Genomic DNA, 52,853 nt, shown 5'->3' on the forward strand with positions numbered 1-52,853 from the left:
ACCCCAACAGATAGACGATTTTACAGCCACCAAAACCGTAACCCCAATCAAAAGACGATTTTAGAAAAACAGGGGGGAGGGGGGTACCCGGAGCGTTGTAGAGCGCTGCGAGGAATGCAGGCCCTTCAACTCCGCTTCGCTTCGTTCAGGATGACGGTCTACGACCGTATGAGCTTCGCTGGAATGGTCTTGGGCTGTATGAGCTTCGCCTTCGCGAAGCTGGTTCTGGCTTGTGGCTGGAAGGGTTCAGCTTGTCGGTCGGTGAAGCGTCTCCGGATCTTCGCTCGGAGCGACGGGCGTTTGCTCTATGCGTAATACTTTCGCTGTTGATGGCAATTTTGGCTGCGTGCAACCCTTCGGTATGGCACGTCTCTCAAAGTGGAGGAGTCTGAATTTCTTATGAGTTTGCGATCGTTTGTCTTTCTTTCCGTTTTTGTTCTGGGTGGGGTTGCGACAGCAGCCGCGCAGGATACTGCGCAGAAGCCCTCCGAGTTAGTGCAGCCAGCGCTGGACAAAGTGGCGCAGGCGGGCAGCAATGTGGACCTGAACAAGTGGAAGGGTGGCAATGGGCTGCGTAGCGAAGTGGACGCGAACCTGGCGTCGGTCCAGAAGGATTTGCAGAACACGCTGCCTTCGATCCTCGTGGATTCCGACAAGGCGCCTGAATCAGTGCCTGCGAGCCTTCGTATTCTGCTGAACCTGGACGCGCTGTACAACGTGCTGCTGCGCATTGAGATTGCAGGTAAGGCAAACGCTCCTCGTGATCAGGCGGACGCTCTGGAGGGCGCGCTGGCGGCATTGGATGGGGCACGTCGCAGTCTGGGTGACCACATTACAGCTTCTGCCGCGGCACAGGAGAAGCATGTGAGCCAGTTGCAGGCGACTATTCAGCAACAGACAACGCAGATTGCTGCGGCGCAGCAGGCTGCTGCGGCCGCGGCGGCTGCTGCACCTGCGAAGACGACTCCTAAAAAGAAGACGGTGAAGAAAAAGCCTGCCGCGACGGCTCCCGCAGCGGCTCCTGCGCCCGCGCCTCCGAAGTAGATTCCCTCAGCGGCTAAAGCCGCTTTCCTGGGTGTCGTGGTTACGGCAGGGCTAAAGCCCTGCCCCTTCAAAGAAGACGACCTTCGGTCGTTTGAGCTTCGCTTTTGCGAAGCTGGTTTGGTTTTTGTGCTTGGAAGCTTCCCGAGAATATTGGCAGGATGAGAGGTTGTCGGGATTCTTCGCTGCGCTCAGAATGACGGCCTTTGGACGTTGGATCGTGCTTTCGACTTTGGATTGCGCTTTCGACTTTGGATCGCACTTCGGACGCTGGACGTTGGATCGTACTTTGGACCGCGCTTTGTGCGATGCCCCAGGTTAGCTGCGCGAACCTGGGGCAGCCGTCTCCCATAAAACAAAGGAGGCATCCCGTTTTGGGATGCCTCCTTTGTTGCTTGTTGATCTGATGCGAGACAGGCAGTTTAGCGAATGCTGATTAGCGACCGTGTTCTTCGAGGTATTTTTCTACTTCGAGGGCTGCCATGCAGCCGGTGCCCGCGGCCGTGATGGCCTGACGGTAGCGACGGTCCTGCACGTCGCCTGCGGCGAAGACGCCGGGGAGGACCTTGCCGTTGTGCGTGGTGAAGACGTTGTCCTTGCTCTTGATGTAGCCGTCCTCGTCGAGGTCCATCTGGCCTTCAAAGAACCTGGCGTTCGGGATGTGACCGATGCCGAGGAAGAAGCCGCTGAGCGCGATGTCCTTCACCTCGCCGGTGATGGTGTTGCGCACGCGGATGCCGCTGACTTCCTTCTCCTCGACACCGAGGACCTCTTCCACGACCGTGTTTGGCAGGAACTCAATCTGGGGATGGGCCATGGCGCGTTCCAGCATGATCTTGCTGGCGCGGAAGGTGGAGGAACGATGGATGAGGTAGACCTTCGTGGCGAAGCGTGTCAGGAACATCGCTTCTTCCATGGCCGAGTCGCCACCGCCGATGACACAGATGTCCTTGCCGGAGAAGAAGAAGCCGTCGCAGGTGGCGCAGGAGGAGACGCCGTGGCCGATCAGTGCCTGTTCGCTGGGCAGTCCTAACCAACGTGCCGATGCGCCGGACGCTACGATGAGTGTGCGCGTGTGCACGATGCGGTTGCCACCGAAGTTGAGCTCGATGGGGGTCTTTGAGAGATCTGCGGAGTGGAGGTGGCCCATCTCAATTTCCGCACCGAACTTCTGTGCCTGTTTGCGGATGTTCTCCACGAGTTCAGGACCCTGCACGCCGTCAGGCCAGCCGGGAAAGTTCTCCACCAACGTGGTGATGGAGAGTTGGCCACCGGGTTCGTGGCCTTCAATAACAAGCGGCTTCAGGTTGGCGCGAGCCGTGTAAATGGCAGCGGTAAGGCCGCTGACGCCGGAGCCGAGGATAACAACGTCGCGTGTGGCGGTGGAAGGCGTAGAGGATGTGTTCGACATGAGGTCCGATCTGCTGTCTCTCTTGCGCTGACCTGTACGAAGTAGCGCAACAGCCATCATTCTAAATGCGCGAACACCATGAAAGGATTCAAATGGGCCACCCGCCCGGACAGGGACGGCGTCCCACGGAGTGATATGAAAAAGCACACGAAGAACCTACCGGCACCGAACCGTGACATTTTGAAGGGCGCACTGGCTGGACTGATTGGCGGGCTGGTTGCCACTGCCGCCAGAACCGTTGCGGAAAGAGTGTATCCTCCGCACCCGGAACTGGCACGGCAGGAGAGCAAAGCAACGAAGCTGATGCCGTGGGTGCTGGGCGCTGCGGCAGGTGCCGCGTATGGCGCGCTGGCAGAGCTTTATCCGCAGGTTACGGACAGGCACGGAGCCAACTTTGGCATGACGATGATGGCCGTGACACACGAGGGTGTTTTACCGGCGCTGGGGTTAGCGGAACGCCACGCACAGCAGGAAGGGCGTGAGCAGCGCAGCGAGATGGTGACCCACGTGGTGTATGGCGTGGTGTGCGAAACGGTGCGGGTGGTGGCGCGACGCGCTCTTTGAGCGATTGACAAGCGTCGGGTTCAATACACATGCGCGAAGGTCGATGCAGGCAAAGTCTGTCACGTTGCCGAGTGCGAAGAGCGCTGCTTGCTGGTAGATCAAAATGCCCTCTTCTCTCGTCGGTAAAAAGACTGGGAGAAGAGGGCGGTTTTGTTTCGTTATGAGCTACTAAATCTGCGAGTAGGCCGTGGGCGTCAGCACCAGGTTGTCTACGTGCGTGACGATGGGTTCGCCGGCGTAGCGTGGGTTGCTGGAGAGTTTCTTCCAGTCCGGATGGCTGGTGAAGTTCTTCCAGTTCTGGTCCATGGCCGCGAGGTCCTTGTGCGCCAGCATGTAGGTGAGGCTGGGGAGATCGGGGCCGATGAGGTTGTCCGAGTAGAAGACACCACGTGCGCCCGCTTCCTCAAAGATGCGGAACTCGCCCTGGTGGAACATTTCAACCTTGCGTTCATGCGCGGCGAAGGTGGGGCTGATGTAGGTGCGGAGCTGCAGGATGCGCGGCTCCTTGGCCGGGACCACGAGCTGCGGGAAACCTTCAAACCCAATCGACAGGCGGCTGGTGACGCTGATGAAGGGCGACTGCGTGGCTGGCGTAGCCCAGAACGGAGCAGCGGCAGAGACGAACGCCGGGTCTTTCGCGAGCAGGAGATCGAGCTTTGCCAGCTTCTCAAGATCGTTACCGGGGATCAGAACGTAGACCTGCGGTGTGGCGTCGCCATAGCTGAGATTGAAGACTCCGACGGGACCGAGGCCAAGACGCTGCAATGCGGGCAGAAGTGCATCCGAGAGGTACGTGCTGAGGAGCTTGCCGGAGGGGCCAGACTGCATCCTGTAAGTCCGGGTCAGAAAATAACTGCGGGGCTTGCTTGTCTGTGCAACCGATGTTCTGGCGTTCGCCATGCCTGCGGCGGCTGCCAGAGCAGCGCCTCCCTTTAACCAGTCGCGCCGGTTCATATTTGTTTCCTTCTTGGATGAAATGGAATGTGCGGAGCAAGTGTACTCGTACGAGGCATGGATTCGCGAGTAGTTTCACACGCATGACACCTCCTGGCGCAGGGCGCTCCATTATGCTGGATGTCATGCGTAAGTTCCTTGCCATAGCCGCCCTTATTGCAGTTCTTTTGCCTTCTGCCGCACATGCCTGGTGGGAGAAAGGGCATCGCCTGGTGGCGCAGATTGCATGGGACCACCTGACGCCCGTGGCGCGGAAGAATGTGCAGTTTCTGCTGGGTAAGGAATCGCTTTCGGATGTTGCTTCCTGGCCGGATGTGTATCGCCCCAGCGTGACGCAGACCGGCAACTGGCACTTTACGGATATTCCGGGAGATACGGATAAGTATGATCGCGATCGCGACTGCCCCTTGCAGCCGGGTGTGAAAAAGGGCAGTTACAACGACAAGGTGCGCGACTGCGCCACGGACCGCATTCCGTTTTTTGAAAAGATCGTTGCAGATACAACGGCCGATCCTTCAGAGCGCGCTACCGCGTTGAAATTTCTGGTTCACTTCGTAGGCGATATTCATCAGCCATTTCATGCGTCGGGTGTGGAGAAGGGTGGCAATGGCATTATCGTCACCGCTTTTGGCCAGCCGACATGCAGCAGCTATGCCACCGCATCGAAGTGCAACCTGCACGCCATCTGGGATGGGTTCCTGATCGACCGGCGCAAGCTGAGCGATAAGCAGTATCTGAAGATGCTGGAAGGTGATATCAAAGCGCACTCCGTTGAGGCGGGACCGATTGATGCCGTGGCGTGGACGGAGCAGTCGAAGATTGTGTCTGACGCAGGCATGGTGCAGAGCGGTGCCGATATCGATGAAGCGTATTACCAGAAATTCATCCCAACGATTGATCGCCAGTTGGAGTTGGGCGGACTTCGGTTGGCAGCAGTTTTGAATGCGGCCTTCACGCAGCCGCCACACACCTTTGTTCCAGTGGATGCAGAAAAGGCGGAGGCGCAACGCGAAAGCGCATCGCAAAAGCCTGCGAGTAAGTAAGTTACGACTTATCGAAAATGCAATGAAGAGGGTCGCCAGATGGCGACCCTCTTTTTACTTTCCACTTAGCGGGAAACTAGTTTGCTGCAGGAGAAGGCGCTGAGGCCGTGGTTCCCTTTGCCGCACTGAAGCTACCGCTGACACCGAACGGATCTACATCCATGGTGCCGGTCAACGCGCCTTTATCCAGCTTGCCGTGATAGGTGATGGTGTAGTCGTCACCATTGTATTTGCCGTTGTGCTGGAAAATAACGTCACCACCTTTGACCGAACCGGTGGTGGGCCACTTGGCTCCCTGCACGTCGCAGCTTCCCGTGAGGCTGGCGTCATCCGCCTGAGTAAAGGTGCAGTGTTCCACCACCTGAACACCTGCGACTTCACCGCCGATGTCCCATACACCTGCAACGTTTGCCGGAGCTGTCGTCTGCGCCAGGAGGGGTGCTGCCACTGCGAATGCTGCGATCCATAGTTTCTTCATGTATCTGTCCTCCACCAAAGGGGTGTTGCCGTACTGAGATTACTTACTGATCTTTTTCATGGCAAAGGCTCCACCCGCATTGATCGGCTGCATATCAATGGAGCCAGTGATCGAAGCGGGTGAATCCAACCTGCCGTAGAAGGATACCGTCATGTCCTCTCCCTGGTACGCAGCAGGATGTGAAAAGGTTACATTTCCGCTGTTGGCTTTTCCCGTAACGGCAAACTTTCCACCGGGTGTATCGCAGGTGCCGCTCACCACACCATCTGCAGCCTGCTTCAACATACAGGTTTCATTCACGGCAATTCCCTGCACCTCAGTCTGGGTGGTCCATGTTCCCGTGATATCTGAAGGAGATTGCGCGTGAATCATGGAAGCAAGAAACAAACATGCACAGCTGGAAATGGGCAGTTTCACAAATATCTCCGCGGAAGTTTTTTGGTTAACTCCCACTGTAGAACCTGTTTTGATTTTTGTCTGATACAAAACGTTCGGACACTCCAGGCTTTTTTTGCCAGATAGATGTTTACAGCGTATGCCGGTAAGATGGGGCCATTCGCAATGCACACCCTTTCAGGCCGACGAGAACATCGACCGTTGCTATGGCGCAAAGGAGAAAGCACTTCTCTGCACGCTGTGAGAATCATCGTGGCCACCGCTGTGATGCTGGTGGCATTTCCGGTGCTTCTGGGTTGGGTGCTGCCGGATACAGCACAATTTGTACCGTCGGGATGGATGGCCATGAAGGCCAATACCGCGCTGCTGATCCTGATGAGTCTGGCGAGTTTTCTCTGCACCGAACGGGACCGTTCGCGATGGATGAAGAGGTTTGGGTTTGTAGCAGGTGTAGCCGTATTTGTATTAGCCGGTGCTACGGCGCTTCAATTTACGGACGTTTACCTTTTCCCGGTAAATACCTTCCCGATAAATACGATGCTGGCACAGGATCCGTATGGGACGATTCCAGGGCAGCCGTCGCTGCAGGCAAGCATTGGATTCCTGCTGATGGGGGTGGCCCTGTGTGCATTGAGCGGACAGGCGCACCGCACGCTGCGAGTTGCGGATGTCATGGCTATGCTGCTGATCCTGTTTCTCCTGAGCTTCGTGGGAAGTATTTTCTTCGCGCGCGAAGGTTCACCCGGATGGTCTCTTAAAAACCAAATCGCACCGGGGACCTTTGTCTGCCTCTGCCTGCTGACCCTTCTTGTGGCGTTGCGAAGAACTGAGCCTGGCGGTATCTTTCATATCTTTCGCGAGCGCGGTATCGGTGGAAAGACCGCGAGGCTGGCGGGCCCTGCAGCACTGGCGTTTCCTTTTGTTTTGTCAGGGTTGCGCGAGGTGATGATTCGTTTTCACCTGCTTGCCGCGAACTATGCCGTCGCCTTTGCTCCTGCTGTGACAGCCGTGCTGGCGCTGCTCTTTGTCCTGCTGCTGGCCAGGCGAAGCCGCGATCTGGAAACTGCATTACACGACCTTTCCCTGCGCGACGAACTGACCGGTGTGTACAACCGGCGAGGGTTTCATCTGCTGGCCGAACAGGCGTTTCGCGAAGCCTTGCGCGCGAGTTCCGGCTTCTCCGTCATCTTTCTGGATGTGGACGACCTGAAGGTAATCAACGATACCGCAGGACATGACGATGGGTCGCGACTGCTGCAGCGCATGGCGAAAGAACTGCACCATGCCTTTCGCTTAACGGACATTGTGGGACGAATTGGCGGGGACGAATTTCTGGTTGCAGCGAAGGCAACACAGAATGAGATATTACATGCCATCCAGAGATTGCATGATGCCACTGCCGTCGCTTCAGACGACGAGTTTCCACTGCGTTTCAGCTACGGAATTGCTTCGCTGGAAACAACCAGCGATACGCTGACAGACCTGATTCAGCAGGCCGATGCACGCATGTACGAAACCAAGCGCAGAAGGAAAGGCGAAAGCGGATGGCACTCCAGGATGGAGTCCAGAGAACATCTGCAGCAATAGTTCGTTTTGTTACCTTTCTGGTTCTACGTGCTTCATGACCCAGCCGAGCGAAATGCTGTTGGACACCTCTAACGAGGTCACACGCAGACCGTACTGCGCGGCTCGCGGCTCAATGAGTTCCACGATGCGTTCCGCAAAGAGCGAAGGCGAGTTGAGGATGATGTCCGTCTCAAACTCGACCGATGTGGATGGGATGACCTTCTCCAGCGCGACGTAGAGAGCACCAAATGCATCCGAACTTTGCGTGACGTAAAGCTGTGGGTCGCTGACGCGATATTCGCCGCCGAACGATGCGCGGATAACGCCATCGTTCGCGGTAAGCAGTTCACGGGCGGAAATCTGGAACGGCTTGGTGCGCATGTCGACCGGCACCAGCGACTGCGATGGCGTGACCCAGTGATAGCCGGGTTCGACAACCTTCACCACGGAATCGCCCTTGAGCAGAACACCGCGATTGAACGGCAGCAGTTTGATGCGCGACGGCACAAACGAAAGCTTGCCGAGAATGCGCTGCAGAACCATGCCTGCCAGCACAATCAGCGCCAGTTCCACCGCTACCCCTGCCAGAACATCAAACGAGTTCGCCATAATCTCTGTTAACAGATTAGACGCTCTGCGGGCGGGAGATGATTCTGCCTCAGAGGCTGCGGTCCAAGAAAAAGTTGGACCCGCCGCGAACGGCGGGTCCAATGGCCAGAGGAAAACCAGTTCCTTAGAAGTTGAACTTCGCGGCAGCCTGGAAGATGCGAGGATCGCCTGCGCCATTCGCATATCCGAAGGTGCTGCTGGTGGGATTGGCAGTGGTGAAGCTGTTGAGATACGGGTGGTTGAACATGTTGAAGCTTTCCAGCCGAAGCTGAAGATTCAACCGCTCATGGATGGGGAAGATGCGGCTCAGCGCAACGTCCATGTTGTAGTACGCGGGACCACGCAATGAATTGCGCGGCAGGTTGCCGTAGGTTCCCGTGGCATTCAAAGTGTATGCCGAACCGACGAAGTAAAAGCGATTTCCGGAAGCCGTGGAGGTGGCCGCCGTGCTTGTCACCTTGACGCCGCTGTAGACATTGGCGCCCGGAACCAGGTTAGGACGATCGTTTGCCTGTGCGGTCAGCGAACGATCCGATCCGGTGGTCACGTTGTATGTTGCACCGCTCATGATGCGCAGATACGGGGCAAGCTGCCAGTGGTTCACCAACGCCGATGCCCATCCATGCAGACTCTTGAAGTTGCTTTGTGCAACGACGGTGACGTTTGCAATGTGACGGATATCGAAGCCGCAGTAGGAATAATCTCCGCGTGGGTTATCTGAGTTCTGCAACGTTGTGGCGGCCACGTCACCCGGGTTGTCTGCAAGTGACATGCACTTGGACCAGGTGTAGTTTGCCAGGAAGCTGAAGCTTCCTGTACTCCGATGCTGCACGGTAAAGATGCCACCGTGATACACCGAGTATGCCTTGTCGTCGATCAGAGTCATCGTGGGCGTGTAGTAAGTGCCCTGTGCAGGACTCGTAAGAGAAAGCGGTGTACGTGCATTCGCATTGGCTGAGGCCGTGGTGGAGCAGGCCGAACCATTCGCAGGCAGATTCGACCCTGTCAATCCGCCGCACGATCCAGCCAGACCAGTGGAAGTTCCCGGAATGTATCTTGCATGGTTAAAGTAATTACCAAGCCACTGGAAGTTATTCCGGTTGCCAAGATAGTTCATGGACATGGACCATCCCTGTCCAAGGTCATGCTGCATACTGGCCGTCCACTGATAAATAACCGGCGTGCGGATATTCCGCTTCAAGATAACGAACTGTCCCTGCGTAGGAAAGGTCGCAGTCTTGTCCGGTGGAAATACACCCGGAAACGGGCTGCCCCCGGAATATACAGACCACGGATCGGCGAAAGGAATGTTACCGGTGATATTGATTTCATTGGTGTACGGCGGATTTGTGATCTGCCGCTGATTCATGTAAAGGTTAGGCACGTCATACATGATGGCGCCGCCGATACGGAGCACTGTCTTATCGTCCGCCGCATAGGCAAGACCGACGCGTGGCGAGAAGTTCAACATGCGATTGTTCGTCAGGCTCTTTGGAATGCCCGCATCACCGTAGTACAGCGAACCCGCAGGAGCATTGGGGAATACCGTGGAGTGAGTTCCATTGTTAAACGCCGTCTGGTCAAACGTGCTGCCACGGCCTTGCTTATCCGTCTGATACAGCATCGGTTCCCAACGGAGACCATAGGTTGCGGTCAGCTTCTGCGTCGCATGCCATGTGTCCTGCCCGTAAAGCGAAAAGATGTTTTGACGAAATTGATTGGGCTGGTTACGACTTTGACCAAAAGCCTGCATGCGTCCGGTAAGGAAGTCGATCATACCTTCACCGGTGTTGCTATTCTTCGCACCACTTAGCTGGCCGTTGAATGTGTAGTTACCATTCTGCAGATAGCCTGCACTTACGTTGTTGCCAGTACGGATGTACTCTGCACCAAACGCAACTCCATGCTTTCCAAGCTGCCAATCGATATCGTCTGAGAACGCCTCGGTGTTCACGTTGAAGAATCCAGGAGAACACGTTCCGCAGCCAACAGAGAATCCATTGGTCACACTGAGACGGAGATCAACCGGAACATACGTGTAGATATTGACACCGAGTGTCTGCGCATTGATACCACCGGCTGTCGGTCCGCGAGTGTTTCTACGACGCGCATAGGTTCCGTGGAAGGTGTTGATCATGCGCGATGTGAGGTTAAACGTGTCTCCAAGTGTGAACGTTTGTACACGCTCACTATTGCCCGCCGTGGTGGTAAGCAACAGATTCGTTGGTGAGTAATACGATGGTGCGTTGTAATTCGTAATGTAATAACGACCGAACAACGAGTGGCGCGGGGACCATGTGTAGTCGACACGGCCGATGTATTGGTCTTCTGTGTAATTCGCTGGCAACGCAATACGGATATAGCCGTACTGGTCCGCCTGAGATAGTGGAAGATACTTCACCAGGTTCAACGCCTGCTGACTGTACGTGGAAGTATCCACACGGCGATAGTTTGCAGATCCGGATGTGGTGGAGATCGTCGCTCCATTTGCCGGATTGACCAGCGTCTGACCGTCCTTCACGTTGAAGGTGCAGTTGCCGCCCATCTTACTGAAGTTACCCGAAAGCTCTGCAGTCGTGGGAATGCAGTATCCCGTGGCGTTACCTACCTGCCGGTTTCTTGTTCCCTGATAACCGCCAAAGAAGAACAACTTATCGCGCAGGACATAACCGCCCAGCGTGCCACCAAACTGATTTCGCTTCAGCGTGTCCTTGGCTGCTGAGAAGAAATTCGTGGAGTTGATAATGTTATTGCGAATGAACTCAAAGGCAGTACCGTGCCATTGGTTGGTGCCGGAGACCGTGACCGCATTGACCAGTGCGCCGGGGTGAATCCCATTGCGCGCGGGAAGCGAGTTGGACTCTACCGAAAATTCTCGCAGTGCGTCGGGGAATGGGAACGGCAGGTTGACATTGGTGAACTCGTCAACGTGATAGCCACCATCCAGAACGTAGTTGTTGTAATTGCCCTGTCCACCGGCTACGGCGATCACCGTCGATGTGGCATAGTTTTTGGAACCCACCATGTCGCCGCTGGGAGCGGTAACGGCACCGCCCGTGATGAGTACAAGCTGCGTCGGCTGGCGGCCGTTCAACGGTAGTTCATTAATGCGCGCGGAGTCGACGACCTGTTTGTAATTCACCGTCTCTGTTTCCAGAGAGACATTGTTCGACTGAACTGTTACCTCTTCAGTGGAAGCGCCGACCTTCATCTCCGCATTAATGGTGCTGCTGTTACCCACCTGGAGGAGGATGTTCTGCTGCACATACGAGGCGAAGCCCGTGGCCGTGACGGAGAGCTTATACGTTCCCACGGGGATATTGGGGAAGGAGTAGCGGCCTTGCGCGTCGCTGGTAGCGGTACGCGTATAGTCCGTGGCCGGGTTGTTGAGCGTGATGCTGGCCCCTGGGATGGTGGCGCCAGCGGGATCAACCACCGCTCCCGAAAGACTGGCCGTTCCAGCCGCCTGGGCATACGCGGCAGGCGCCGATACCAACCCGGCTCCGCCTACAAGTAGCGGACATAGAAGCAATGCGCTTCTCCGCAATGATGATGTCATATAGCCTCCAAAAGAAACGCAGTAACAAACCCGAGGAAAACGTTTCATATCGCAAGACCAATGGCCCTGCAAGTTGGAGAGCAAGCTATGTGAAATAACGAAGATTCGTCAATAAAAATGTTTCTTATCGAGAATCACGTCCCATCTTGGAACGCCATTATCGATATGGCAAAACTACCTTCCATAGATTCAAGGAAGCGGTAAAAGAATGCGCTACACTGGCAATCCAACGGCTACTAGACATCGGTCGGATCGACGCGAAGGCGTGGTTCTGTGACACAGGGTGGAGGGTAAGGCGATAGGGAATCCTGTGCCGCGGCGGGGGATGCATGGCTGGCGGCTGCCGGAATGGCAGGGGCGCCATATGTTCCTGCTGCTATTGGCGCTCGTGCCGCTGCTGGCGCCGCTCATCTCACCCTATCCCGACTACTACTTTCTGTACCCCTGTCAGATGGTCATAGGATCGCTCGCTGGCATTTGCTGCCTGGTGGCGGCGCGACGCAATCCCGGCGCGGAACGGCAATGGCGACTGCTCAGTGCGGCGCTGTTTCTTGCCTTTTTCTTCCTTTACGGATACCTGACTCTCGGCCATGTCCATTCGGTCTATCCGGAGACAGGACTGTTTTCTCTGCGGGTTCACGAGGGATTCCGCTCTGCCACCTTCAGCCTCAGCCTGGGGCTCATTCTGGTGGCTGTCTCCTTCTTTCGCCACGAAGCGGATTGGCGGGTGAGGGCGCTGGATGCGACGCTGCTCGTCCTGTGCATTGCAGTTCTGTTCCTGGCGGAACAGATCGAGCAGAGTTTCGGGTACAGTGAACTTCGTCAGACGCTGAACTTCTTCCTTTTCGTCCTGCTCGCCTGCATCGCGCAGGCCGCCGCTGTGTCCAATACTTCAGACGCGCTGCGCGGATTCTTCCGGGCGGTCACGATCTATCTCTGGTGCTGTGTCGCCAGCCGTTTTTTCATCAGTATTGTGAACTACACACTGCTGCCCAAGCCCTACGCACTGCCCTCGAACCTGCTGCTGTCGTTGCCCGAGATTCTGCTGTGCGAGTTCGCCCTGCGTAAACCGCCCAAGCCAAAGATCGAATTGCGAGCCAGAGTAAGCACTCTGGAATGGGCCTTCATCGGCAATATGCAGGCCTCGGTTCTTGCCATCGGTACCGCAGCCATCGCGTTATTTGTACTGCAGCATCATCTTGCCTGGTATGTTCTTTTTCTGGTTCTGACAATCGCCTGCTATGCCATACGAACACACGTGTTCTATTCCGTGCTGCTGCGCGAACAGCAGAGGTTACAGGTCCAGGCGCAGCAGTTGGAAACCCTGGCCACTACCGATCCACTCACCGGGATCGGTAACCGACGCTGGTTTGAGCAGCAGGCTCTGGCTTGCCTTGGTTGTCCGGAACCTCCGATGGTCGCCGTGATGCTTATCGACACGGACTCATTCAAAGAGATTAACGATACCTTCGGACACCATTCCGGCGATGTCATCCTGCGTCGCGTGGCAGAAGGTTTGCAGGAGGTCACCAACTCGATTGAAGGAGCCTTCTGCTCGCGGCTTGGAGGAGATGAGTTTGCTGCCATGCTGCCAGGAGTGACAGCGGCGCAGGCAGAGAACGCGGCTGAGAGCTTCAGAAGAGAGATTGAGAACTCGGATTTCGATGCATCTCTGTTCCGTAATCCGATGAAGAATGGGGCTCTCGAGAAGTCCACCGTCAGCGTTGGCATCGCAACGGTGACGGGTCATCGCATCGAGCTCGGAACTCTGCTTCGGTGGGCAGATGCAGCACTGTATCGCGCAAAGGCTGACGGCCGCAATTGCGTGCGCCTCATCGACCTGAACAACATGGATACGATGAACATGCCATCTTCTGTGGAGAGCCTTCCCAGGGTAGGCCGTGATCCTAATGTCTTTGCAGAGTAGTGGGCAAAGTACGAGAGAAGAAAGACTGCTGATCCAGCGGTTGTTTATGACGCGGCCTATAATGTCTGCAACAGCAGAGTTGGGAGACGAATCATGCGCAAGCAATTAGTGGCAGTGGCAATGTTGGCAACAAGTGTCGCCGCGAATGCAGGTTCGACGGCGTCGGTCTACAACTTCCGCATGAAAACCATTGATGGTGCGCCGGCAACACTGGTCCCTTACAAGGGTAAGGTACTGCTGCTGGTGAACGTGGCCAGCGCCTGCGGCTATACCCCGCAGTACGCCGCGCTAGAATCCGTCTACGAAAAGTACAAGGACAAGGGACTGGTGATCGTCGGCATCCCTGCCAACAACTTTGCCAACCAGGAGAGCGGTACCGAGGCAGAGATCAAGACCTTCTGCAACCGCAAGTACCACGTGACCTTTCCGATGATGTCGAAGATTTCCGTAAAGGGTGCGGACCAGACACCGCTGTACGGCTACCTAACCAGCACCACCACCGACCCGAAGTTCGCTGGCGATATCAAGTGGAACTTCACCAAGTTCCTGATCGCTCGCGATGGCCAACCGGCAGCCCGGTTTGAACCGGCAACTACGCCAGATTCACCGCAGGTGATTGCGGCAATTGAGAGTGAACTAAGCAAGAAGTAAGCGAACCTATCCAGATCAATCAGAGCCGCTCATCATGAGCGAGTTAGACAAAGAATCTTAAATATCTGAGAACATAGAAATTCGTTGTTCATGTGAGTAACAGTAAAAGGGCGGACTCTTTCGAGTCCGCCCTTTTTGCCTTGGTGGAAACCCACATCTCAGAATCGAGATGTGGGACACCCAGTTTGTTGTGATCGCGCTTATTCGGCGGCGAGTTCTTCCTGTTCGCCTTCCATGCGCATCGCTTCGAGCTCGCGCTCTTCGGCGTCATGCGCTTCCTGGACTTCCTGCTGGATTTTGGCTGCCGCTTCTTCCAGTTCCGGTGAGAGCTGGACGTTGCGGTAGTACTCCATGCCGGTGCCGGCGGGGATGAGGCGACCGACGATGACGTTTTCCTTCAGGCCGCGGAGAGTATCCACAGCGCCGTTGATAGACGCCTCGGTGAGGACGCGGGTCGTCTCCTGGAAGCTGGCCGCGGAGATGAAGCTGTCCGTGGACAGCGACGCCTTCGTGATACCCAGCAGTAGAGGACGGCCTGTAGGAGGACGCAGCTGGTTATTGTTGCAGCGCTCGCGCTCCGCGTCGTAACGGAAGCGGTCGACCTGCTGCTCGAGGAGGAAGGTGGAATCACCCACTTCGTCGATCTTGACCCAGCGAAGCATCTGGCGAACGATCACCTCGATGTGCTTATCCGAGATGGCCACGCCCTGCAGACGGTAGACTTCCTGGATTTCGTTCACCAGGTAGCGCTGCAGTTCCTTCTCACCGAGAACAGCAAGAACGTCATGCGGGTTGAGCGGACCGTCGAACAGCTTTTCGCCGGCTGCCAGACGCTCGCCTTCCTGCACGTTGACGTAGATGCTGCGCGGCACGGAGTACTCACGCTCTTCGCCCGTGTCGCCGGTGATGTAGATCTTGCGCTGGCCCTTGACCACGTCGCCAAAGCGAACCACACCGTCGATCTCGGCAATTGTGGCCGTCTCGCGCGGCTTACGCGCTTCGAACAGTTCCACAACGCGCGGCAGACCGCCCGTGATGTCCTTGGTACGGGTGGACTCACGCGGGATCTTGGCGAGGATGTCGCCCGGTCCCACTTCCTGTCCATCCTGCACCATCAGGTTCGCGCGGCTCGGCATGAGATAACGCTTCTTGCCACCGTCTGAACCGTTGACGAGCAGCGCTGGCTGACGCTTTTCATCCGGAGCGTCCGCAACCACCAGGCGCGACAGGCCGGTGACTTCGTCCACTTCGTCGTTGAGCGTGACACCTTCCTGCAGGTCCTTGAACTGGATGGTGCCGCCGATTTCCGTGACGATGGAGTAGGTGTACGGATCCCACTCGCCGAGCGTGGTGCCGATCTCAACCTGAGCACCATCTTCCACGCGCAGCTTTGCACCGTAGACGATGGGGTAACGCTCGCGTTCGCGGCCCTTGTCGTCAATGATGGCAACCTGACCCGAACGGTTCATGGCAACCAGGCTGCCGTCCTTGGCGCGAACGGTGGAAAGGTTAATGAACTTAACCGCTCCGGCGTTCTTCGCGTCGAGGTGCGACTGGTCCGAAACTCGCGATGCCGTACCACCCACGTGGAAGGTACGCATGGTGAGCTGCGTTCCGGGTTCACCGATGGACTGAGCAGCGATAACGCCAACAGCTTCGCCCATTTCCACCAGCTTGCCCGAGCCGAGGTTACGGCCGTAGCAGAGCTTGCAGACGCCACGCTTCGATTCGCAGGTGAGCACTGAGCGGATCTTCACCTTCTCAATACCAGCAGCCTGGATCTCAGTAGCAAGCTGTTCATCGATCTCCTTGTTGGCACCGATGACGATCTTGCCTTCCTGGTCCTTGTACTCCTCGGTCGTTACACGGCCGATGATACGGTCGCGCAGCGGCTCGATGATTTCACCGGCTTCGATGATCGGTAGAACGTAGATGCCCTGCTTAGTGCCGCAATCGCTCTCGGTGATGATGACGTCCTGCGCCACGTCAACGAGACGACGGGTCAGGTAGCCCGAGTCAGCGGTCTTCAACGCGGTATCCGCAAGGCCCTTACGCGCGCCGTGCGTCGAGATGAAGTACTGCTGCACCGTGAGGCCTTCACGGAAGTTCGCGGTAATCGGAACTTCAATGATTTCGCCCGAGGGCTTGGCCATCAGACCACGCATACCGGAGAGCTGACGGATCTGCTGCTTCGAACCACGCGCACCGGAGTCGGCCATGATGTAGATCGGGTTCATGGCTCCTTCCTTGTCCGCGCGCTTCATGTTGTTGAACATCTCATCGGCAACGCGTTCGGTAACACCCGACCACATCTGGATGACCTTGTTCGAACGCTCACCGTTGGTGATGGCACCGTCAAGGTACTGCTGCTGCACAGCAATGACCTGCTTTTCCGCTTCGTGCACCACGGTGTACTTCGACTCCGGGATCACCATGTCGTCAAGACCGACCGAGAGGCCGGAACGCGTGGCGAACTGGAAGCCAAGCTCCTTGATGCGGTCGAGCGCCTTCACCGTGACTTCGAGGCCCAGGTTCAGGTAGCAGTAGTTGATGAGCTGGCCGATGCCCTTCTTCTTCAACAGACCGTTCACGTACGGCATGCCTTCCGGCAGAGCGTCGTTCAGGATGGCGCGGCCCACGGTGGTGTTGATGAACTGCTTGTTGTAGTCCACCACTTCCGTGTGCGTCAGATCCTGATCGTCGTATGCCGTCGTCAGGTCAAGCACGGGGCCGGTGTAGCGCAGACGGATTGGCGTCAGCGTCTCAACCTGCTTGGCTTCGAGAGCCATCAGCACTTCTTCAATGTTCGCGAAGACGCGGCCTTCACCCCTGGCGCCAACCTTGGCCTTGGTCAGGTAGTACAGACCAAGAACCATGTCCTGCGTGGGCACCGTGATGGGCTGACCCGACGCGGGCGACAGGATGTTGTGCGCCGCGAGCATCAGCACCGATGCTTCAACCTGCGCTTCCGGCGACAGCGGAATATGCACAGCCATCTGGTCACCGTCGAAGTCGGCGTTGAACGCCGTGCAGACGAGCGGATGAATCTTGATGGCCTTACCTTCGACGAGCACAGGCTCAAACGCCTGGATGCCGAGGCGATGCAGTGTGGGAGCGCGGTTCAGCAGGACCGGGTGATCCTTGATGACCTCTTCCAGGATGTCCCAGACGATGGGCTCCTGCATCTCCACCATTTCCTTGGCCTGCTTGATGGTGGTGCAGTGGCCGGTCTGCTCAAGGCGGTGATAGATGAAGGGCTTGAAGAGTTCAAGCGCCATCTTCTTCGGCAGACCGCACTGGTGCAGCTTCAGCTCCGGACCGACGACGATCACGGAACGTCCGGAGTAATCCACACGCTTACCGAGCAGGTTCTGACGGAAGCGACCCTGCTTACCCTTGAGGGTGTCAGAGAGCGACTTCAGCGGACGGTTGTTTGCACCGCGCAGCACGCGGCCACGACGGCCGTTATCAAACAGCGCGTCGACAGCTTCCTGCAACATGCGCTTTTCGTTGCGCACGATGACTTCAGGAGCATGCAGGTCCATCAGCTTCTTCAGACGGTTGTTACGGTTGATCACGCGGCGATACAGATCGTTGAGATCCGAAGTCGCGAAGCGGCCACCGTCCAGCGGCACGAGCGGACGCAGCTCAGGCGGGATCACGGGGATCACGTCGAGGATCATCCACTGCGGCTTGTTGTCGCTGCGGCGGAATGCCTCAACGACCTTGAGACGCTTGGCGTACTTTAGCTTCTTCTGAAGGCTCTGTTCGACCTTCATTTTCTCGCGCATCTCGATGGCGAGCTCTTCAATCTCAACGCGCTTCAGCAGTTCCTTGATAGCTTCCGCACCCATCATGGCCTTGAAGCCGGAGGGGCGGTACTGCTGGTCGAGCTCGCGGAAACGCTGCTCGTCCTTGATGATTTCGCGCTCCTTCACGGGCGCATCACCGGCGTCGATCACGACGTAGGACTCGAAGTAGAGAACGGCTTCGAGCTCACGCAGAGAGATGTCGAGCAGATGGCCGATACGCGACGGCAGGCCCTTGAAGAACCAGACGTGCGAGCAGGGCGATGCCAGCTCGATGTGGCCCAGGCGCTCACGACGAACCTTGGACAGTGTGACTTCGACGCCGCACTTGTCGCAGATAACGCCGCGGTGCTTCATGCGCTTGTACTTGCCGCAGAGGCATTCCCAGTCCGTGATGGGTCCGAAGATGCGGGCGCAGAAGAGGCCATCGCGTTCGGGCTTGAAGGTACGGTAGTTGATGGTTTCCGGCTTCGTCACCTCACCGTGCGACCACGAACGAATCTTCTCGGGGGAGGCGAGCGAGATTCGGATCGAGTCGAAGTCGGTGATGGGGCCGGACATTTCAAACGGGCTTGAACGGAACATGTAGTTAGTCTCCGTGCAGTTGCGGTTCTGTGGGGAACCGGTCCTGCGGTTGGTACTGCTTCTTCGCGGTCACTTGTGGCGGGCCGCATGCCCATTCCAAAACTCTGTGCACGCGAACCAGGTGTCGAGGGATTTGCACCCCTCGACACCGATCCGGCGTTTAGTCGGCGGCTGCCGCGATGGGCATCGTCGGGATCTTCTTCAGGTCTTCCTGCTTGACGAGTTCCACGTCAAGGCAGAGCGACTGCAGCTCGCGGATGAGCACGTTGAACGATTCCGGCACGCCGGGTTCGATCGCCGCTTCGCCCTTCACGATGGCCTCGTAAATCTTCGTACGTCCGAAGACGTCATCCGACTTGGCCGTGAGCAGTTCCTGCAGGATGTAAGCCGCGCCGTATGCTTCCAGCGCCCACACTTCCATCTCACCGAAGCGCTGTCCGCCGAACTGTGCCTTACCACCCAGCGGCTGCTGCGTGATGAGGGAGTACGGTCCGATGGAACGAGCGTGGATCTTGTCGTCCACAAGATGCGACAGCTTCAGCATGTAGATGTAGCCAACGGTGGCCGGCTGTTCGAACGCATCGCCGGTCATACCGTCGAAGAGTTCTGTCTTACCGGAAGAAGGCAAACCAGCCGCTGCAAGCAGCGCCTTGATTTCGCTCTCCTGTGCGCCGTCGAACACCGCAGTGCCGAACCAGATGCCGCGCTTCATGCCCTTGGCCACGCGGAGCGTCATCTCATCATCTAGCTCCAGGAGCTGGTTCAGAGCGGCGGTCTTCGCAAAGCGAGCCTTGAAGATTTCACGTACCTCGTTGGCATCCGCAGCCGCCTGCGCCATCTCGGCAATCTTCGCGCCAAGCGTGTGCGCAGCCCAACCGAGGTGCGTTTCCAGAATCTGCCCCACGTTCATACGCGAAGGCACACCCAGGGGATTCAGCACGATCTCTACCGGCGTTCCATCCGGCAGGTACGGCATGTCTTCCTCAGGCAGGATGCGAGCAACCACACCCTTGTTGCCGTGACGACCGGCCATCTTGTCGCCCACCGAGAGGCGGCGCTTCATGGCGATGTACACCTTCACCATCTTGATGACGCCAGGCGAAAGCTCATCGCCCTTCTGCATCTTGCTGATCTTCTCGTTGGTGATCTTGCGCAGAACGTCGATCTGACGCGAGGTCATCTCTTCGATCTCGTCGATCTGCTCGTTCACGCGCGGATCCTTGTCGGCGTAGCGAATACGCTTCAGGTTACGCGTGCTGATCAGCTCGATGGTGTCGCGATCGAGGATGTCGCCCTTGGAGAGCAGCTTCTTGTTGGTGCGCTCGTCATGCAGGTCAGCCTGCACTTCCTTGCCACCCAGAATTGCCTCAAGACGCTTCAGGCGCTCATCGGTCAGGATTCGGATTTCGTCCGCCAGGTTCTTCTCCAGGCGTTCGATCTGCTCCTGCTCAATCAACTTGGCGCGCTCGTCCTTCTCCTGTCCCTTGCGGGAGAAGATGCGGACGTCCACGACCGTGCCTTCGATACCCGGAGGGCACGTCAGCGAAGCATCGCGTACATCGCCGGCCTTCTCACCGAAGATGGCGCGCAGCAGCTTCTCTTCCGGCGTCAGCTGAGTTTCGCCCTTCGGCGTGACCTTGCCCACAAGGATGTCGTTGTGACCAACCTTCGCGCCGATGCGGATGATACCCGACTCGTCCAGGTCACGCAGAGCGTGCTCAGAAACGTTCGGGATATCGCGCGTGATTTCTTCCGGTCCCAGCTTCGTGTCGCGCGCTTCGATCTCGAACTCCTCGATGTGGATCGAGGTGTAGTAGTCCTCGCGGACCAGCTTTTCCGAGATGAGGATCGCGTCCTCGAAGTTGTAACCACGCCACGGCATGAACGCGACGAGCACGTTACGACCAAGGCCAAGCTCACCCTGCTCCGTGCAAGGACCGTCTGCGATTACCTGGCCCTTAAGAACACGGTCACCCTTGCGGACGATCGGCTTCTGGTTGATGCAGGTGTTCTGGTTCGAGCGCTTAAACTTTGTGAGCTGATAGATGTCCGAACCCACCTCACGCGACAACTGCGTGGGATGATGCTCGCCCTCAACGCGCACGATGATGCGCTCGGAATCGACCGAGTCAATGATGCCGTTACGGCGAGCAAGGATCACAGCACCCGAATCGCGAGCCGTGACGCCTTCCATACCGGTACCGACGAACGGAGCTTCCGCCATCAGCAACGGCACCGACTGGCGCTGCATGTTCGCACCCATCAGGGCGCGGTTCGCGTCGTCATGCTCAAGGAACGGCACGAGCGATGCGGCAACCGACACAAGCTGCTTCGGCGACACGTCAATGTAATCGATCTCGCTCTTGGGAACGAGTACGAAGTTGCCCTGACGACGTGCGTTGACCAGGTCTTCCACGAGCTTGCCGTTTTCATCCATGGTCACGTTCGCCTGCGCGATCGTGTGACGATCCTCTTCCCATGCCGACAGGTAGAAGCTGAACGGCTCGGTCTCAAGAACGCGCTTGCCATCCTTTGCAAGCTGCTGCTTGAGAGCGCGCGCCTCGTTGATCTCAATGGGATCACCCTGGCGGAAGCCGCTCTCACCAGCATTGGTGACAGCAACATAATCGACCACCTGGCCGTCCTTGACCTTGCGGTAAGGCGACTCGATGAAGCCGTACTCGTTGATGCGCGCAAAGCAGCTCAGCGACGAGATCAGACCGATGTTCGGGCCTTCCGGCGTTTCGATCGGGCAGATACGGCCGTAGTGCGTCGGATGCACGTCGCGGACTTCGAAGCCTGCACGTTCACGCGACAGACCACCCGGTCCAAGGGCCGACAGGCGGCGCTTGTGCGTGATTTCGCTCAGCGGGTTCGTCTGATCCATGAACTGCGAGAGCTGCGACGATCCGAAGAACTCGCGGATCGCAGCCATCACCGGCTTGGCGTTGATGAGATCGTGCGGCATCGCCGTCGACATCTCCTGGTACACGCTCATCTTTTCCTTGATGGCGCGTTCCATACGCACAAGACCGATACGGAACTGGTTCTCCATCAGCTCACCCACCGCGCGAACGCGACGGTTGCCGAGATGATCGATGTCATCCACAAGGCCGATGTTCTTACGCAGCTTCAGCAGGTAACGGATGGTGCCGTAGAAATCTTCCGGCGTCAGCGTACGCTTGTCGAGATTCGTTGCGTCCTGGTTCTCGTACAGCTTGATGTTGAACTTCAGACGGCCCACGCGCGAGAAGTCATACTTGCGCGGATCGAAGAACATGCCTTCGAACAGGGCAGTCGCGGTGTCCAGCGTCGGCGGATCGCCCGGACGCAGCTTGCGGTAGATCTCGATGAGAGCTTCTTCCGGCTTGCGCACCGAGTCACGCTTCAGCGTGTTTGTGATGATGTTGCCAACGTCGTCCTTCTCCGGGAAGAAGACTTCAAAGCTGGTAGCGCCACTCTGCAGTGTCTTGTGCAGCTTGTCCGCGCCAGCTTCCTGGTTGGCCTCATACAGCAACTCACCCGTGGTCAGATCGACCACATCGGCCGCGAAGATCGAGCCATCAAAGTCGCTCTGGGCAACTTCAATTTCCGTGACGCCGCCCGCGCGCAGCTTGTTCAGCAGCGCGGTGCTGATCTTGCGGCCAGCAGCGACGATTTCCGTGCCGTCCGTGCCGTTGATCGCATTTGCAGGCTTCACGCCAACGATATTGGTTGCGCCTTCAGCAGGGATCTGCCAGAACAGCTTGCCATCGCGAATCTGGATGGTATCTGCGGTGTAGAACGTCTTGAGGATCGCCTCGTCCGTACGCAGGCCGAGCGCGCGCAGGAAGATGGTTCCCAGGAACTTGCGCTTACGGTCGATGCGGACGTACAGGATGTTCTTCTGGTCGTACTCGAACTCGACCCAGCTTCCGCGATAAGGGATGATCTTGCCCAGGAAGTAGGTGCGGTTGTTCGCCGTCTCAAAGAAGACGCCGGGCGAACGGTGCAACTGCGATACGATGACACGCTCGGTGCCGTTCACGATGAACGTACCGTTGGCCGACATCAAAGGGATGTCGCCAAAGAAGACTTCCTGCTCCTTCATGTCGCGCAGGGTCTTCACGCCCGTCTCCGGGTCCTTGTCGTAAATCTTCAGGCGGATGGTGACCTTCAGCGGAGCACTGTAGGTCATACCACGCTCTTCACACTCTGCCTGGTCATACTTCAACTGCAGACCCACCGGGTCACCGCACTTGGTGCAGAAGTCCGGCGTGTTCTTGTTGTACGTGCCGCAATAGTGGCAGAGCACATCGCCCGGGTGGAAGGGGTCCGTGATGACCATGTGGCCGCAGGTGGTGCAGGCCGTGCGCAGGTGGTTCAGACCTTTCAGGTAGCCGCACTTGCACTCCCAGTTGCCGATGGAGTAATCGACAAACTCCAACTCCGACACGTTGCGGAAGTCGGTGATTGGGAACACAGAAGTGAAGACCGACTGCAGACCATTATCCTCGCGCTCCTGGGGGAGCTTATCCATCTGGAGGAAGCGCTCATAGCTGCGACGCTGGACCTCGATCAGATTCGGGATCTGGATTGCGGTTGGGATCTTGGAAAAGTCGAGACGGCTGCGGAGTGCGCGCGTTTCGGTGTTGCTTGCCATACGTTGTAGACTCCCCTTGTTCGTGCCGAGGCCTCCCTGCCGATTTCCACCGCATCCGATGCGGTAGAGTTTCGATTGAGAGCCGAAACATAGCCGTGTGGGCGGCTGTTTCGTGGGTGGTGTGCGCTTAAAGTTCCTGCGGAGGCTCTGCCCCGGTGCGAGTTCCGCGCGCAATTGAGATGGGCTTGATGCCCGTTTGGGTAATACGAAGCTTGTCTTTCAGTTACTGCTGATTTCCTGCCATTACAGTGCTACGCCGGTGTGCGCGGTCTGCTCGGAGGTTTCTCCGGAAACGCGAAATGGCTCACAGGGACAGGAAAGCCCGTGAGCGCAAGATCCGACTTTTGCACCAGTTCAAATTTGCTAAAAATAACTGCCGCCCTTGTTACCTTCTCGCTGCCTGGCGGGGCAGGAGACTTGAGGCGTTGACTGCACGATAAACCTCCGCCGCCTGAGGTATACCGCGACCGGTTCTGGCTTGAACCGGAGAAGGTCCGAATGTCGTTTTGAGGCCGACCGTCGCGCCGTTACGCAGTCCTACGCAGGGCGGTCTTCTTCCAAACGAAAGAATACTGCTTTCGTGAATAGAAAGCAAATCGTATACACGGCAAAGGGCTCCCGGCGCGAACGCCGGGAGCCGCATTGGCCGGAACTACTTGATTTCGACAGTTGCGATGCCGTCAAACTTCTTGGCGATCGCTGCTGCGTCATCCTTGGAAATGTTCTCCTTCAGGGGCTTAGGAGCACCGTCAACCAGGTCCTTTGCTTCCTTCAGGCCAAGAGCGGTCACTTCACGGACAGCCTTGATGGTGTTGATCTTGTTCGCGCCGGCATCCTTCAGGATAACGGTGAACTCGGTCTTCTCTTCTGCTGCCGGAGCGGCTGCGCCGCCGCCTGCTGCAGGAGCAACTGCCACAGCTGCTGCTGCTGCCGAAACGCCGAGGCGCTCTTCAAGCTTCTTCACGAGCTCAGCTGCTTCGAGCAGGCTCAGGCTAACGATTGCGTCTTCCAACTGCTGGATGTCTGCCATGATGTTTTTCCTTTTAATTCAATCTGGATACTGCTGATTACGTCCCCGGAATCCAATTGCTATTCCGGCTGCCCTTCCCGTATTCAAGGTTTCCGATGCGCCCAGACTTGCGCCCCTTGAAACAGTCACGACAAAACTTGTTGCGAACCCGGCGATACCCTGCCGGGCCAAACTTTTATCCCTCTGCGGGAGCTTCGTCAGCAGCGGCTTCTGCCTGCTCGGAAGCGCCTTCTGCATCGGCTGCCGGAGCAGCTTCTGCTACAGCCGCGACCGGAGCCGCGCCGCCCAGCTTGTTCTGTTCCACGGCCTGGTTGATCACTACAGCCAGATCGCGACCGGTTGCGTTGATGACCGTAGCCAGACGCTGCGCCGGAGCGTTGATAAGGAACAGCAGCTTCGAGAAGAGCTCTTCCTTGCCCGGCATGGTTGCCAGCTGGTTCACTTCCGCAACGGAAAGAACCTTGCCGTCCACGATGCCCAGCTTGAAGGTGAACTGCGAGTTGTCCTTCACCCAGGTGCTCAGAGCCTTCGCCAGAGCCACCGGATCGCCGGAGGTGTATGCGATGGAGCTGACGCCTTTCAGGCCGCCCAGCGCACTCTCAATCTGTGTGCCCTCGCCAGCCTTGGGAGCCAGCTTGTTCTTCAGCACCTGATACTTGCCGCCCGCGTTGCGGACAGTCTTACGGAGATCAACATCCTTTGCCGCGGTCATCGCGGTGAAGGTGCCGATGATGGCAGCGGTCGCGCCCTGCAGCTCGCCCGCGAGCGCCGCAACCTTCTCCTGCTTCTTCTGCTTGGTCAATGCCATTGTCTTAGCCTCTAGCTCTTAGCTTTTAGCTACTAGCTCAATCTATGTCGGGAGCGAACCTGCCGCCTACCCGCGAATCTTCACTCAGCAGAGTCTCAGCTAAAAGCCAGAAGCTAATAGCTAAAAGCTCGCTCCTACGCCTTTGCGGCAGCCTCAGCGACAGCCTGATCCAGCTCAATGCCAGGGCCCATCGTGGACGAGATGTACATCGCCTTAATGTACTTGCCCTTGGCGGCAGCCGGCTTCGCCTTCACCACAGCGCCGATCACGGTCATTGCGTTCTCGACCAGCTTCTCCGCTTCAAAGGAGCTCTTACCCACCGGAACGTGAACCAGCGCGGTCTTGTCTGCGCGGAACTCCACCTTACCGGCCTTGATTTCCTTCACAGCAGCAGCCACATCGGTGGTCACAGTGCCCGTCTTCGGGTTCGGCATCAGGCCACGGGGACCAAGCACCTTACCGAGACGACCGATCGAACGCATCATGTCCGGCGTTGCGATCAGGGCGTCGAAATCTGTCCAGGATTCCTTCTGGATCTTCTCCACGAGCTCTTCACCGCCGACAATATCCGCACCAGCTTCTGTAGCCAGACGCTGGTTTTCCGCGGTCGAAATCACGGCAACCTTCTTCGTCTTGCCCAGGCCATGCGGCAGCAGAACGGTCGCGCGAACCATCTGGTCAGCGTGACGCGTGTCTACGCCAAGGCGCAGGGTAATGTCGACGTTCTCATCGAACTTCGCGTACTTGATCTTCTGCAGGAGGGGGACTGCGTCCGTCAGGGCGTAGGTGCGGGGCTCAACAGCCGCGCGCGCCTTAGCCAGATTCTTCGAAATCTTGCGTGCCATTCCTATTCCTTTGTCTCCCACCGCCTGAACCATTGGACAAAGCGGGCTGATGGATTCTTCTAGCCCAGCGGGCATGCCTCGCGCTGACATCCGGACTTTCGTCCACTTACAGCGAGGGCCCCGCCCTTTGTCCGCAGCGTAATTTTCACGCTGAACCCGTCCCGAATTGCGATTACTCAACTGCTGCGGGGAACGAGCCGTTCGGCCGTGGTGTTGGACGGAAGCTGCTTTCGCAACTTCCATGTATTCGAGGACCGCAGGCACTAGGCACACACGGAGGCTCGGACACTCTTATCAGTATGCAGCAGGAGGGATAAAATGTCAAGGATGATGCCATTTCACCGTGCGTCTGCGTAAAAACCTTTCCACACCCGTGATTTCTTCCATCACTAAAACAAGAGGAGAAACACGAGAAACGGATAATAAAGGGCATGGAGTCTGCGACTTAGCCCAATAATTAAGAATGGCACGCCAGTTGCTTATCCCTATGTAGACGCGAGGCGGACCACCGTCTCCAGCAACTTCCCGGAGGACTGCAGCTATGGCTATCGCAACAACTGCTCCCACGTCTGTTCGTCATCAGGCTGCCTGGCTTCCTGTACTTTTCGGTATCGCCGTTATTTGCGCCGAATCCACTAATACGATGGGCGCGAACCACACAGGCATCTGGCTGTCTCAGCTTGCCGCGTGGTCCGGTCATCCGGGCGGCCCGTTTGCCCTGATCAACCATCTCCTGCGCAAGTCGGGCCATTTTACCGGCTATGGCCTGCTGGGAATCTTCTTTGCGCGTGGCTGGTACTCCGTACTGCGGCGCCGCCTGGTTGCCAGTTGGAGCACGCTTCGTTTACGCGCAGCGATGTTCGGCATCCTCTCAACGGCTGTGGTTGCCTCTGCTGATGAGATCCACCAGATCTTCTTGCCGACGCGCGGCGCGTCTGTGTGGGACGTCCTGCTCGATACCAGCGGGGCCGTGGTGTTAAATACCCTGTTTCTTGCGTTTTTGGCGGCGCGGCGCAATGCCCTGCTGCATCCGCAAGCCCAGTTCATCACGCTGGGATTGTCCTTTGCGCAGTTGCCAGAGCAGTTTGCAAACTCGCACGATGTACGTGTCCTGCGCGTTCAGTCTGCGAAGGGGATCGCCGAACTCCGCCGCGGTGTGCGTAATACAAAACGCTGGTCCGCGCCGTCTCTTCGGACACCTACCTTTATTCGCTTGCAGAGCGTAACAACTTCCCTATCAAGAAAGACAGAAGAATAAAACAAACCGCACCGGAAGTATCGAGCCAGACGTCGGATACCATCCCGGTGCGGTCTGCCATGAAGCTTTGGTGCAGCTCATCCAGCGACGCCACCAGCGTGGTGCAGGCAATGGCCATCACCATGGCATAGCCCCGCCAAACGCTCTCCGCACGATGCTTCATGGGTACCAGCCAGAAGAGTAACCATGCTCGCAACCATGCGAGTCCAAGCAGACCGTAGCCAGTGAAATGGCCTGTCTTACGGATGTGATGGTGGATCTCCAGCCATCGTGTATCGGATACCTGTCCTGCAATCGCCTGATAGAGCGCGCGCAGCCATCCCGAGGTGTGATCGGAGGAGAAGGCGTGCGTTGATTCAATCGCGATAGCCGCCAGCATGGCCAGGACCGGCAACCATGTACGGAACAGCCAGACCCAAAATGTTCGGGCCCCGGGAGCTTCGTCTCCTCCTATCAAAATGGGGCGCTTCATGCGGTTGCTGACGAAGCAGTGTCGTCACTCTCCTGCAGGAGGTAGCGAACAATGATGCTCGCTGCAGGTATGACAAGCAACAGGTAGAACGGTACGAAGATACGGATTTCCTTAATGGACCCGACGGCATACCAGAGCGGCAGGTAAAGCAAAGATGCCCCAAGACAAATCCAGTCAACAGGACGCAGCAAGCGACGCTGCACAAACGCTCCCCAATAGATGGGCACAACCGGCAGGGTAGCGGTCACGAATGTCACCAGGAAAGTACGAGTCAGGTTCATTCTCCACATGAACACGGGAGTGCCCGGCGGATAGATGAGATGGGGAAACGCTACACGTTGCATATAGAGCTGTACGCCGCCAGCGATGAGTGCAATTGCTGCTCCAATCCCCACCATCAGCCAGCGTGGCCCCAGCCGATCCAACAGCCCACACACTGCCAGCAAAAACAGCGCAGCTCCTAACGTGAATGCCACGTCGCTGCGGACCACTCCCTGCCACGCACTGAGCAGGAGTAATGGCGCAAGGAAGAACCGCTTGTCCGCGACGCGTTGAAGAATCCACACCGCACATACGAGGAAAAACGCGGATGGGATAGTTACATTCCGGAGCCAGTCCATCGTCCACACGAATGGAAAGTGTGCCGCGGCAAGAGCCATTGAGATCGCCGCCACCCTGCGCGGATAGGCTGTTCGCGAAAGGCTGTAGCCACTGGCCACAAGGCTATACAGAAGGATCAGGGCAGCAGACCCAAACAGAAAATCAAACGACGCTAAAATCCCGGCAAGAGAAAAACCTGGCACTATCCCCTTCACCAGATGCATGAGAAAAGGAATACCCACACGGTAGGCTTCTGGAGCATAGACATGATGGAGTTCCTCTGCCTGGCTCAACGTCGGCGTTATCTGTTCCAGTTGCGCCCAACGCTCCCGGATCACCCGCGCAAGCACCAGCATGGAACAAAACACATAAAACAACACAACAAAGCGCTCTCTACGGAGAGAGGCGCGTCCTTCTATCTGCTGCATCGAGTCAAGCAATGTGTATCCTCACCGGTTCTCAGATCCACGGGCGAAAACCGTTTAAACAATCGGGATTTCAGCTACTGTAGCATTCGGAATTTGCTTGCATGTAAAGCCGGAAAAGGGCCACAACGGTATGTGGCCCTCTCCTGCGATTCAGTATCGAAATCTGATTTATGCAGCTTCGCTGTTCTCGTCGCCGCCCTGCTCGGCAAGCTGCTTCTGCAGCTCTTCGCGCTTCTTCGTCTTCAGGTCTTCACGCTTCTGCTGCTTCGCGCCCAGTTCCTTCTCAGCGCCCAGCAGCTCGATGATGGCCTTTTCGCCGCCATCGCCCTGACGGAAGCCCGCCTTCACGATGCGCAGATAGCCGCCCTGACGATCGCCGTAACGCGGAGCCACGGTCGCAAACAGACGCGTCACGGACGCGTCCGTCATCAGGAACGCAAGAGCCTGACGACGCGAATGCACATCGCCCTTCTTGCCCAGGGTAATCATCTTTTCAATCAGCGGGCGAACAGCCTTGGCCTTGGCCAGGGTCGTCTCCACGCGATCTTCAATCAGAACCGAGGTGACCAGGTTGCGCAGAAGTGCGCGGCGGTGGCTCGGATTCCGTCCAAGTTTATTTCCAGCTTTGCGATGACGCATAGTACTTACCTTCCAATTTCAAATTCGACGGCTCGCACTGGAGCGCATCGCTAACACTTAGCTTTTAGCCACTAGCTCTTAGCTTATCGCTTCTGGCGAATACCCAGAAGGAAGCTAAGTGCTTCGCTCTGCCGCTGGCTCTTAACTCATTGCGTTAAGAGCCAGCGACTAAGAGCTTAGAAGTTTTCCGTCTCCGGCATCACGAGGTCGTCCTCGTCTTCTTCGTCTTCTTCATCATCGAAGTTGCCGAAGGAGGCTGCCAGCGTTGCCGCAGGCAGAACCGAGGTCGGTCCCGGGACCGGGTTGCCCTGTTCGTCGATCTTCATGCCGAGCGAAAGGCCCATCTGAGCAAGGATTTCCTTGATCTCGTTCAGGCTCTTGCGGCCGAAGTTCTTCGTCTTCAGCATCTCGGCTTCGGTCTTCTGAATCAATTCACCGATCGTCGAGATGTTTGCGTTCTTCAGGCAGTTGTAGCTGCGAACCGAAAGTTCCAGTTCTTCCACCGAACGGTTCAGGTTGTCGTTACGCAGAGCCGGGCCGTCGTGCGATCCATCCAGGCCGCTCTCCAGTTCCTCTTCAAAGTTGATAAAGATCGTCATGTGATCCTTCATCAGCTTTGCCGAGAGACCGAGCGCATCCGCCGGAAGCACCGTGCCGTTCGTCCAGATTTCGATGGTCAGCTTGTCATAGTCGGTGATCTGACCGAGACGTGCCGCCTCAACTGCGTAGTTCACCTTACGTACAGGCGAGTGAACCGAATCCACCGGGATGAAGCCGATGCCAAGATCCGGATCAAAATTCTTGTCTGCCGAAACGTAGCCGCGGCCACGCTTCAAGCGCATTTCCATGTCCAGCTTGCCGCCTTCGGACACGGTTGCGATGTAGATGTCCTTGTCCAGGATCTCTACGTCGCCGTCCGCTTCGATCATGCCACTGGTAACAACACCGGGCTGGTCTGCGCGGAGGTACAGAGCCTTCGGGCCGTCGCCGTTCAGCTTGAACGGGATCTGCTTCAGGTTCAGGATGATGTCGGTCGCGTCTTCCACCACACCGGTGATCGACTGGAACTCGTGCAGCACGCCTTCAATCTTCACAGCAGTAACTGCGGCGCCTTCAATGGAGCTGAGCAGGGTGCGGCGCAGGCTGTTGCCTACTGTCGTACCAAAGCCACGCTCAAAGGGCTGCGCGCTGAACTTACCGTACTTCTCCGTCAGCGTTTCGGTGTCAACCGCAAGACGCTTCGGCTTCTGAAAACCTCTCCACAACATGGGGTACTCTCCTCATTTCCTGGCTTCAACACAACCGCGAAGCATTTTGCGATGCGTGAAGGTCGGTTCCTTCGGTTGAGTCACTTCAGGGAACCCTGTATTGCTACAGAGCCCCAGGTGGGACTTACGGCCATAACATCGAGTGGCCGTGCCTCGATCCGAAGCAGCTACGCGGCAGATGCGGGCGAACCCGCATCTGCCGCTATGGCTTACTTCGAGTACAGTTCGACGATCAGCTGCTCGTTGACCGGGATCTGGATCTCTTCGCGCTTCGGCAGAGCGATCACCTTCACGGAACGGGCTTCACGATCAATCTGCAGCCAGGTGGGCTGCGCCAGACCTGCGTGGAACTGTGCTGCACCTTCCACGATGTCGAGCTTCTTCGTTGCTTCCTTCAGCTCGACCGTGTCGCCGACCTTAACCTGATAGGAAGGAATATTCACCTTCTTGCCGTTCACCAGCACATGGCCGTGACGGACAATCTGACGGCTCTGGCGACGCGACAGGGCAAAGCCCGCGCGGTACACCAGTGCATCCAGACGACGCTCAAGCTGCTGCAGCAGCAGTTCGCCGGTAACGCCGGTCTTGTTCGATGCCTTCTCGTAGTAAGCGCGGAACTGCGATTCCAACGTGAAGTAGATGCGCTTTGCCTTCTGCTTTTCACGAAGCTGCAGACCGTAGCCCACAATCTTCTTCGCGCGTGCCTGGCCATGCTGCCCCGGGGGGAAGTTGCGCTTGTCGATGGCGCACTTCTCGGAGAAGCAACGCGAACCCTTCAAAAACAGCTTGACGCCATCGCGCCGGCAAAGACGGCAGACAGCTCCTGTATAACGTGCCATTGAATCTTTCTCTCTTTCCTGACTTCAGGTGACGATCGCTTTACAGGCCGGCAGCCCTTCATCGCGATCCAAATTACGCTTCCTCGTCTCTGTCGTTGCTCTCGTTGCTCCCGTCCAAAAACGAGAGCAACGAAAAACGCGAGCAACGAAAGAAACAAAATCTTACACGCGGCGACGCTTCGGCGGGCGGCAGCCGTTGTGCGGGATCGGCGTGACGTCGCGGATGCTACGCACATCGATACCGGCAGCAGCCAGCGCACGTACTGCCGACTCGCGGCCCGAACCGGGGCCGGAAACGCGCACGTCCACCGAACGCAGACCGTGATCGCGAGCAGCGGTGGCAGCGTTCATAGCAGCCTGCTGTGCCGCGAACGGCGTGCCCTTACGCGATCCACGGAAGCCGAGCGAACCCGAGCTCTTCCAGCTGAGCGTGTTGCCCTGCTGGTCTGTGATGGTCACGATGGTGTTGTTGAACGATGCCTGGATGAATACCAGACCGTACGGGACATTTTTCCGTTCCCGCTTCTTAAACTTCTTGCCCTTGCCAGTCTTGCCGGCGCCTGCCTGCTTAGTTGCCTTAGCCATTACTTGGTCGCCTTCTTCTTTCCGGCAACCGTGCCCTTACGGGGGCCTTTGCGCGTGCGGGCGTTCGTGTGGGTGCGCTGTCCGCGAACAGGCAGGTTACGGCGGTGACGGATACCGCGGTAGCTCTGGATTTCCATCAGGCGCTTAATGTTCAGACCGATTTCCTTGCGGAGATCGCCTTCAATGCCGCCTTCCTGCTCGATGACTGCACGGATCTTGTTCAGCTCATCTTCGTCCAGCGTGCTTACCTTGCGCAGCGGATCAATTTCCGCCTTCGCAAGAATCTGCAGCGCGCGAGAGTCGCCGATTCCGTAGATATAAGTGAGTCCGATGCGTGCCTGCTTGTTGTTGGGCACATCGACTCCGGCAATACGTGCCATGTGTCTTTCCTCGTGTACTTCTTGGCCCTGACGCTGTCGTACAGGACCGGGTTATGCGGTGTGACCCGGGGTTCATCGCAAGCCTTTGCTTCGGCTAACTCGCCCCTGAGGAACGTCTTCACACTTAGAAAGTCCTGCCTAAGTGGAAGCCGCGGGTTCCGCGGTGTTTGTTACTCAAACAAGCTGCAGCAGGTTATCCCTGACGCTGCTTGTGCTTTGCGATTTCGCAGATCACTCGTACAACACCCTTGCGGTGAACGATCTGGCACTTGTCGCAAATCTTCTTAACGGAAGCGCGTACCTTCATTTGCTTCTTTCCTTCTTCAGCGGCTCATACTTCCGGCCGCTGTTCTGTTCTCGCTACGACTACTTGTAGCGGTACACAATTCGCCCGCGGTTCAAGTCATACGGGCTCAACTCAATAGCGACACGGTCCCCGGGGAGGATACGGATGAAGTTCTTGCGCATGCGGCCGGAAACGTGGGCCAGCACCTGGTGCTTGTTCTCCAGTTCCACCTTAAACATCGCGTTCGGCAGTGTCTCTACGACCACCGCCATGACTTCAATTGCATCTTCCTTCGGCAAACCGTCTCCTTGTAACTACTCAACCACTACAAACTTCACTTACTGCGTCAGGACGACCGGGCCATCTTTGGTAACAGCCACCGTGTGTTCGAAGTGGGCGCTCATGCTGCCGTCCGTCGTCACCGCGGTCCATCCGTCCTTCAACACCTTCACGTCAGCCGTTCCAGCGTTGATCATCGGCTCGATGGCAAGCACCATGCCCGCCTTGAGCTTCGTTCCTTTGCCACGCGTTCCGTAGTTCGGAACCTGCGGGTCTTCGTGCATGTTCCTGCCGATGCCGTGTCCCACAAAATCGCGGACCACGCCGTAACCTTCGGCTTCGCACATCTCCTGCACTGCGGCGCCAATATCACCAACTGTGCCACCGACGCGTACTTCCTGAATCGCCTGCTCAAGCGACGCCTTCGTCACATCCAGCAGCTTGCGTGTCTCCTGGCTGATTCGGCCCACGGGATAGGTGCCCGCCGCGTCCGAGTAATACCCTTCCAGAATCACGCCGCAGTCCACCGACACAATGTCGCCTTCCTGCAGAACCTTCTTCTCCGAGGGGATACCGTGGATCACCTCGCTGTTCACCGAAGTGCACAGGCAGCAGGGGTAATCGTTGTACCCCTTAAATGCCGGCTTACCACCCAGCTCACGAATCTTCGCCTCGGCAACGCGCTCCAGGTCCATGGTGGTAGCACCCGGCTTCACTGCCGCTTCCACTGCCATGTGGACCTGACGCAGGATGCGTCCGCTTGCACGCATCTTCTCGATTTCCTGCGGTGTTTTAATCGCGATCGCCATCGGTACTGCTTACATGCCCTCGCGCCGCAGACGCTTCAGCGCCGCGACGATTCGTTCCGTTACCACTTCCACTGGCTGCTCGCCATCCACGACCTCAAACCGGCCCCGGGCGCGATAATGCTCGATCACCGGCGCAGTCAGATCCGCAAACTGCCGCATCCGCTCCGCAAAAACCTCTTCGGTGTCATCCGGGCGCTGTACCAGCGGCTGACCATCCACATCATCAACTCCCTCCACTTGCGGAGGATTGGTGTAGATGTTGTAAATCCGCTTCGAAACGGGGCCCGTACGTCGACCAGTGATACGACGCAACAACTCATCATACCGAACTTCGATAGAGACTGCAACGACAGGAAGCCTGCCCGCTGGGGTCACTTCGCCATTCTGTCCTGGGAAACCATCTCCGGCAAGCTGTGCGTCCAGCCACTGCGCCTGCCCCAACGTTCGGGGAAAGCCGTCCAGAATGTAGCCCCGGGCCGCATCTGGCTGGCTTAAACGCAATGCCACCATACGGTTCACCAGCTCATCCGGAACGAAAATGCCCTGCGCCACCAGGTCCTGAAACTCGAGGCCTACCGGAGTCTTCTGCTTGATATTTTCGCGGATGATGTCGCCGGTGGAAATCTGCGGGATGCCCCACAGATCCATCAGTATCTGCGCCTGCGTTCCCTTGCCTACGCCGGGTGCGCCCAGAAGAAGCACCGGCCCAGGGATGAAGCCATCCACTGGAGCCGGGGTTTGATTCAGTACATGTTCTGCCACGTCTGCTTACCAGCTCCGCCGGCCACGGGAGCGGCCGCTCTTTGGTGTGAAGCCTTCGTAATGGCGCATGATCAACTGCGATTCGACCTGCTGCACGGTGTCCATGGCCACGCCCACTACGATCAGCAGCGACGTGCCGCCAAAGTAGAAGTTCACGCCCAGACCATTCGTGATCCAGTTGGGCAGACGGTCAAAGAACGGCCCTACCAGCCAGAGATGGTTCAGGTGCACACCGGAGATCATCATCTGCGGAATCAACTGAATGATGATCAGGTAGATGGCGCCCACCAGCGTGATACGCGTCAGGATGTCGTTGATGAAGTCGCTCGTACGACGACCGGGACGGATGCCGGGAATGAACCCGCCGTACTTGCGCAGGTTATCGGCAATGTCGTCCGGACGGAAGACGATGGAAATGTAGAAGTAGGCGAAGAAGATGATCGCCGCCGCGCTGAGAACCTGATACCAGGGCTCGCCCGGCTTCAGTCCATCGGCAATCACGCGGAAGAATGTGTGGTTCTGCACAAACTGCGTGTTCGCGAAGAGCAATGGCGCCGACAGGATCGACGACGCGAAGATCACCGGCATAACGCCACCGGAGTTCACCTTCAGCGGCAGGTGTGTCGACTGGCCACCCATCATCTTGCGGCCCACAATACGCTTCGCGTACTGCACCGGGATGCGCCGCTCCGACTTTTCGACAAACACGATGAAGTACACGACCCCAACCATCGCCACGATCAGTATGGCAATAGCCAGCGGCGTGAATCCGCCCCATGCTGAGTCGCGTGCCTTTTCGTAGAGGTCGTTGATACCGTTCGGCAGACCAGCCACGATACCCGTGAAGATCAACAGTGACATACCGTTGCCGATACCGCGCTCGGTAATCTGCTCACCCAGCCACATGATGAATGCCGTACCCGTTGTCAGCGTCAGCACGCAGAGCGCGATGAACGACTTCGAACCCATCGTCACCATCGGTGCGCCGGTGGTGGACTTGGTCAGCATCATGGCAATCGCGAACGACTGCACAATGGCCAGCAGAACTGTTACGTAGCGGGTCCACTGCGTGATCTTGCGGCGACCCACTTCGCCTTCCTTCTGCAGCTTTGCCAGCGGCTCATAGATCACCGTCAGCAACTGGAAGATGATCGACGCCGTGATGTACGGCATGATGCCCAGCGCGAAGATGGTGAGGCGGCGAAGCGAACCACCAGTGAACAGATCCACCAGGCCGAGCGACGATCCCGCATTTTGCGCGAAGTACTGCGCCAGCAGATCAGCGTTGATGCCGGGTGTGGGGATGTGTCCGCCAAGGCGGTAAACGGCAAGCAGGCCCAGCGTAAACAGCACGCGGGTGCGCAGCTCAGGAATGCGGAAGATGTTGGCCAGCTTGTCAAACATCGGCGGGGCTTATCCAGTCAGGCCTTGCGGCCCGTTCTACTTAAACTTGATGCGGAGTTGATCCGATACAGGCAAAGGCCGAGCCATCACGGCTCGACCCTTCCCTTGAAATCCGTGTGCCTTCATTCTACGCGCAGATGCCGCAACGCGCAGCCGAAGAGCGCCACTTACGCTGCGGCTTCTTCCGCAGCCGGAGCGCCGAGCAGAACCAGCTTACCGCCTGCTGCTTCGATCTTCGCCTGTGCGGCCTTGGAAGCCTTATGCGCGTACACGGTCACAGCGGTGCTGATCTCGCCGTTTGCCAGTACCTTCACCAGAGCCTTCTTCTTGCGGACCAGACCGTTCTCCAGCATCGCTTCGAACGTCAGCTCCGTGACGTTCTTCGTTGCAACGAAAAGCTGGATCGTGTCCAGAGCCAGTACCTGGTACTCCTGACGGAAGATGTTGGTGAAGCCACGCTTCGGCAGACGGCGGTGCAGCGGCATCTGGCCGCCTTCAAAACCACGCATCGAGCGCGAACCCGAACGCGAGCGCTGGCCCTTGTGACCGCGCGTCGACGTCTTGCCCATGCCCGAACCCATACCACGGCCCACGCGCTTCTTGTTGCTGTTCGCGCCCTTCGGCGCATTCAAATTCGAAAGATTCAGTGCCATTGTGCTTTCCTCGCTCACGCCGAACCGGTAAGTCCGACTCGCATTTGCCGCGATACTTTCTGCGGCCGCTGACATAAGTTCTATGTCAACCAAGTTATCGCCTGATCAATGCCAGGCTAAGTTGTTTTGGTGGCTTGCCTCAAAGGCTGACACAAGCCACCGAATTCATTCCCCGCCACGTCCCACGCTTCGAAGAGCCGCGTCGAGAACGGCACGAAGTGTCGAAGCACTAGTCGAGGATGCGAACCAGGTGCGGGATTGCCGCAACCATGCCGCGAACCGACGGTGTGTCCTCGCGCTCCACGATCTGGTTCAGACGCGTAAAGCCCAGGCCCTTAACCACAAGCTTGTGCTTCACCGGCGTCGCGATCTTCGAGCGGTAGTACTGGATCTTGATCTTGCCCGTGTTTTCTGCCATTGTCTCGTTCCTCTCGTTGCTCGTTGCTCTCGTTGCTCCCGTTTCCGCGGCTCACGAGAGCAAACGCTGGAAACGAGGTAACGAGCAACGCGAATTAAAGTTCGTGTACATCCTTGCCGCGCAGCGCTGCAACCGCAGCCTTGTCACGGAGCTGAATCAGCGCGTCAAACGTGGCCTTGATCACGTTGTGCGGGTTCGCCGTTCCCAGCGACTTGGTCAAAACGTTCTGCACACCGGCAGAGGTCATGACGGCACGCACAGCGCCACCAGCGATCACGCCGGTACCTTCGGGAGCCGGCTTCAGCAACACATGACCCGAGCCATAACGGCCCAGCACCTGGTGCGGAATCGATGTCGCGGTCAGGTTCACCTTGTGCAGGTTCTTCTTGGCCGCTTCAATGCCCTTGCGGATGGCCTGGGGAACTTCCTTGGCCTTGCCGCTGCCGTAACCCACAATGCCCTGATCCGGATCGCCGATTACAACCAGCGCCGCAAACGACATATTCTTACCGCCCTTAACGACCTTGGTCACACGGTTGATCGCGACCACCTGGTCCTTCAGGTTCAGCTTGTTTGCATCAATCTTCTTGCGAATTGCCATCTATAATCCTCTTTCGCTAAACCTGAGTTAGAACTCGAGACCGGCTTCACGCGCGGCATCGGCCAGGGCCTTGATGCGGCCGTGATACAGGTAACCACCACGATCAAATACAACCTTGGTCACGCCTGCTTCCTTGGCGCGCTCCGCCACCAGCTTGCCCACTTCCTGGGCTGCAGCGATGTTGCCGCCGCTCTTCTTCTCTTCACCCTTCTTGAGGATGGTGGAAGCCGAAGCCAGCGTGGTGTGCGTGGAGTCGTCGATGACCTGTGCGTAGATGTGGTTGAGCGAACGGAAGATGTTCAGGCGAGGACGTTCGGTGGTGCCGGCGACCTTCGCACGAACGCGCTTGTGAACGCGCTTCCGGATGACATTGCGCTGCGGTGCAGTAATCATTTCTTCTTTCCTTCCCTATCGGCGCAAATGCCCTGCATCTGCGTTCGGTATGGTGAGCGATGGCATCTCGTCCATCGCCTCGGGTTGATGTTTCGTTGGAACCGGCTCGCTCGAAGCGAGCCGGCCCATACTCTATCCACCGCCTCGAAAACACGTGCAAAGCACGTCGAGAACGATGCGAAGCACTACTTCGAGCCGGTCTTGCCGACCTTCTTCTTCAGCTTCTCGTCCGAGTAACGTACGCCCTTGTTCTTGTACGGATCAGGCTTACGCAGCGAACGCATGTCAGCGGCCACCTGGCCAACCTTCTGGCGGTCGATACCCTCAACCGTCAGGTGCGTCTGCTTCGGATCGATGGTGACGGTAATGCCGGTGGGCAGCGGGAACTCAATCGGGTGGGAGTAGCCGAGCGTGAATACAACCATGCCCGCGCCCTTCATCTCAGCACGGTAACCGATGCCGACGATGTCCAGTTCCTTCTTCCAGCCGTTGGTCACACCCTCAATGGCGTTGAACACCAGGGCGCGAGCCAGGCCATGAATGGCCTTCTGCGAATCGTTATCGCGCACAGCGTGCACGAAACCATCCTTCTGCTCCAGGCGGATGCCGGTGGGCAGAAGTGCATTCGTGGTGCCCTTGGGGCCAGTTACTTCAACGATGTTGCCATTCACCGTGTACTTCACAGTGGTAGCAACAGGAATCGGCTTCAAACCAATACGTGACATTTACTTTTCCTTGCGGCTTGCGAGTCCCGGACTCTGCAACCAGTTAGTCTTGCGAACTAACTACCGGCAGACCGTTCCACTGCAGCCACCGCAGATCGCTCCGCGGGAACAACTTGTACTGCGAAAATTAAGAACTACATCCAGAGCAACGCTCTGGCCACGATACGGTGCGGTTGTAAGTTCACGCCGCGAAGAGCGGCGTCGAGAACCGCACGAAGTGCCTACCAGACGTGAGCGAGAACTTCTCCGCCTACGTTTTCCTTGCGAGCGGTGCGGCCCGTCATCACACCCTTCGGCGTGGTGAGGATCGAGATACCAAGTCCACCCTGTACGCGGCGGATATCCTGAGCGCCGAGGTACACACGCGAACCAGGCTTGGAGATGCGCTTCAGGTCGAGGATGGCGGAGGTGCCTTCGGCGTCGTACTTCAGGTACACGCGCAGGGTGCGGTGGTTCTCTTCCTCAACCGTCTTGTAGTTGGTGATATAGCCCTCTTCCTTCAGAATGCGGGCAATCTCAGCCTTCAGGTTCGAGGCAGGAACATCCAGCTTCTGGTGGCGGGCATTGATGGCGTTACGTACGCGCGTCAGGAAGTCTGCTACTGGGTCGGTCAGGTTCATGATGACTCTTCTCTCTACCTCCCGTTCTCTGCGAGCCATGCGCTGGCAGAACTGACGAAGGATTTGGTAATCGTTACTCTCGTGGATCGTTGCTCCCGCTACTCACGCACCCTGCTCTAACGAGAGCAACAAGAAACGTGAGCAACGAGGTAACGCAAGCACTACCAGCTGCTCTTTACGACGCCTGGGATCTCGCCCTTGAGTGCAAGGCTACGGAAGCACAGACGGCAGATACCGAACTTGCGCAGAAACGCGCGGGGACGGCCGCACAACTGGCAACGGTTATGCTGGCGGCACTTAAATTTGGGCTTCTTGGCGTCCTTGACTGCCTTTGCAGTAGTCGACATATTTTTCTCCGATCCTTATCTGGGCTATGCGCGGAACGGCATGCCGAAGTGCTTGAGGAGGACGCGCGCGCTGTTATCGTCCGCAGCGGTCGTCACGATGGTCACGTTCATGCCCTTCAGCTTCTCCACCTTCGAATAATCGATTTCGGGGAAGATGAGCTGGTCACGCAGACCGAGCGTGTAGTTGCCGCGGCCGTCGAAGCTCTTCGAAGAAACACCCTTGAAGTCGCGCACGCGGGGAAGAGCCACGCTGATCAGGCGATCCAGGAACTCGTACATTGTCTCGCCGCGCAGGGTAACCATGGCGCCGATCGACTGGCCTTCACGCACCTTGAACTGAGCGATGGACTTCTTCGCCTTGGTCAGAACCGGCTTCTGGCCGGTTACGGCTGCCAAATCGCTGACCAGCGGGTCAATGATCTTGTTGTTCTGCGTCGCCTCACCGAGGCCCATGTTGATGACGATCTTCTCGATCTTCGGCACTGCCATCACATTCGTGATGCCCAGCTCCTTCTGAACGGCCGCCTTCAACTCGTTTGCATATTTCTCACGGAGTCGTGCCACTGTCGTTACTTCGCTTTCTCCACGGTCATCGGATTGGGCTTCGATTCGCATCACGGCCCGTATACCGTTTCGTGGGGTGTTCCTGTGATCTGGATTGCTGTCCGCTTGAGAACTTCGCCGGAACGCACCTGGCCCAACATGTGGGGTAGCCCAGAGAGGTCTTCCAACGAACAGCGCAGGCGCTTGCGCACCTGCTGTTATCAAAAACTGTTTACTTCACCTTCGGGTAAGCAATCACTTCGCCGGTCGTCTTGGCAATGCGCTCACGCTTGCCATCTACCACGCGAATGTTGATCCGAGTCGCCTTACCGTTGCCGTCCACCAGAGCCACGTTGGAGAGGTGAATTGCTGCTTCCTGCTCCAGAATGCCACCCTTGATGTTCGCCTGCGGATTCGGCTTGACATGCTTCTTGATCATGCCGATGCCCTGCACGAGAACGCGGTTCTTGTCGGTAACAATGCGCAGAACGCGGCCAGTCTTACCCTTGTCCTTGCCCGCCAGAACAACCACGGTGTCATTCTTCAAAACATGTGCCATTTTCAGTACTCCTATCCCGCGCCGTGGTCCCGGACACAGGCCTCTGCGAGTACCTCCGCAGGTCGAGGGGATGCAGTTGGACCAAACTTGTCTACTTTACGCGAATTTACGCCTCAATACAAGCTTTTGGGCATGAAATTAGATCTACCATCATTCCGTTGCAGCATCAGACGATGGAATTCGTCTATCTGTGAGATTCTCAACTCCTCGCAGGGAGATTCCGCAATGAGGTTCAGGGTTTCAACTCGAGCGTTCTCCGGCTTCGCGATCTGTTTGATCATGCTGTCCGCGCATGCGCAGGCTATCGCCACGCCGGGCCCCACCTTCGAATCTGCCTCCGTGAAACCGGCTCCGCCTGAAGCCCCGATGGAAGGCCTGGGCTTCATGATCCCGCTCGGCCGCGCGCAAACACCACACGGCCTGCTCACGATGACCGGCCCGCTCCCGCCGCTTATCGTGTTCGCCTACGACGTTAAAGATGAAGTGGAAGCCCGCGCCATGCGGTCGCGCCTGCCCGAGTGGGCACGAAGCCAGAAGTACACCATCGTCGCCCGCCCACCGGAAAACGCGCAGAGCATGGAAGACATTCGCCTCATGCTGCGCAACCTGCTAGAAGACCGTTTCGCCATCAAGGCTCATCGCGAAAGCCACACCGCCAACGTCAACCTGCTGAACGTGGCGAAGCCTGGAACAACCGGCCCAAACCTGCAGCCCCACACAGCCGCCTGCATAAAACCCGGCACACCGGCACCAGAAACACAACCCGGCAAACCAGCTCCACAAACCTGCGGCCTGCAGATTAGCCGCAAAGAGGGTGGCATGATGCACGTCAGCATGATCGACGTCTCCATGCCCGAAGCCTGCACCCTCTTCGGTGGCCTGGGAGGCGTTCTCGGCGGTCGCGGCATGGATCGCATGGTGGACGCAACCGGCCTCACCGGCCACTACGACATGACGCTCGACTTCCAGATCGACGAAGCCAATGCACCACAGACCAACAGCGATGGCGACGGCCCGACCTTCACCGGCGCGCTGGAAAAACAACTTGGCCTGAAACTGAAAAAAGGCTCAGGACAGATCGAGGATCTCATCGTCGACCGCATTGCCCAGCCCACGCCAGATTAACTTTGGAAGTTATTCACGCGGTCCGCTCAACCGAAACACCACAATTCCAACCGCAATCGTGATGATCAGTGCAATCGGCGCAGCCAGCATCGCCAAACCGATATCCGTCTGCGCCCGATTGCCGCCTCCATGCGAAACCCACCGGGTCATCACGATCATCGCGCCATAGAAACTGACAATCAAAGTCAGGCCACAAATCAGAAGCGGCACCATACCACGCATACAAAAAGCATACGCTTCGTAGCAATGGCGCCTGGAATCGGAAAGGCCCACAAAAGCAAAACGGAGAGCGCCCGAAGGCACTCCCCGCTTTGAATGGTTTTCGTGGAACGAAAGCTTAGATAACTTCCGGAGCCAGCGAAACGATCTTCAGGAACTTCTTGTCGCGCAGCTCGCGGGCCACGGGTCCGAATACACGGGTTCCCACCGGCTCGCCTGCGTCGTTGATCACGACGGCTGCGTTCTGATCAAAGCGGATGTAGGTTCCGTCCTTGCGGCGCGCTTCCTTGCGGGTGCGCACGATCACGGCCTTCACAACCTTGCCCTTCTTCACGGTGCCGTCCGGCGAAGCTTCCTTCACCGCGGCCGTCACCACATCGCCCAGACCAGCCTTCTTACCCAGACCGCCACCGAGCGGCAGGATGACCTGCAGACGGCGTGCGCCAGAGTTATCGGCTACGTCCAGAATCGTACGCATTTGTACGGACATTGCTTCTTCTCCTGACCTTCGAGGCTTCTGGAGCCCAAGGCCGGGGGCTATCTCGCCCCAGTGAAATCCACTTGATGGTCGCGGCCGCGGAGCGGATCGCTGAACAACCTCTTCAACGATCGTCGCGCTGGACGCGTCATGCCCATACTGTTACCGAACGATGCCGGTAACGGGCAAACTCTTCTATCTTACTTCGCAGCCGGAGTCGCTTCGCTCAGGCTCGAGCGGCGAACGATCTCTTCGAGGTTCCAGCGCTTCAGCTTGCTGGTGGGACGGGTCTCGCGGATGCGGACCTGATCGCCCACGCGGGCCGAGTTCTGCTCATCATGCGCATAGAACTTCTTGTTCGACTTCACGATGCGCTTGTACTTCGGGTGCGCCTTGCGCATTTCCACCGAAACCACGATCGTCTTGTCCATCTTGGTCGAGGTCACCAGGCCGATCTTCTCGGTGCGGTGGCCAATCTTCTCTGCCGTAGCAGTAGTCGTAGCAGTCGTCTCAGCCATCGTTATGCCTTCTTCGCCTTACGGGTCTTCTTCGCGGGCGCAGCCGACTCCGTCGGAGCCGTCGCCTGGCCAAGCTCACGCTGGCGCGCCACAGTCTTAATGCGCGCGATGTCTTTCTTCAGTTCGCGCAGCTTGTTCACGCCTGAGGCATCGCCCAGGCTCTTCTGGAAGCGAACGCGGAAGAGCTGCTCGCCCGCCTGGGCCTGCTGCTCCTTCAGTTCGCTGTCCGTAAATTCGCGGATCTTGGTCAGTTCCATTTCAATCTCTCATTCAGCGTCTGCATTCAAAGACGCTATGCAGTTACGCGGCTGCAGCAGCCTTGGGGTCAATCGCCTTGATGTTCGGACGCTGCACGAAGACGGTACGCAGCGGGAGCTTGTTCGATGCAAGCCGCATGGCTTCCTTCGCAACTTCCACGGAAACGCCTTCCATCTCGAAGAGCAGCTTGCCAGGGCGGACAACCGCAACCCAGTGATCCAGCGCACCCTTACCAGAACCCATTCGAACTTCTGCGGGCTTCTTGGTGATCGGCTTGTCCGGGAAGATCCGGAGCCACACCTTACCACCACGCTTGATGTAACGGGTCATTGCGATACGGCTTGCTTCGATCTGACGATCGGTGATGTAACCGCACTCCACGACCTTCAGGCCGTAGTCGCCAAACGCAAGCTCGGAACCACGCCATGCCTTACCGCGCATCTTGCCCTTTTGCTGCTTGCGGTACTTAACCTTCTTGGGCTGCAACATAACTGCACTCTTTCCCGCTGCGGCCTTGGCGTCACTTACCGAATAAGTGGCCCAGTCTCCGCGCGCCTTCTGTTCTTAGTGTTAGGCGGGGCTGATTGCTCAACCCCGCAATGATGCTCGCTACTTAGAACGCACCTGTCGTCGTCACGTTGTCGCGGCGGCGCTTCTGCTCGTAGATATCGCCGCGGTAGACCCAGGTCTTTACGCCGATGATGCCGTAGGTGGTCTTCGCTTCGGCAAAGCCGTAGTCGATGTCTGCGCGCAGCGTGTGCAGCGGCAGGCGACCCTGCAGATACCATTCGGAACGTGCGATTTCGTTGCCGTTCAGACGGCCCGAAACACGAACCTTGATGCCCTTGCAGCCGAAACGCAGAGCCGAATCAACGCTCTTACGCATCGCGCGACGGAACGACACACGCTTCTCCAGCTGCAGAGCGATGTTCTCTGCCACCAGCTGCGCATCCAGTTCCGGCTTATTCACTTCCAGAATGTCGATGAACACTTCGCGGTTCGTACGCTTCTGGATGTCTGCCTTCAGCTTGTCGATCTCAGCGCCCTTGCGGCCGATGATGATGCCCGGACGGGCGGTTTTGATGATGAGGCGAAGCTTGTTGCCTGGGCGCTCGATCTCGACGGACGAGACACCAGCGGCCTTCAGCTTTTCGCGCAGCTCAGCCTTGAGCTTCACGTCCTCAACCAGCAGCTTGTCGTAGTCACGCTCCACAAACCAGCGCGACTTCCACGGCTTGTTCACGCCGAGGCGGAAACCATACGGATGGACCTTCTGACCCATAACTTAATCCCTTCACTTCGCGTCCGGAGAACATTAGTTCCGAACTTACTCAGTACTTACTCGCCGCATCAACTTCTCGGCGATGCCGGGCCGGCTTACAGCCCGGCCAGAAATTTACGCAGTCGCAGCAGCCTTCTTGCTCGCGGCCTTCTTCGCCGGAGCCTTCTTGGCAGCAGCCTTCTTTGCCGGAGCAGCCTTCTTCTTGCCACCTTCCGCAACCGCTACCGGAGCCTCAGTCTGCTTCGTTGCCTCAACAGACTTCTTCTCCGCCACCGTCACGATGATGTGAGCAAGGCGACGCTGATAGCGGAACGCACGGCCCATGGGGGCAGGGCGGATACGCTTCATGCGCGGGCCTTCGTTTGCAACGGCCTGCTTCACGAACAGGCGATCGATATCCAGATCAAAGCCCTGTTCCTGGCTCAGGTAGTTCGCGTTCTGCACTGCGGAACGCAGTGCCTTCTCCACAACGGGAGCGATGCGCTTGCGGGCGAACATGAGGGTGTTCAGGGCGTTCTCCACGCTCTGTCCCTTGATCATGTCCAACACCAGCTTCGCCTTCTGCGGGCTGGTCCGCTGGAACCGCGCCTCGGCGCGGAACTCACGGATTGCACTCTTCTCGGCTGTCTTCGCCATATCTCTTCCTTATCGCGCTCCGGCAACACCGGAGGCTGACGTACTTAATCTGACTTAGCGGCCCTTGGCCGTCTCAGCCTTCGCTGCGTGGCCCTTGAAGGTACGCGTTGCGGCAAACTCGCCCAGCTTGTGTCCCACCATGTTCTCCGTCACGTAGACCGGGATGAACTTCTTACCGTTGTGCACGGCAATGGTGTGGCCCACGAACTCCGGGAAGATGGTGGAACGACGCGACCAAGTCTTAACGACTTCCTTCTTGTTCGCGGTGTTCAGCACCTCAACCTTCGTCATCAGGTGGGCGTCGATAAATGGGCCCTTCTTTGTAGAACGTGCCATGTTTTCCTCTCGCTCCCTGAATTACTTGCTGCGGCGGTTCACGATGAACACATCGGTCCGCTTGTTGTTACGGGTCTTGTAGCCACGTGTCGGCTGTCCCCACGGCGTAACAGGATGACGTCCGCCTGAGGTCTTACCTTCACCACCACCGTGCGGGTGATCCACAGGGTTCATCGAGACACCACGGTTTGTCGGACGGATACCGCGCCAGCGGCTTGCACCGGCCTTACCCAGCGAGATGTTTTCGTGGTCCGTGTTGCCTACCTGGCCAACCGTTGCCATGCAGTCCACCAGCACGCGGCGGGTTTCGCTGGAGGGCAGCTTCAGCAGGGCGTAGTCGCCTTCCTTGGCAACCAACTGCGCGGACGAACCGGCAGAACGCACCATCTGCGCACCCTTACCCGGACGGAGTTCCACGTTGTGAACCGTCGTACCGGCAGGGATGTTGCGCAGCGGCAATGCATTGCCAACCAGAATGTCAGCGTCGGGACCACTGGTCACCGTCATGCCAACCTTCAGGCCAACCGGCTGAATGATGTAGCGCTTCTCGCCGTCCTTGTAGCTGATCAGAGCAATGCGCGAGGAGCGGTTCGGATCGTATTCGATCGTCGCAACCGTTCCGGGTACACCGAACTTGTCGCGCTTGAAGTCGATAATACGAAGCTTCTTCTTGTGGCCACCACCGTGATGACGCATCGTCATCTTACCGGAGGAGTTACGTCCGCCTGTGCGCTGCTTGGTTGCCAGCAGCGGCTTGTACGGCTCGTTCGTCGTGATGTCCGAGTTCACCAGCTTCGACTGGAAGCGCAGTGTCGGCGTAATCGGTCGGAATGTCTTAATCGGCATTTCCCTAACTTCCTTGCCATCCGCATAGCTAGTCAGGCGCGCGGATTGGGGTTACTTCGTGTACTCAAGCCATCAAGTTCACTTACTGCGCGAGGTCGGCTGACTTGCTCACTCGCTGACTTGCTGACCTGTTTCGCTCCTTAGAGCGAGTTGACATACTCCGGCATCTTCGAGCCCGGAACCAGGCGCACATACGCCTTCTTCCAGTCAGGCTTGAAGCCGGTAAAGCGACCGCGGCGGCGCTCCTTGCCCAGGTAGTTGGCGGTACGAACCGCGGCAACCTTAACCTTGAACAGGTTTTCCACTGCATGCTTCACTTCATTCTTCGTCGCGCCAGCAGCAACCTCAAACACCAGAGTGCCTTCGGTCTCCTTGGCGATCATGCCCTTTTCCGTAATCAGCGGGCGGCGAATGGTGGTGTAAACAGTTGCCATTACGCAACCTCCTTCTTCGCAGCCAGCTTACGGCGCGACACATTCTTCTTCAGGACTTCCTGCAGAGCCTCAATGGCATCCTGCGAGAAGATCGCGTGCTCATAGCGCAGCAGGTCGTAGGGGTGAACCTCCGAGCTCAGCACCAGCTCCACACCGTCCAGGTTGCGCGAACCCAGAAACAGGTTGTCGGTCAGCTTCTGACCGCTCTCGACCAGCAGCGCGGTCTTCTTCGCTTCCAGCTTGTCCAGCGCCTGACGGTACAGCTTGGTCTTCGGCTCGGCAACTTCCAGCGAGGAAACCACGGTCAGCTTGCCGTCCTGCAGCTTCGAAGCAAGAGCCGAGCTCAATGCACCAAGGAGCTTCTTGCGCGGGAACGCATACTCGTACGAGCGGGGCTGAGGTCCGTGAACCGTACCACCATGACGCCAGATAGGCGAACGCACCGAACCCACACGGGCACGACCGGTTCCCTTCTGCTTCCACAGCTTCTTGCCGGAACCCGACACGAGCTTCTTGTTCTTGGTGGCGGCGGTTCCCTGACGGAGAGCAGCGCGGTAGTGCTTCACCGACTCCCAGAGCAGGGCCTCATTCACTTCGACGCCGAATACTTCGTCCGCAAGCTCCAGCTCGCTGACTTTCTTCCCGCCGAGATCGACTACGTTAATCTTTGCCATCTTGCTTCCTCTGGCCCTCGTTCTATTGCGAGCGCCCTAAGTTCAATTTGTCATCCCGCTGTCGACTTACTCATTCCGACCAAGTCCGCAGACGATGCGATGTACTACAAAAACAACTTGAAACCACTTACAGCGGAAGGCGCCCAGAACCGCGCCGAAGGCGCATGTCGCTGGACGCGCAGTCCTACTTCTTCTTACCCGAAGCCTTCTTCGAAGCCTTCAGCGGGTCAACCGTGCCCGAACCGGCGAATCCACGACGCTCACGCGGCGGGTTCTTCGACTTCGAGATCAGGATCACGCCATCACGGGGTCCCGGAACCGCACCCTCAACCAGGAGGAGGTTGTCCTCAAGGTCAATACCGCGGATGCGCAGGTTGCGAACCGTGATCTGCGCGTCACCGTGGTGACCCGGCATACGCTGGCCCGGGAATACGCGCGACGGGAACGACGATGCACCAATCGAACCCTGAATCTGGAACATGTGGCCGTGCGACTTGGGACCGCCGCCGAAGCCGTGGCGGCGAACAACGCCAGCAAAACCACGACCCTTTGACTTACCGATGATGTCCACAAAGCGCTCGCCGTCGAACAGGTCAACCAGAATACGGTCGCCAGCCTTCACAGCGCCTTCGCCTTCGTTGTCACCCGTGGTGGACTCAATGCCCACCTCGCGGATCTCACGCACCGGCGGAGCATCGCTCTTCGCCAGGTGACCAGCCATACCCTTGGTCAGCTTGGAGGCCTTCACGAACTCCACCAGACCAATCTGGGCGGCGTCGTAGCCGTCTGTCTTCTGCGTCTTCACCTGGGTGACAACGCAGGGGCCAACCTTGATTACGGTGACCGGGTGCACTACGCCGGCGTCGTCAAACACCTGCGTCATACCAATCTTCTTGCCGAGCAAACCTGTTACTGCCATGTGATTCTCTCCTCATCATGCCCGCGCACGCAGCGGGGCACTGCCGGTTTATTGAAATTTGGTGTTACCTGGTTACGGTCTTGATTTCCACGTCCACGCCAGCGGGCAGGTCGAGCTTCATCAGCGCGTCCACCGTCTGCTGCGTCGGTTCCAGGATGTCGATCAGCCGCTTATGCGTACGGATTTCGAACGCCTCACGCGACTTCTTGTCGACGTGCGGGGAACGGAGCACGCAGTACTTGTTCTTCATCGTGGGAAGGGGAATCGGACCCGCAACCTGTGCTCCGGTGCGCTTGGCGGTCTCAACGATCTCGCCGGTCGACGTGTCCAGGACACGATAGTCATACGCCTTCAGGCGAATGCGAATTCTCTGCTGTGCAGCCATGTGTTCGAACTCTCTCTACGCAAAGATCTACAACTGCGGCTGGCCTTCAGACCAACCTTTTGAGTGTAACCGAAACACGACGCCTTCTCCACAGAAAAGTGCGGTGAAACGGCAAAAAATGTCAGGAACCACCGCGCCGGACCCCGCTACCCCATGTTGAAAGGAGCCCCAGGTCCCGAACCAGCCGCCAATACCGCAAGCGACCTTCACGCAGCAGACAACTGATCATAGCAGCATTTCTGCCAAAGATTAACCAACGTCCACCAACAACAAGACAAAGAAAACGGCATCTGCACCATTCCCAGTGCAGATGCCCTTTCCGACTTTCAGAAATCATTACGCCTTCAAGCCAAATTGCTATGCTTTCACGGTAAACCGCAGCGTCGACGCCTTCACCAGATCGCCATGCGCAATCACATCGCCTGCGTGCGCCTTGCCGTTCACTGCAAGGGCCGCCCGATACGGCTTTGCCGCAGGATCACCCACAGCCTCTACCGTGAAGCTGCTTCCCTTCAGTCCGCGGCGGACCTCCGCCTTCTGCCACATCGGCGAACCCAGCATCCACTCCGGTTTGCCCGGGCACAACGTGTACAGCCCCAGCGACGCCAGCACGTACCAAGCGGCCATCGAGCCGGTATCCTCATCGCCGCTGAAGTTCTCCGGCGAATACAACTCATTCAGCACCTTGCGCACCCACTTCTGGGTCAGGTCCGGGCGACCGCCCACCGTGAACATCCACAGGATGTGGTGCGACGGCTGATTCGAATGCGCGTACTGCCCAAAGCGCACCGCAGCCATCTCGCTCATCTCGTGAATCTCCTGGTGATACACGCCCACTTCGAAACGTGGCTCCTGCTCCACACACTTCACCAGTTCCGCAACGAACGTATCCTTGCCACCAAAGGCCTCGTTCATCATGGCCTCAGGCTCATGCGGAACAGACCACCGATGCTGCCACGCCCCGCCTTCCACATAGGGCGATCCCCACTGATACTGCCGGAACTCCGGCGCCCACTTGCCATCCGCATTCTTGCCACGGAAGAACTTCACCTGCGGGTCCCACATCATGCGCCAGTTCTTCGAACGCTTTGCAAAGAACGCAGCGTCTTCGGAGTGTCCCAGCTTCGCCGCAATCTGCCCGATGCAGAAGTCACCATAGTGCGCGTCAAGCGACTCCACGCAAGCCTGTTCCACTTCATCGTTCGGCACGTAACCAAGCCGCTGATACGAAGCCGAACCGCGACGTCCGTAGCCCTTCTCCGGATCGCCTACCTGCGTCGCATGTTTCTTCAACAGTTGATACGCGGCTTCGCGATCGAAGCCCGGGATGTCCTTCACCACTGCATCGCCAAACAGCGAATCGATCAACGACCCCGTCATGCATGCGCGATAACCCGGGCACGGAAATTGCGGCATCCATCCGCCTTCGGTGCCAGCGTTCACCCAGCTTTGCAGAATTTCGCCCAGCCGCTCCGGATACAGCAGCGTCATCATGGGATACCACGCACGATAGACATCCCAGTAGCCGTGGTCCGCATACATCACACCAGGTGTCAGCTTGCTGGTGTACGGGCTCATATGAACGGCCTTACCGTCGGCGTCAATCTCATGCCAGATGCGCGGAAACAGCAGCGTGCGATACAGGCATGAGTAGAACGTGCGCATCTGTTCTTTACTTGCGCCATGAATCACAACGGCACGGAGATGCTCTTCCCACATAGCCTTCGTCTTCGCTTGCACCGCATCAAATCCGTTCGATCCAACCTCCTCCTGCAGCGTGTGCTCTGCCTGTTCAAACGAGATGAAGGAATGTGCAATCGCGACCTCAACCTTCGCTGCTTTCAAATGCAATACGCCAACCACGCTGCCGTTGTTATTGCGGCCTGTGGCATTGCTCTTCAGTGCCTTCTGCTCAAACGAGGCACCGGTCGCACCACGCAAAACGTAGTACGTTGCAAACCCTTCCGGTGTACCGCCCGCACTTGCAGAGGTCTTCCATCGCAACGTGGAAGAAGCTGCGTCCCACTGAAATTCCGCGCCCTTTTCCGGCACGTCAATCACCAGCGATACGTCATCACCCAGTCGGCTCGCTGCACGCAGTACCGCACCACGACAGGTCGGTGTCAGCTCCGCATCGATACAGTAGCGCAGCAGGTTCATCCTGAAGCCATACGGATGCGCCACCAGCTCGTCTGGACGATACGAAGTAGCACGCGCTGACGCACGCACATCCGGCTCGCCTGTCACCGGCAGAATTGTGGTGAAGCCATAATCGCTGAGCCAGGGGCTCAACTGGTGCGTTAGGCGGAAACCCTGAATTCGCTGATCCATCGGTGAGAACATCCATGGCGATCCGCTGCGCGACTCCAGCGTCCAATGCGCCATACCAAACGGTTCCGCGGCAATCGGCAGCGTATTGCCGCGAGAAAACTGCGGGTTCGAGTTCGTCCCCTGCAACACATTCACGTAATCGCTCAATACAGCGGTATGCACCTGCGTTGCAGATGTAGCACTATGCTTCTGCGCAGCGGCATCCACAGTCAGAGCAGGCGTACCGGCAGCTACGGCCAGAGCGCCGGTGCCTTTTAGAAAATCGCGTCGTGTTGCAGCCATGTGGGTAGGTCCTTACCGGAAATCCGCGCACAACATGCCAGATACACATTGCGCACGCATCAAGCAGTCTATCCGCAACGGCACTGCAGGATGTGTGAGCTGGTGATTCTCCCCGGTGAATTTGGGGATTTCACCTTTGCAAACAAATCGCGACGCGTCCAGTTCCACACATAGAAAAGCCCGGTCCATTGGATCGGGCTTTGGCTAACTTGATGACTTCGAGTTTAGGTACGTGAGTGCCGACGCTTGCGTCTGGAAGCATGCGGGGCATACGTCCACTTGCGGACTGGCCCCGTATCGACATGCACAAATTGACTCTTCGGGTAGTAGCCAACACCACCTGCGTCGAGTGATAACGCTGCATCGCGCAGACGCGCTGCGGGAACGCCTTCCACACGCATGTCAACAGCCTTTGCTTCAATGTGCTGCGAGTGCTCCGCTGCATTCGTTGTTCCGCTGGCACGCAACGCATCATTCGTTTCCTGCGAACGATAGGCCGAAAGCACATTGATCACGCCGCCAGCCTTACCCACCTTCGCCATCACCGTATGCAGAACGTCAAAGGTGCGCGGATCAAACGTGGTGACTTCCTGGTTGTGGCTGTCACGGAGAAAGTGGTTCAGCCTGTCCAGCGCTTCGGGGATATAGGTATCCCCCACGCGATACACCACGTCGATCATCTCGCCGCCCTGATGGGCAAACTTCAGTTCGTACTTCTGGCCATCAGAGGGTGCGGAGTCGTCACCCTCGATCGGCAGCAGGCCCAGACCAGGTAGAGTAGCATTCACGAAAGCATGAGCTACGGCGCGAATGCGCGGGTGCTTGCGCGCTTCAAACTTGCGGGCACTGGCGGATGGCGCGGTCATCCCGAGCGCCACAAGGACGCCGAAAGCGGTAACTGCGCGAGCAGACACAAGGCCGAGATTCAACGAAGAGAAACGCAGTGGCACAGCGACAGAAGCTCCTGGGTTCGATTCGCAGCGCCGATCTGGTGATCGTCTTCGTTGTGTTCCGTAACCGCCAGAATCACAGGAAGCTTTACCCAAGTTCAGCCCTAGGACTCCCATAGTATGCCAATTGGGGTGATCCCGGCACAATACTTGTGTCACAATTCGCGCCGTGTTAGCCCCGGCAGCGAAGAAGAGTTTTGGCTGTAGAGCAACAAAAAGACCCGATCCATAGAGGACCGGGTCTTTCTTGTTACTTGGCCCTTCATTCCGCCTCGAACCGCGTCGCGCGAGCGACATCGAGAACGGCACGAAGTGGTTACTTGACGATTTCGGCGATGGCGCCAGCGCCGACGGTGCGACCGCCTTCGCGGATGGCGAAGCGGAGACCCTTTTC

At 57.7% G+C, this 52,853-nt stretch carries 56 protein-coding genes; 8 read left to right on the forward strand and 48 right to left on the reverse strand.

What is annotated here, in order from left to right; translation table 11 throughout:
• Positions 1–399: 399 nt before the first annotated feature.
• Positions 400–1,044, forward strand: a complete 645-nt coding sequence (locus AB6729_RS17705; protein ID WP_371082992.1) for a hypothetical protein — start codon at positions 400–402, stop codon at positions 1,042–1,044.
• A 433-nt stretch (positions 1,045–1,477) separates the two neighbouring features.
• Here the strand turns inward: AB6729_RS17705 and trxB are convergent, their stop codons facing one another.
• Entirely contained in the window at positions 1,478–2,452 is a 975-nt protein-coding gene (trxB, locus tag AB6729_RS17710) for a thioredoxin-disulfide reductase (RefSeq protein WP_371082993.1), read from the reverse strand.
• A 135-nt stretch (positions 2,453–2,587) separates the two neighbouring features.
• Between trxB and AB6729_RS17715 the strand changes: the two genes are divergently transcribed.
• Positions 2,588–3,016, forward strand: coding sequence for a DUF1440 domain-containing protein (locus AB6729_RS17715; protein ID WP_371082994.1), 429 nt, complete (start codon positions 2,588–2,590; stop codon positions 3,014–3,016).
• A gap of 168 nt (positions 3,017–3,184) precedes the next feature.
• On the opposite strand, the gene AB6729_RS17720 is transcribed toward AB6729_RS17715, so the two are convergent.
• A complete protein-coding gene (locus AB6729_RS17720; RefSeq protein WP_371082995.1) occupies positions 3,185–3,970 on the reverse strand; it encodes an NIPSNAP family protein in 786 nt (261 codons plus the stop codon).
• A gap of 83 nt (positions 3,971–4,053) precedes the next feature.
• Between AB6729_RS17720 and AB6729_RS17725 the strand changes: the two genes are divergently transcribed.
• Positions 4,054–5,013, forward strand: a complete 960-nt coding sequence (locus tag AB6729_RS17725; RefSeq protein ID WP_371082996.1) for a S1/P1 nuclease — start codon at positions 4,054–4,056, stop codon at positions 5,011–5,013.
• Between the two features lie 76 nt (positions 5,014–5,089).
• Here AB6729_RS17725 and AB6729_RS17730 read toward each other — a convergent pair whose 3' ends face one another.
• Together AB6729_RS17730 and AB6729_RS17735 are read right to left on the reverse strand one after the other, a co-directional pair.
• Positions 5,090–5,491, reverse strand: a complete 402-nt coding sequence (locus AB6729_RS17730) for a hypothetical protein (protein WP_371082997.1) — start codon at positions 5,489–5,491, stop codon at positions 5,090–5,092.
• A 39-nt stretch (positions 5,492–5,530) separates the two neighbouring features.
• Positions 5,531–5,908: a hypothetical protein gene (locus AB6729_RS17735; RefSeq protein ID WP_371082998.1), complete on the reverse strand. Its 378-nt coding sequence runs from the start codon at positions 5,906–5,908 to the stop codon at positions 5,531–5,533.
• A 231-nt stretch (positions 5,909–6,139) separates the two neighbouring features.
• Here AB6729_RS17735 and AB6729_RS17740 point away from each other — a divergent pair, with 231 nt between their 5' ends.
• On the forward strand, positions 6,140–7,474 hold the full coding sequence (locus tag AB6729_RS17740) for a GGDEF domain-containing protein (protein WP_371082999.1): 1,335 nt from the start codon (positions 6,140–6,142) through the stop codon (positions 7,472–7,474).
• 9 nt (positions 7,475–7,483) lie between these two features.
• Here the strand turns inward: AB6729_RS17740 and AB6729_RS17745 are convergent, their stop codons facing one another.
• Positions 7,484–8,062 carry an SPFH domain-containing protein gene (locus AB6729_RS17745; protein WP_371083000.1) on the reverse strand — a complete coding sequence of 193 codons (579 nt, stop codon included), beginning with the start codon at positions 8,060–8,062 and terminating at the stop codon, positions 7,484–7,486.
• A gap of 124 nt (positions 8,063–8,186) precedes the next feature.
• The gene (locus tag AB6729_RS17750) at positions 8,187–11,594 is read right to left on the reverse strand and encodes a carboxypeptidase regulatory-like domain-containing protein (RefSeq protein WP_371083001.1); all 3,408 of its coding nucleotides are present in this window, start codon (positions 11,592–11,594) and stop codon (positions 8,187–8,189) included.
• 391 nt (positions 11,595–11,985) lie between these two features.
• Here AB6729_RS17750 and AB6729_RS17755 point away from each other — a divergent pair, with 391 nt between their 5' ends.
• The gene (locus tag AB6729_RS17755) at positions 11,986–13,548 is read left to right on the forward strand and encodes a diguanylate cyclase (RefSeq protein ID WP_371083002.1); all 1,563 of its coding nucleotides are present in this window, start codon (positions 11,986–11,988) and stop codon (positions 13,546–13,548) included.
• Positions 13,549–13,668: 120 nt separating this feature from the next.
• Positions 13,669–14,199: a glutathione peroxidase gene (locus AB6729_RS17760; RefSeq protein ID WP_371083036.1), complete on the forward strand. Its 531-nt coding sequence runs from the start codon at positions 13,669–13,671 to the stop codon at positions 14,197–14,199.
• A gap of 200 nt (positions 14,200–14,399) precedes the next feature.
• On the opposite strand, the gene rpoC is transcribed toward AB6729_RS17760, so the two are convergent.
• The 5 genes from rpoC to rplA all read right to left on the reverse strand — a co-directional run bounded on the left by rpoC (position 14,400) and on the right by rplA (position 25,939).
• Positions 14,400–18,593 (reverse strand): DNA-directed RNA polymerase subunit beta', encoded by a 4,194-nt coding sequence (rpoC, locus tag AB6729_RS17765; protein WP_371083003.1) that lies wholly within the window; start codon positions 18,591–18,593, stop codon positions 14,400–14,402.
• Between the two features lie 160 nt (positions 18,594–18,753).
• Entirely contained in the window at positions 18,754–23,235 is a 4,482-nt protein-coding gene (gene rpoB / locus AB6729_RS17770) for a DNA-directed RNA polymerase subunit beta (RefSeq protein WP_371083004.1), read from the reverse strand.
• Between the two features lie 652 nt (positions 23,236–23,887).
• Positions 23,888–24,265: a 50S ribosomal protein L7/L12 gene (gene rplL, locus AB6729_RS17775; protein ID WP_371083005.1), complete on the reverse strand. Its 378-nt coding sequence runs from the start codon at positions 24,263–24,265 to the stop codon at positions 23,888–23,890.
• A 175-nt stretch (positions 24,266–24,440) separates the two neighbouring features.
• Positions 24,441–25,073: a 50S ribosomal protein L10 gene (gene rplJ, locus AB6729_RS17780; RefSeq protein WP_371083006.1), complete on the reverse strand. Its 633-nt coding sequence runs from the start codon at positions 25,071–25,073 to the stop codon at positions 24,441–24,443.
• Positions 25,074–25,207: 134 nt separating this feature from the next.
• Positions 25,208–25,939 carry a 50S ribosomal protein L1 gene (gene rplA / locus AB6729_RS17785; protein WP_369792920.1) on the reverse strand — a complete coding sequence of 244 codons (732 nt, stop codon included), beginning with the start codon at positions 25,937–25,939 and terminating at the stop codon, positions 25,208–25,210.
• Between the two features lie 520 nt (positions 25,940–26,459).
• On the opposite strand from rplA, the gene AB6729_RS17790 reads away from it, so the two are divergent.
• Positions 26,460–27,176 (forward strand): VanZ family protein, encoded by a 717-nt coding sequence (locus tag AB6729_RS17790; protein ID WP_371083007.1) that lies wholly within the window; start codon positions 26,460–26,462, stop codon positions 27,174–27,176.
• On the opposite strand, the gene AB6729_RS17795 is transcribed toward AB6729_RS17790, so the two are convergent.
• From AB6729_RS17795 to rplX, 21 genes are all read right to left on the reverse strand, one after another.
• A complete protein-coding gene (locus AB6729_RS17795; protein WP_371083008.1) occupies positions 27,124–27,648 on the reverse strand; it encodes a VanZ family protein in 525 nt (174 codons plus the stop codon). The genes AB6729_RS17790 and AB6729_RS17795 overlap by 53 nt on opposite strands.
• The gene (locus AB6729_RS17800) at positions 27,645–28,688 is read right to left on the reverse strand and encodes a hypothetical protein (protein WP_371083009.1); all 1,044 of its coding nucleotides are present in this window, start codon (positions 28,686–28,688) and stop codon (positions 27,645–27,647) included. The genes AB6729_RS17795 and AB6729_RS17800 overlap by 4 nt, the downstream gene beginning before the upstream one ends.
• Positions 28,689–28,844: 156 nt before the next feature.
• Positions 28,845–29,315 carry a 50S ribosomal protein L17 gene (gene rplQ / locus AB6729_RS17805; protein WP_371083010.1) on the reverse strand — a complete coding sequence of 157 codons (471 nt, stop codon included), beginning with the start codon at positions 29,313–29,315 and terminating at the stop codon, positions 28,845–28,847.
• A 176-nt stretch (positions 29,316–29,491) separates the two neighbouring features.
• Positions 29,492–30,583: a DNA-directed RNA polymerase subunit alpha gene (locus AB6729_RS17810; RefSeq protein WP_371083011.1), complete on the reverse strand. Its 1,092-nt coding sequence runs from the start codon at positions 30,581–30,583 to the stop codon at positions 29,492–29,494.
• 209 nt (positions 30,584–30,792) lie between these two features.
• Positions 30,793–31,422: a 30S ribosomal protein S4 gene (gene rpsD / locus AB6729_RS17815; protein WP_371083012.1), complete on the reverse strand. Its 630-nt coding sequence runs from the start codon at positions 31,420–31,422 to the stop codon at positions 30,793–30,795.
• A gap of 162 nt (positions 31,423–31,584) precedes the next feature.
• Entirely contained in the window at positions 31,585–32,007 is a 423-nt protein-coding gene (gene rpsK, locus AB6729_RS17820) for a 30S ribosomal protein S11 (protein ID WP_371083013.1), read from the reverse strand.
• Positions 32,007–32,387, reverse strand: coding sequence for a 30S ribosomal protein S13 (gene rpsM / locus AB6729_RS17825; protein ID WP_371083014.1), 381 nt, complete (start codon positions 32,385–32,387; stop codon positions 32,007–32,009). The genes rpsK and rpsM overlap by 1 nt, the downstream gene beginning before the upstream one ends.
• A 193-nt stretch (positions 32,388–32,580) precedes the next feature.
• The gene (gene rpmJ, locus AB6729_RS17830; protein ID WP_014787171.1) at positions 32,581–32,694 is read right to left on the reverse strand and encodes a 50S ribosomal protein L36; all 114 of its coding nucleotides are present in this window, start codon (positions 32,692–32,694) and stop codon (positions 32,581–32,583) included.
• A gap of 59 nt (positions 32,695–32,753) precedes the next feature.
• On the reverse strand, positions 32,754–32,972 hold the full coding sequence (gene infA, locus AB6729_RS17835) for a translation initiation factor IF-1 (RefSeq protein WP_014787172.1): 219 nt from the start codon (positions 32,970–32,972) through the stop codon (positions 32,754–32,756).
• Positions 32,973–33,011: 39 nt separating this feature from the next.
• The gene (gene map, locus AB6729_RS17840) at positions 33,012–33,761 is read right to left on the reverse strand and encodes a type I methionyl aminopeptidase (RefSeq protein WP_371083015.1); all 750 of its coding nucleotides are present in this window, start codon (positions 33,759–33,761) and stop codon (positions 33,012–33,014) included.
• Between the two features lie 9 nt (positions 33,762–33,770).
• Positions 33,771–34,523, reverse strand: a complete 753-nt coding sequence (locus AB6729_RS17845) for an adenylate kinase family protein (RefSeq protein ID WP_371083016.1) — start codon at positions 34,521–34,523, stop codon at positions 33,771–33,773.
• Between the two features lie 6 nt (positions 34,524–34,529).
• Positions 34,530–35,927, reverse strand: coding sequence for a preprotein translocase subunit SecY (gene secY / locus AB6729_RS17850; RefSeq protein WP_371083017.1), 1,398 nt, complete (start codon positions 35,925–35,927; stop codon positions 34,530–34,532).
• A gap of 167 nt (positions 35,928–36,094) precedes the next feature.
• Positions 36,095–36,574 (reverse strand): 50S ribosomal protein L15, encoded by a 480-nt coding sequence (gene rplO, locus AB6729_RS17855; RefSeq protein ID WP_371083037.1) that lies wholly within the window; start codon positions 36,572–36,574, stop codon positions 36,095–36,097.
• Positions 36,575–36,809: 235 nt separating this feature from the next.
• On the reverse strand, positions 36,810–36,998 hold the full coding sequence (gene rpmD, locus AB6729_RS17860) for a 50S ribosomal protein L30 (protein WP_371083018.1): 189 nt from the start codon (positions 36,996–36,998) through the stop codon (positions 36,810–36,812).
• A gap of 94 nt (positions 36,999–37,092) precedes the next feature.
• The gene (rpsE, locus tag AB6729_RS17865; RefSeq protein ID WP_371083019.1) at positions 37,093–37,599 is read right to left on the reverse strand and encodes a 30S ribosomal protein S5; all 507 of its coding nucleotides are present in this window, start codon (positions 37,597–37,599) and stop codon (positions 37,093–37,095) included.
• A 27-nt stretch (positions 37,600–37,626) separates the two neighbouring features.
• Complete coding sequence (gene rplR, locus AB6729_RS17870; protein WP_371083020.1) at positions 37,627–37,992, reverse strand: 50S ribosomal protein L18; 366 nt, start codon at positions 37,990–37,992, stop codon at positions 37,627–37,629.
• Positions 37,993–38,177: 185 nt separating this feature from the next.
• A complete protein-coding gene (rplF, locus tag AB6729_RS17875) occupies positions 38,178–38,717 on the reverse strand; it encodes a 50S ribosomal protein L6 (protein WP_371083021.1) in 540 nt (179 codons plus the stop codon).
• Positions 38,718–38,938: 221 nt separating this feature from the next.
• Positions 38,939–39,337, reverse strand: a complete 399-nt coding sequence (rpsH, locus tag AB6729_RS17880; RefSeq protein ID WP_371083022.1) for a 30S ribosomal protein S8 — start codon at positions 39,335–39,337, stop codon at positions 38,939–38,941.
• 161 nt (positions 39,338–39,498) lie between these two features.
• Positions 39,499–39,684 carry a type Z 30S ribosomal protein S14 gene (locus AB6729_RS17885; RefSeq protein ID WP_014787182.1) on the reverse strand — a complete coding sequence of 62 codons (186 nt, stop codon included), beginning with the start codon at positions 39,682–39,684 and terminating at the stop codon, positions 39,499–39,501.
• 24 nt (positions 39,685–39,708) lie between these two features.
• Positions 39,709–40,248, reverse strand: a complete 540-nt coding sequence (rplE, locus tag AB6729_RS17890) for a 50S ribosomal protein L5 (RefSeq protein WP_371083023.1) — start codon at positions 40,246–40,248, stop codon at positions 39,709–39,711.
• Between the two features lie 211 nt (positions 40,249–40,459).
• The gene (rplX, locus tag AB6729_RS17895) at positions 40,460–40,786 is read right to left on the reverse strand and encodes a 50S ribosomal protein L24 (RefSeq protein WP_371083024.1); all 327 of its coding nucleotides are present in this window, start codon (positions 40,784–40,786) and stop codon (positions 40,460–40,462) included.
• A 279-nt stretch (positions 40,787–41,065) separates the two neighbouring features.
• Here rplX and AB6729_RS17900 point away from each other — a divergent pair, with 279 nt between their 5' ends.
• Positions 41,066–41,911, forward strand: coding sequence for a TIGR03435 family protein (locus AB6729_RS17900; RefSeq protein ID WP_371083025.1), 846 nt, complete (start codon positions 41,066–41,068; stop codon positions 41,909–41,911).
• Between the two features lie 9 nt (positions 41,912–41,920).
• Here AB6729_RS17900 and AB6729_RS17905 read toward each other — a convergent pair whose 3' ends face one another.
• The 16 genes from AB6729_RS17905 to AB6729_RS17980 all read right to left on the reverse strand — a co-directional run.
• Complete coding sequence (locus AB6729_RS17905) at positions 41,921–42,124, reverse strand: hypothetical protein (RefSeq protein ID WP_371083026.1); 204 nt, start codon at positions 42,122–42,124, stop codon at positions 41,921–41,923.
• Positions 42,125–42,248: 124 nt separating this feature from the next.
• Complete coding sequence (rplN, locus tag AB6729_RS17910; protein WP_047496466.1) at positions 42,249–42,620, reverse strand: 50S ribosomal protein L14; 372 nt, start codon at positions 42,618–42,620, stop codon at positions 42,249–42,251.
• 188 nt (positions 42,621–42,808) lie between these two features.
• Positions 42,809–43,126: a 30S ribosomal protein S17 gene (gene rpsQ / locus AB6729_RS17915; protein WP_371083027.1), complete on the reverse strand. Its 318-nt coding sequence runs from the start codon at positions 43,124–43,126 to the stop codon at positions 42,809–42,811.
• A gap of 2 nt (positions 43,127–43,128) precedes the next feature.
• On the reverse strand, positions 43,129–43,383 hold the full coding sequence (gene rpmC / locus AB6729_RS17920) for a 50S ribosomal protein L29 (protein ID WP_371083028.1): 255 nt from the start codon (positions 43,381–43,383) through the stop codon (positions 43,129–43,131).
• 43 nt (positions 43,384–43,426) lie between these two features.
• A complete protein-coding gene (rplP, locus tag AB6729_RS17925; protein WP_371083029.1) occupies positions 43,427–43,873 on the reverse strand; it encodes a 50S ribosomal protein L16 in 447 nt (148 codons plus the stop codon).
• 124 nt (positions 43,874–43,997) lie between these two features.
• Entirely contained in the window at positions 43,998–44,666 is a 669-nt protein-coding gene (rpsC, locus tag AB6729_RS17930) for a 30S ribosomal protein S3 (protein ID WP_047496476.1), read from the reverse strand.
• A 114-nt stretch (positions 44,667–44,780) separates the two neighbouring features.
• Positions 44,781–45,302: a 50S ribosomal protein L22 gene (rplV, locus tag AB6729_RS17935; RefSeq protein WP_371083030.1), complete on the reverse strand. Its 522-nt coding sequence runs from the start codon at positions 45,300–45,302 to the stop codon at positions 44,781–44,783.
• A gap of 54 nt (positions 45,303–45,356) precedes the next feature.
• Entirely contained in the window at positions 45,357–45,638 is a 282-nt protein-coding gene (gene rpsS, locus AB6729_RS17940) for a 30S ribosomal protein S19 (protein ID WP_083343527.1), read from the reverse strand.
• 21 nt (positions 45,639–45,659) lie between these two features.
• Positions 45,660–46,484 carry a 50S ribosomal protein L2 gene (gene rplB, locus AB6729_RS17945; RefSeq protein ID WP_371083031.1) on the reverse strand — a complete coding sequence of 275 codons (825 nt, stop codon included), beginning with the start codon at positions 46,482–46,484 and terminating at the stop codon, positions 45,660–45,662.
• Between the two features lie 140 nt (positions 46,485–46,624).
• Positions 46,625–46,918 (reverse strand): 50S ribosomal protein L23, encoded by a 294-nt coding sequence (locus tag AB6729_RS17950; RefSeq protein WP_047496489.1) that lies wholly within the window; start codon positions 46,916–46,918, stop codon positions 46,625–46,627.
• Positions 46,918–47,592 (reverse strand): 50S ribosomal protein L4, encoded by a 675-nt coding sequence (rplD, locus tag AB6729_RS17955; RefSeq protein WP_371083032.1) that lies wholly within the window; start codon positions 47,590–47,592, stop codon positions 46,918–46,920. Before rplD ends, AB6729_RS17950 begins: the two co-directional genes overlap by 1 nt.
• A gap of 184 nt (positions 47,593–47,776) precedes the next feature.
• Positions 47,777–48,511, reverse strand: a complete 735-nt coding sequence (rplC, locus tag AB6729_RS17960) for a 50S ribosomal protein L3 (protein WP_371083033.1) — start codon at positions 48,509–48,511, stop codon at positions 47,777–47,779.
• Between the two features lie 64 nt (positions 48,512–48,575).
• A complete protein-coding gene (rpsJ, locus tag AB6729_RS17965) occupies positions 48,576–48,896 on the reverse strand; it encodes a 30S ribosomal protein S10 (protein WP_014787197.1) in 321 nt (106 codons plus the stop codon).
• Positions 48,897–49,253: 357 nt separating this feature from the next.
• A complete protein-coding gene (locus AB6729_RS17970; protein ID WP_371083034.1) occupies positions 49,254–51,509 on the reverse strand; it encodes a GH92 family glycosyl hydrolase in 2,256 nt (751 codons plus the stop codon).
• Positions 51,510–51,733: 224 nt separating this feature from the next.
• On the reverse strand, positions 51,734–52,459 hold the full coding sequence (locus AB6729_RS17975; RefSeq protein ID WP_371083035.1) for a YcbK family protein: 726 nt from the start codon (positions 52,457–52,459) through the stop codon (positions 51,734–51,736).
• Positions 52,460–52,775: 316 nt separating this feature from the next.
• Positions 52,776–52,853: hypothetical protein (locus tag AB6729_RS17980; RefSeq protein WP_371082605.1), on the reverse strand; the 78-nt coding region annotated here is incomplete at its 5' end.

This window comes from Terriglobus sp. RCC_193 (genome assembly GCF_041355105.1).
In the GTDB taxonomy this organism is placed as follows: Bacteria; Acidobacteriota; Terriglobia; order Terriglobales; family Acidobacteriaceae; genus Terriglobus.

Excerpts from the sequence above, each read along its gene's own strand:
- AB6729_RS17705 (WP_371082992.1), top strand. The coding sequence starts at position 400 with ATGAGTTTGCGATCGTTTGTCTTTCTTTCCGTTTTTGTTCTGGGTGGG.
- trxB (WP_371082993.1), bottom strand. The coding sequence starts at position 2,452 with ATGTCGAACACATCCTCTACGCCTTCCACCGCCACACGCGACGTTGTT.
- AB6729_RS17715 (WP_371082994.1), top strand. The coding sequence starts at position 2,588 with ATGAAAAAGCACACGAAGAACCTACCGGCACCGAACCGTGACATTTTG.
- AB6729_RS17720 (WP_371082995.1), bottom strand. The coding sequence starts at position 3,970 with ATGAACCGGCGCGACTGGTTAAAGGGAGGCGCTGCTCTGGCAGCCGCC.
- AB6729_RS17725 (WP_371082996.1), top strand. The coding sequence starts at position 4,054 with ATGACACCTCCTGGCGCAGGGCGCTCCATTATGCTGGATGTCATGCGT.
- AB6729_RS17730 (WP_371082997.1), bottom strand. The coding sequence starts at position 5,491 with ATGAAGAAACTATGGATCGCAGCATTCGCAGTGGCAGCACCCCTCCTG.
- AB6729_RS17745 (WP_371083000.1), bottom strand. The coding sequence starts at position 8,062 with ATGGCGAACTCGTTTGATGTTCTGGCAGGGGTAGCGGTGGAACTGGCG.
- AB6729_RS17755 (WP_371083002.1), top strand. The coding sequence starts at position 11,986 with ATGTTCCTGCTGCTATTGGCGCTCGTGCCGCTGCTGGCGCCGCTCATC.
- AB6729_RS17760 (WP_371083036.1), top strand. The coding sequence starts at position 13,669 with ATGTTGGCAACAAGTGTCGCCGCGAATGCAGGTTCGACGGCGTCGGTC.
- rpoC (WP_371083003.1), bottom strand. The coding sequence starts at position 18,593 with ATGTTCCGTTCAAGCCCGTTTGAAATGTCCGGCCCCATCACCGACTTC.
- rpoB (WP_371083004.1), bottom strand. The coding sequence starts at position 23,235 with ATGGCAAGCAACACCGAAACGCGCGCACTCCGCAGCCGTCTCGACTTT.
- rplL (WP_371083005.1), bottom strand. The coding sequence starts at position 24,265 with ATGGCAGACATCCAGCAGTTGGAAGACGCAATCGTTAGCCTGAGCCTG.
- rplJ (WP_371083006.1), bottom strand. The coding sequence starts at position 25,073 with ATGGCATTGACCAAGCAGAAGAAGCAGGAGAAGGTTGCGGCGCTCGCG.
- AB6729_RS17790 (WP_371083007.1), top strand. The coding sequence starts at position 26,460 with ATGGCTATCGCAACAACTGCTCCCACGTCTGTTCGTCATCAGGCTGCC.
- AB6729_RS17795 (WP_371083008.1), bottom strand. The coding sequence starts at position 27,648 with ATGAAGCGCCCCATTTTGATAGGAGGAGACGAAGCTCCCGGGGCCCGA.
- rplQ (WP_371083010.1), bottom strand. The coding sequence starts at position 29,315 with ATGCGTCATCGCAAAGCTGGAAATAAACTTGGACGGAATCCGAGCCAC.
- AB6729_RS17810 (WP_371083011.1), bottom strand. The coding sequence starts at position 30,583 with ATGTTGTGGAGAGGTTTTCAGAAGCCGAAGCGTCTTGCGGTTGACACC.
- rpsD (WP_371083012.1), bottom strand. The coding sequence starts at position 31,422 with ATGGCACGTTATACAGGAGCTGTCTGCCGTCTTTGCCGGCGCGATGGC.
- rpsK (WP_371083013.1), bottom strand. The coding sequence starts at position 32,007 with ATGGCTAAGGCAACTAAGCAGGCAGGCGCCGGCAAGACTGGCAAGGGC.
- rpsM (WP_371083014.1), bottom strand. The coding sequence starts at position 32,387 with ATGGCACGTATTGCCGGAGTCGATGTGCCCAACAACAAGCAGGCACGC.
- rpmJ (WP_014787171.1), bottom strand. The coding sequence starts at position 32,694 with ATGAAGGTACGCGCTTCCGTTAAGAAGATTTGCGACAAGTGCCAGATC.
- map (WP_371083015.1), bottom strand. The coding sequence starts at position 33,761 with ATGGCGATCGCGATTAAAACACCGCAGGAAATCGAGAAGATGCGTGCA.
- secY (WP_371083017.1), bottom strand. The coding sequence starts at position 35,927 with ATGTTTGACAAGCTGGCCAACATCTTCCGCATTCCTGAGCTGCGCACC.
- rpmD (WP_371083018.1), bottom strand. The coding sequence starts at position 36,998 with ATGGCAGAAAACACGGGCAAGATCAAGATCCAGTACTACCGCTCGAAG.
- rpsE (WP_371083019.1), bottom strand. The coding sequence starts at position 37,599 with ATGGCAATTCGCAAGAAGATTGATGCAAACAAGCTGAACCTGAAGGAC.
- rplR (WP_371083020.1), bottom strand. The coding sequence starts at position 37,992 with ATGATTACTGCACCGCAGCGCAATGTCATCCGGAAGCGCGTTCACAAG.
- rplF (WP_371083021.1), bottom strand. The coding sequence starts at position 38,717 with ATGTCACGTATTGGTTTGAAGCCGATTCCTGTTGCTACCACTGTGAAG.
- rpsH (WP_371083022.1), bottom strand. The coding sequence starts at position 39,337 with ATGAACCTGACCGACCCAGTAGCAGACTTCCTGACGCGCGTACGTAAC.
- AB6729_RS17885 (WP_014787182.1), bottom strand. The coding sequence starts at position 39,684 with ATGTCGACTACTGCAAAGGCAGTCAAGGACGCCAAGAAGCCCAAATTT.
- rplX (WP_371083024.1), bottom strand. The coding sequence starts at position 40,786 with ATGGCACATGTTTTGAAGAATGACACCGTGGTTGTTCTGGCGGGCAAG.
- AB6729_RS17900 (WP_371083025.1), top strand. The coding sequence starts at position 41,066 with ATGCTGTCCGCGCATGCGCAGGCTATCGCCACGCCGGGCCCCACCTTC.
- AB6729_RS17905 (WP_371083026.1), bottom strand. The coding sequence starts at position 42,124 with ATGGTGCCGCTTCTGATTTGTGGCCTGACTTTGATTGTCAGTTTCTAT.
- rplN (WP_047496466.1), bottom strand. The coding sequence starts at position 42,620 with ATGTCCGTACAAATGCGTACGATTCTGGACGTAGCCGATAACTCTGGC.
- rpsQ (WP_371083027.1), bottom strand. The coding sequence starts at position 43,126 with ATGGCTGAGACGACTGCTACGACTACTGCTACGGCAGAGAAGATTGGC.
- rpmC (WP_371083028.1), bottom strand. The coding sequence starts at position 43,383 with ATGGAACTGACCAAGATCCGCGAATTTACGGACAGCGAACTGAAGGAG.
- rplP (WP_371083029.1), bottom strand. The coding sequence starts at position 43,873 with ATGTTGCAGCCCAAGAAGGTTAAGTACCGCAAGCAGCAAAAGGGCAAG.
- rpsC (WP_047496476.1), bottom strand. The coding sequence starts at position 44,666 with ATGGGTCAGAAGGTCCATCCGTATGGTTTCCGCCTCGGCGTGAACAAG.
- rplV (WP_371083030.1), bottom strand. The coding sequence starts at position 45,302 with ATGGCGAAGACAGCCGAGAAGAGTGCAATCCGTGAGTTCCGCGCCGAG.
- rpsS (WP_083343527.1), bottom strand. The coding sequence starts at position 45,638 with ATGGCACGTTCTACAAAGAAGGGCCCATTTATCGACGCCCACCTGATG.
- rplB (WP_371083031.1), bottom strand. The coding sequence starts at position 46,484 with ATGCCGATTAAGACATTCCGACCGATTACGCCGACACTGCGCTTCCAG.
- AB6729_RS17950 (WP_047496489.1), bottom strand. The coding sequence starts at position 46,918 with ATGGCAACTGTTTACACCACCATTCGCCGCCCGCTGATTACGGAAAAG.
- rplD (WP_371083032.1), bottom strand. The coding sequence starts at position 47,592 with ATGGCAAAGATTAACGTAGTCGATCTCGGCGGGAAGAAAGTCAGCGAG.
- rplC (WP_371083033.1), bottom strand. The coding sequence starts at position 48,511 with ATGGCAGTAACAGGTTTGCTCGGCAAGAAGATTGGTATGACGCAGGTG.
- rpsJ (WP_014787197.1), bottom strand. The coding sequence starts at position 48,896 with ATGGCTGCACAGCAGAGAATTCGCATTCGCCTGAAGGCGTATGACTAT.
- AB6729_RS17970 (WP_371083034.1), bottom strand. The coding sequence starts at position 51,509 with ATGGCTGCAACACGACGCGATTTTCTAAAAGGCACCGGCGCTCTGGCC.